The following is a 57,186-nucleotide window of genomic DNA, read 5'->3' on the forward strand; positions in this document are numbered from 1 at the left end:
TGTATGTAGATATCGCGCAGGTCGCCGTTGGACGAGGCGATGACGACGCCGTTCTTGCCGGCCGTCTTGGCCTTGGCGAGCAGCGCACGCCAGCCATCCAGCGTGTCGATACCGGTGGGTTTGCCGTCGGGCCCCAAGGCGCCGAGCTCCTTGAGCACATTCTTATTGTAGTAAAGCACCTCGCCATGCACGTCGAACGGAACGGCATAGCGGACCTTGTCGACCGTCGAAGCGCCGATTGCGTTCGGCGGATAGTCACTATCCTTCAGGCCGACAGATTCGAGTTCCTTCGGATCGATTGGCGAGACGGTCTTGGCGGTCACCGCGCCCGCTAGACGCGACAGGTGGTAGGTCGCGATGTCGGGTCCCTGACCGACGGCTGCCGATGTCTGCAGCTTGGTGTAATAGGGAACGCCCCATTCCAGGGTGGTCCCCTTGATCTCGATCTTGTCCTTGTGCTCTTCGTTGAAGCGCTGAATTAGCGCCTTCATACGTACGCCGTCGCCTCCCGACAGAAAGTCCCACCAGACGACATTTTCGACTGCGAATGCCGGAAAGGCAGTCATGACGGCTATCGCCGCGATCGATGCTTTCAATAGATTACGCATTTTCACTCCTCCAGGCTGATCGGTTTTCCTGCCGGGGCCACCGCGAACGGAAGGCCGTCATGTCTTGCGCCGCAGCCTAACTGGCTGCGTGGTATCCTTTGCCCATGCTGTCAAACAGCGCCGCCTTTGCACCTTCGGCGGCAAAGGCGATTTCCGCTCCATTGCGCACCGTTGTGACGGGCGCGTCGACGCCGATGATCCGCGTGCCATCGCTTAGTTCGGCATGGATGAGCGAGCGGTCGCCCATCTGTTCGACGGTGACGACCCGACCTTTCACCAGGCCGTCAGGAGCGACCGTCAAATTTTCCGGCCGGACGCCAAGCGTGAGGTTATCGGTGGGCAAGCCATCGAAGCAAATGGCAGTGTGCAGCCTTGTGCCGGCGGTCGTGACGGCAATCGCGCCGCCCGGAGCGTCCTCGATTCTGGCGACCGGCAAGAAATTCATTGGCGGCGAGCCGACAAATTGCGCGACGTAGCGCGTGCTTGGCCGGGAATAAATCTCCATGGGCGCGCCCACTTGCTCGACCCTTCCCTTGTTGAGAAGGACAATCCGGGTCGCAAGGGTCATTGCCTCGATCTGGTCATGGGTCACAAAAACCATCGTGGCGCCAAGACGTTCGTGTAACTGGGCCAGCTCGAAACGGGTGCGTGTGCGCAAGCCGGCATCCAGGTTCGATAAGGGTTCGTCGAAAAGAAAGATATCGGGTTCGCGCACAATAGCGCGACCGATCGCAACGCGCTGACGCTGGCCACCGGATAGCTGGGCCGGCTTTCGCTCGAGGAGATGTTCCATCTCCAGCATTTTGGCCGCAGCCGAAATCCGGGTTTCGATCTCGGCTTTCGGCGTGCCAATATTGACCAGCCCGAAGGCGAGGTTTTCCCGAACACTCATATGCGGATAGAGCGCGTAGGACTGGAACACCATGGATACGCCGCGCTGGCCCGGCGTCAGCTGATCGACGCGACGCCCACCGATCCAGATCTCGCCGCCGGAAATCGTCTCCAGCCCGGCGATCATCCGCAGGAGCGTGGATTTGCCGCAGCCGGAGGCGCCAAGGAAAACGATGAACTCGCCGCGCTCTATGGCGAGCGAGATGTCGTTGAGCACCTCCACCGCGCCAAAACTCTTGGAAACGCCGCGGATGCTCACGCCTGCAACTGTGTTGGCCACCTAAACCTCCTCCCGGTCATATGCGGCGATTGATTTTACTAGAGTCGCCTATCCGACCGCAGTCTCGATGACACAATCGAGCAAGGTCGCGGCGACCGGATCGGTGCCGGGAGCCTCACGCATCAGACCGAAGGTCGTTGCCACGATGCGACCGGCGCCAACCCTGCGTTCGGCGATCGTTGCGCAGGGCTTGTGGATCCAGCCTGCCATCGTGCCGGCATGAACCAGCCCGTCGAAATGGATCGGCCTGAATCCGGTAATGACGCGGTTGGGATTGACGCCGACAAAAGAGAGGTCGTTGAGCGGGCCGCCGGGCAGGCGATCGAATACGCCGGTGCGTTTCACCCAGCTAAAGCCGGTCACCCAATTGCCTTTCCAGATCGTGCCATTGCGCTCTGTTACGCGCATCTGAGGCATGGCCTGCCCTCGATCGCCTCCTGTCGGATAGTTCCAATTCGGTTGATCATTGCGCAGATTGCCAAAGGGTAGGGGTGCCGCGTCGGCGAGCGTCACGTAGCGGGCACCATGTTCCATGGCGTCGATATCAGCCTGGCTGAGCGCCGTTACCACCCGCACATCCGCTTTGTTTGCATTGACCAGCTGGTAGCCAAGACCCGCCAGATAGCGTTCGATTTCCGGCTCTGCCGAGAAGACGGATAGTGTTGGCTTAGCGCGGGCGGAGTAGACGCTGATATCGACGCTGTTGCGCGCGATCTCTTTGCCTGCGACCGCGAGTGAGAACTGGACGCTCGTCCGCTTTCCAGTCATGTCCGCTGCAAAGGACAATGCCAGCGCCGGCAGGCGATGCACCGTGGTCGCATCCTGCGCCGGGACTGCTATCTTACCGGCTGCGGCACCGTCGATGCTCCAGGTTAACTGCGCCGCGGGCAGCACCTTGCCGCCACTCGAGATTTCGAGCTCGACACTGGCAATACTGCCGGCCCAGACCGCATAGCGCTGCATGCGCGGCACGATGACCACGTCGCCATTAATCTCATGGAAGCGATTGTGATAGGCGCGCGGATTGCGCTCCATGTCCATCAGGCCGTTCGCCTCCCAGTGCAGGTCGGTGAGCTCGGTGATGACATAGCCCTGGATCGAGGCATGACGGCGCATCTCTTCGATTTCAAACTTCAGCGCATTGAACTGATGCCACTGAGTATCCTCGATAAAGGAGCCGAAGGACGGAAAGACCTTGTCGAACTGATAGGTGCGGAAGCGCTGCTCAACACCATGCGGATAGGTCGCGCCCTCGCTGTCCCATTCGAGACCGTTGATGAACCAGAACGGCTCCTCGCCATTCTGCTTCAGCTTTTCGGGATGCGGTAGCCCCCAGACACCGAATTCGGAGACAACGAGGGGCTCGCTGCCCCGCCGCGTCGCATCGCCGTTCGGCGAATAGGACCAGTCGGGCCGCTTGGCGAAGGCCGAAACCCAGTCGGCCCATTCGCGCGCCATTTCCGGCACCGAAGCATAGTAGTGGTAATCGTCGATGTCGGAGACGACATGGAAGTTCGGAACGCAGGCAGAGTTGTCGACCACCAGTCGCGTCGGATCTTTTCTCTTTAGCCAATGGTAGGCGTTGTGAAGCCACAAGCGCTGTTCGGTGCTTTCGACGAGACGCGTCCCCCAATCTTCGTTGATGATAGTCCAGATCACGATGGAGGGGTGGTTGCCGTCGCGGCGCAAGATACCTTCCATCGTATCGAGCAAACGCTGTGCCGACTTCTCGGTGAACGTCTGGATATTGGGGATTTCCGTCCAGACAAGCAGGCCAAAGCGATCGGCAACGTCATAGTAGCGCGGGTCGGGAACCTTGATATGGCAGCGCAGGAGATTGAGGCCGAGCTCTTTCGATTTGCGTGCCTGGTCCTCCAGAAACTCCAGCGACGGCGGCGTGTAGATATCTTCGGGATAGTAGTCCTGGTCGAGCGCACCGCGCATGTAGAACGGTTGGCCGTTCAGGAAGAATCTTCCGTCTCTCGCCTCGAAGGTTCGAAAGCCGAAATTCTCTGCGGCGACGTCAATGACGATTTCGCGCTGATGTAGTTCAACGACGGCACGATAAAGCGCGGGATCGTCAAGCGACCAGGCCTCGACCTCGGCAATATTCAGCTCGGCGGATGCGTGCGTCTCTGCATCAACTGCAAGCTCGGCGGACGCCGCTATCGTGCCGTTCCGGTCGAAAAGCGTCACGTGCATTGTGCCGGTGAAAGCCGCTGCCAGTTCGACGTCAACGGTCACATCTCCGGTCACGAGATCGGCGCGAATGCTCTGATGCGCGATATGCGCCTCGCAACGGCATTCAAGCCAGACAGACTGCCAGATGCCGCCCAACATGCCGTACCAGCTCTGCTTGCCATGCGGAATTTCATCAAAGGGAAAATCGGGGAAGGCTTGTGCGTCGGCGCTCGGTAACGTCACACGTACATCCAGGTGCAATTCTTGTCCGTGCATGTCGGCTGGAATGACGAATTCAAACGGCAAATAGCCGCCCTCATGCGACCCCAGCGGGCGACCATTGACGGATACTTCAGCGAAATAGTTCACGGCACCGAAATGCACGATGACCTGGCGATCGAGCCAGTCCCGCGGCACGGTGACCGGGCGGGAATAGGTTGCAACACCCGCCGCGGCACGCAGATCGGTGAGATGGACTTGCCAGGGCCCGGGGACAGGGATGGTTGCGCGCTCCCGCCCCTCCAGCTGAAAATCCCAAATCCCATCCAGTGACAGGCGCGAACGCGGCCCCGATTGGGTGTCGGTGAAACGGCGAGAGGCGATGGTCATGGGCCGCAAGCTTTCCAGTTGGATTTAGTCACAAAGTAAGTTACATATAGGTTTCGTAACTTAAAAAATTAACATCCGCAAGAGCCGCCGCTTCACATTGTCCGCCAGATTTTCTAACGTGCGTGCCAGCTGTCCAAGAAAGAAACCGAGTGAACGACAAAACGACGAAACGACCGACAATGTCCGACATCGCCGCAAAGGTCGGCGTTTCGCATGCCACGGTTTCACTGGTATTGAATGCGGCGCCCGGCAAGCGCGTATCGGAGGAGATGCGCACGCGCGTTCTCACCGTTGCCGAGGAGCTGGGCTATCGCAAGAGCACGCCGGCCAATGGCCCGATCGGCGGAATCATCGTGCTTCTGATCGACGATCTGATGGCCTCGCATCACGCCGCACCGCTGATCGAGGGCGTGCGTGAAGCCGCCGAAGGGAAGGGGCTTGCGGCACTCACCGTCGTAACTGGTGGACAGGTCGAATTCGCGGAATCCATTCTCGATTACCTGGGCAGGCGTCAGATCGTTGGGGTGATTTATGCCACCCTGATCACCCAGTTGGCCCCGATACTACCCGCAAAACTCGGAAACTATCCGACGGTGCTTTTGAACTGCCATCAACAGCGGGCTGAGTTTTCCTCCATCATCCCGGGCGATCTCGCCGGCGGCTTTGCCGCCACAGAAGCGCTGATCAAGGCAGGGCATCGCCGGATCGCAATGATCGATGCGGGCAAGGATAGGCTGGAGGCAGCCCGTGATCGGTTGAGCGGCTACCGTCAGGCGCTGACCACCTATGACATCGCCGTTGATCCCGAGCTGATCGCCTCTGGCGCCTGGTCGCTCGATCTCGGCCGGGAGAAGATGCTACATCTGCTCGACCTGCCGTCGCCGCCGACGGCAGTGTTTTGTTTTTCAGACCGCGTGGCGATGGGCGCCTATGATGCGATCAGACTGCGAGGTCTGAAAATCCCTGACGACATCTCCGTGGTTGGCTTCGACGACGACAGTCTTGCTCGAAAAATTCTGCCGCCGCTCACTACGCTAAAACTGCCGCACGAGGACATGGGGCAATGGGCAGTGGCTGAATTGCTGGAAAAGATCGCGCAACCCAAGAAGCCGCCGGTGCGGCTGAAGATGGAGTGCCGGTTGATCCGACGCGATTCCATCGCGCCGCCGCGCTGAAAAGATTGGAACAGCCGTCAGCCAAAACTCGAGCGCTGTGTCGGCCGGAATTCCGGCACCCATGAATTTCCTCTGATGTCGCAATGTTCACAACCGGGTCGCCGGAAAATGCGCCCGTCGATGCGTGAGCCAGCCGTGCCGATTTGTTCACCATCCCGATCGCGATCAGCTTTCGTCACGAAAATGAATCGATTGGCCAGAACCGATTCAGAACTCTCGTTGGACGATAAGGGATCCATTGGCGACTCTGATCGTCATGATCCGTCACCCCTACCATCTCTACACCGAACGAACCGAACCGGCGAAAAATACGGCCCGGTTCTATGCCTTGGAGATCTCTGAAACCTTGTTCGGCGAGGCCTGCCTGATAAGGCGCTGGGCGCATAGGCGCCTTGGACAATGTATGATCCATCACTTCGAGCGTGAGGATGAGGCCGTGAAGCTGTTTCTCGACATCACCCGGAAAAAGAAAGCGCGCGGCTATCGGCCGAAGCCCATCCTCTCGCTTCCGTAACGCTCTTGCGAGCTGGAAGTGGGAAGGGCACGAGCCTTTCGGAATGCGCACAAAAAAGACTGCCGAATTGAACCTACTCTGCCTGACAGGCTTCGTGGCCGGCCTGGTCCTTCAGACATAAGGCAGCCGTTGCCAGAAACCGGGTCACCGCCGGCCTCGTTGGCTCTCCAGCGGTCGCTATCGCCGTCTGCAGCCTCACGTCGAAATGTTCGATGCGTCGGAAAACCAGCTGAGAATGTGTGTTTCTGGTGAGCGATTCCGGCACAAAGGCGACGCCAAGACCGGACGCAGCCTGATCAAGCATTGCGTGCCAGCTGTTCTTCTCCTCGCGCAATTGCGGTTGGAAGCCGGCTTTTCCGCAAGCGGCCAGGATCGAATGATACATGAAAGCCCCTGTTGATTCAGCGCAGACGATCAGCCGCTCCGACATGAGGTCGCCCAATCTAAGAGCAGGCTTTTCCGCCAGCGCATGGTCGGCCGGAAGGGCCGCAACGATCGGCTCCTCACCCGCCGCCCGCATTACCAACTGCGCACCATGCAAGGGCGGATGAAGAAATGCGACATCGATCGACCCGGCAGCCAGCGCGACGGCCTGATCATTGGTCGGCAGATTTCGAAGGGTGACGTCCACGCCGGGATAAAGTGCCTTATAGCGGCGGATAATGGTTGTCATCTGACCGGCCTGGGGCAGCTCGCAATAGCCGACGGCCAAGGCACCGGCATCGCCGCGCGCAGCATCCTGCGCTTCCTGCACCGCACGATTAACATGACTCAAGGCTGCCCCCAGCTCGCGCGCCAGGATCATGCCGGCCTCTGTTAGAACGACCTTGTGCGGCGACCGTCGCAGCAGGGTACATCCGATCGTCTGTTCCAGTTTCTTGATCTGATGCGACAGGGCGGGCTGGGTCAGATGAAGCCGCGCTGCGGCCTTACTGAAATGCAGCTCTTCGACCAGGACACAGAAGCTTTCGGCATATTTGAGCATGTCTGATGATAAATTTTATCTATCGCAAAACGCAACAAAATAAATTTCCCATTGAAACGCGGCCATCCTAGTCTCCGCGCACAGGAACATTCGAAGCGTTCCTGTTCGTGCTCCGGGATCTGGCGGGGCGGTACATATAGCCGCCACGAAGGCGGCAGCGGAGGGGAGATTTATGTCGAACAGAATCAAGGTTCTGCCGTCACTGGCGATTTCGTTGATGACGGTGGGACTTTTGCCGTGCCTGTCACTGGCCGACGAGAACCGCGCCGAGCTGATGAAGGCGCACCGCGGAGGAACCGTGCGCCTAGTCTCCAAGTCGGCCGGCGGTACAATCGATCCGCAGATCAACTACGCTCCCCAATATTGGAACTATTTTCCGGGTCTCTATGATGGCCTCGTCTCCTTTCGAAAGGCCGGGGGCGTCGACAGTCTCGTTGTGGTTGCCGATCTTGCTGAGGCGATGCCTGTCATTGAGAATGATGGCAAGACTTATGTCTTCAAGCTGCGCAAGGGCATCAAATTCTCGAACGGCAAGGAGTTGACGACCGACGATGTCGTGGCCTCGTTCCAACGCATTTTCAAGGTGTCGAGCCCGACGTCGGGAACCTGGTACAACGGCATTGTCGGCGCCGACGCCTGTCTTGCAAAGCCGGCCGACTGCACGCTCGATGGCGGCGTTGTTGCTGACAAGTCGAACTCGACCGTCACGATCAATCTGACGGCGCCAGACGCCGAATTCCTTGACAAACTGTCGATGCCGCATGCTTCGATCCTGCCGAAGGAAACCGCCCCGCAGGATACCGGGGTCGAGCCCATACCCGGGACCGGTCCCTATGCGATTGAGAGCTATGATCCGAACAAGGCACTCGTCTGGGCACGCAATCCTCATTTCAAGGAATGGAGCGCCGAGGCGCAGCCGGATGGCTATGTCGACCGGTTCGAGCTCGATTTCGGCCTGACCGAAGATGCCCAGGTCAATGCTGTCATCAATGGCCAGGCAGACAGCATGTTCGATCAGCCGCCAACCACGCGTTTGGCTGAACTTGGCACGAAATATCCAAACCAGGTTCACCTCGATCCACAGCTTGCCTTCTGGTACCTGCCCCTCAATGTCAATCTGCCGCCGTTTGACAACGTGAAGGCTCGCCAGGCTCTGTCCTATGCGGTCGACCTGAAGGCCATGGTGAATTTCTTCGGCGGCCGCAACCTCGCGACGCCCACCTGTCAGGTTCTTCCGCCCGGGCTTGAGGGCTATAACTCATTCTGCCTCTACACCAAGTCACCCGGAGCGGCATGGTCGGCACCGGATCTGGAGAAGGCAAAGCAGCTCGTTGGCGAGTCCGGTACCGCAGGGCAATCGGTCACCATCGTCATTGATGACGGCGAAATCTCGCGCAACATCGGCTCATACCTGCAGAGCGTTCTGAACAAGATCGGCTACACCGCCAGCGTCAAATCGATATCGGCCAATATTCACTTCGGCTACATTCAAAACTCCAACAACAAGGTCCAGCTGTCGGTGACGCAATGGTACGGGGATTACCCCGCAGCCAGCGATTTCCTGAACGTGCTGCTTGGGTGCGGTTCGTTCCGCAAGGGGTCAGATTCCTCGCCGAATATATCGGGCTTCTGCAACCGGACCCTCCAGGACCAGATGCAGAAGGCCATGGCGCTCGGGATCACGGATCAGGCGGGAGCGGCCAAGCTTTGGGCTGCGATCGATCAAGACGCGATGAAATATGCGCCCCTGATCCCCCTGTTCAATCCAAAGCAGGTGACGCTGGTCTCCAAGCGCATCGGCAACTTCAAATATTCCACGGCCACCAATGCCTGGGCCTATACCCTGGCCTGGGTGCACTAGGGCTATGATGGAGCCGGGCATGCTAAGTTCTAATCCCCAACAGCTGGATCCTCCCGGACCGATGGCGCCGATTGAGAGTGCCACCTCTCAATCGGCGCGGGTGAATATGGCCGAGCATAGTGAACAGCTAGGCGAGCCGGCGCCTGGTCCCTGGAGGCAGGCATTAACCAAGCTTTGGCGCGATCGATCGGCGATGATGGCGGCGCTCCTGCTCTTCGCCATCATCGTGGCGTCGCTGCTCGCACCGGTCTACGCCGAGCGCATTGCCGGCGTCGACCCCTTCAATTCCAGCCTTGAAGCGGAAGTCATTCTGGATGGCCAGAGCGTGCCGGTGCTCGCGCCCTCGACCGAAGGGCTCGGGATCGGCGTCGTACCGATCGGCCCGACATGGCGGTTGAATGCCTATTTCCTCGGCGCTGACGAGCAGGGACGGGACGTGATGGCGAGGCTGCTTTACGGCGGGCGTGCCACCTTGTTCATCGGCAGCCTATCGACGGCGATCACCCTGATTCTGGCCGCAATCCTTGGCATCTGCGCTGGTTTCTTCGGTGGCTGGATTGATCAGCTGCTGTCGCGCGTCCTCGACATCCTCTGGGCTTTCCCGATCTACCTTCTCGCGATTTGCCTTTCGATCGTTCTGCTTACAGCGCATATCGAGATCGGGCCGCTGACCATCGATTCCGGCAGTCTCTTGATCCCGATCGGCATCATCGGCATCATTTACGTACCTTACGTCGCGCGACCGATCAGAGGGCAGGTTCTGGCACTGCGCAGAAGCGAGTTCGTCATGGCCGCCATCGGCCTTGGTGTGCCGCCATTGCGGATCCTGATCAGGGACATCCTGCCCAATGTCGTCACTACGCTCATCGTCTTCGTGCCGCTGATGATGGCACTGAATATCGCCACGGAAACGGCATTGTCGTTCCTTTCCCTTGGTGTCCAGCCACCCGGCGCCAGTTGGGGCACGATCATTCGAGACGGCCAGAGCCTGCTTTACAGCCGGCCATGGGTGTCGACGGCTCCAGGCCTCGTCATCATCGTCACCATCGTCGCGCTCAATATTCTCGGCGACGGCGTGCGCGATGCCTTTGATCCCCGCGCCAAGCTAAGACCGTGAGACGCCTATGTTGATTGTTCTCTTTCAACGCCTCGTGCAGATGTTGTTCGTGATGTTCGGCATCAGCGTGCTCGTCTTCCTGATCTTCTTTGCAACGCCGGGCTCCGATCCGGCCGCCCGTATTGCCGGCAAGAATGCCGCGCCGGAAACGCTGGTTGCGGTGCGTCATGATTTCGGCCTCGATCAACCGCTACCGGTCCAATACGTGGTCATGATGAAGAAGCTCTTCGTCACGCAGGATCTCGTTTCCTTCGTCAATCGCGGGTTGAAGGTGGTACCGGCCATTATCGAAGCCACGCCCGTGACCCTCTCGCTCGTCTTCGGTGCAGCGTTCTTCTGGGTGGTCGGCGGTCTTGCCGTCGGCATTGTCGCGGCAGCCTGTCGTCATAGCATCGTCGATCGGCTCTTGATGATCCTGTCACTGACGGGTGTCGCTATCCCCGTCTTCTGGCTAGGTGAGATGACGAATCTTCTCTCGCAGAACAGATTGCACGATACGATCCTGTTCTCCTGGGTGCCGCCTCTTGGCTATGTTCCATTGCACGAGGACCCGATCGGCTGGTTTAAGGCGTTGCTACTGCCTTGGCTGACTTTGGCATTGGGATTCATCGGGATCTATGGTCGCGTACTGCGCGCCAATATCGTCGAAATCTATCAGGAAGACTTTATCCGCACGGCTCGGGCAAAGGGTTTGTCGGAAACGCGCGTCCTGTTGCGCCACGCCTTACGCATGTCACTTGTGCCTTTCGTCACCATGTTCGGGCTTGATTTCGGCGCCCTGGTCGGCGGCGGCGCGCTGATGACCGAGGTCCTCTTTGGGCTGAATGGCGTCGGCAAATTGACCTATGATTCCCTGCAGAGCCTGGATCTTCCGGTCATCATGGCGAGCGTCATGTACGCGTCGTTTTTCGTGGTGCTGGCCAATGCAATCGTCGACATGGCCTATGTCGTGCTCGACCCTCGCATGAGGAGCCATTGATATGACAACACCACTTCTCGAGGTACGCGGTCTTTCGGTCTCCTTCGCCGGCCGCAACGGTATGATCGGCGTCATCGACAACCTGTCCTTCCAGGTGAACGAGGACGAAACCCTATGCATCGTCGGCGAGTCCGGCTCGGGCAAGTCGGTCGCCCTTTTGAGCATGCTCGGACTGCTCGATCCGTTTTCCTCCAAGGTGGAAGGTTCCGCCGTGTTCAAGGGGCAGGACATTCTGCGCGCCTCGCAAAAGACCCTGCAGGACATTCGTGGACGCCAGATCGCCCTCATCTCCCAGGACCCGATGACGGCAATGACGCCGGTCCATACTATTGGCTGGCAGATTGTCGAACAGATACGTGCCCATGCCGGGATATCGAGCCGGGCCGCTTGGAACCGCGCCGTCGAGCTGCTGGGCGAGGTCGGCATCGCCAATCCGCGCATGGCGGCTGAGTGCTATCCACACCAGCTGTCTGGTGGCATGCGGCAGCGCGCCGTCATCGCCATGGCGCTTTCGTGCAACCCATCCCTTTTGGTTGCCGACGAACCGACGACAGCGCTTGACGTGACCGTCCAGGCGCAGGTTCTCGATCTGCTTCGGCGCCTGAGGCGTGACTTCGGGTCGTCGATCGTCCTCATCACGCACGACATGGGTGTGGTTGCCGAAATGGCCGATCGCGTTCTCGTGATGTATTCGGGTCGCATCGTCGAACAGGGTCCATGCGATGCGATCTTCGACGATGCCTGGCACCCCTACACCTGGGGTCTGCTCGATTCCATACCGCCGTTGGACGGTCCACGTCCGGAGCGGCTCATCTCCATACCTGGCTCGCCACCGCAGCCCGACAGACGCCCGCCAGGCTGTGTCTTCGGCCCGCGTTGCCGCGCACGGTTGCCCGCCTGCTCAGACTTGCCACCACGGCAGATCGCCCATGGGCGCGAAGCACTGTGCTTTGTCGATTCAGCCGGCCGGCCGGCGGCGAGATTACGGATTTCCAGCAATATGGACCAGCCAGCATGACGGCAACATATGCCTCTTCATCGTTCCAGGAAGCTGCACCGCTTCTCAGCGTCGACCGTCTTTCCAAGACCTTTGTCGTCGGCAGGACCTTCATTCCCGGTAGCGGACAACCCATTCACGCGGTGGACGCCGTTTCCTTTGACGTCTTTCCGGGAGAAACGATGGGCCTGGTCGGAGAATCCGGTTGCGGCAAGTCGACCCTCGGCCGCTGCCTGGTCCGCCTTTACGAAGTAAGCTCGGGCCGGGTCCTGCTTGAAGGAACCGATATCGCGCCACTATCGACGCGGCAATTACGCCCCTATCGGCAACATATGCAGATGATTTTCCAGGACCCGGCGGCGTCCCTCAACCCGCGCCGGCGTGTCGGCGATCTGCTGGCTGAGCCCTTGCGGGTGCACAAGGTTGCCGATCGAGCCGGGATCGCTGAGCGATTGCGGGAGCTGATGGACATTGTCAGCCTGCCCGCCTCGTTTCTCGATCGCTATCCGCACGAATTTTCAGGCGGCCAGCGCCAGCGCATCGGCATCGCGCGGGCTCTTGCTCTCGAGCCGAAGCTGATTATTGCCGACGAACCCGTCTCCGCGCTCGACGTCTCGGTGCAAGCGCAGATCGTCAACCTCTTTGCCGATCTGCGCAAACGGCTGCAGTTGACCATCCTTTTCATCGCCCATGATCTGAGCGTCGTGCGCCAGGTGTCGGATCGCACGGCAGTGATGTATCTCGGTTCGATCGTGGAGATCGGCCCGACCGATATTCTGTTTCACAGACCCGCCCATCCCTACACCCAGGCTTTGTTGTCGGCCATCCCCGTTCCGCGCATCGGAGGCGCAAGGAAACGCGAGCGCATCCTGCTGAAGGGCGAGATACCGAGCCCCGCCAACCCACCGTCCGGCTGCAGGTTCCACCCGCGCTGTCCGGCAGTGCAGGCGCGTTGCCGGACCGAACGCCCGGCGCTGACAACGCTGGTCGATGACCGGCAGGTCGCCTGCCACTTTCCCTTTCGTTCATAGGTGAGGCCTCGGCTCGCCAGTCCCAAATCCAACCATTGTTAGGCATCATGACCGCAACGCTCACCTTCTCCTTCTCTCCCCTCTCGCCGTCCGACCTCGCAAAGCAGCCCGAGGCGACCGTAGTCGCCTTCGTCGGCGAAGATTTGAAGGTTGGTGCGGGCACGGCGGAGCTGCTTGCCGGTCTGGATTGGCAGTTGTTTGCGCGTGCCGCTTCCGATTCCGGCTTTCGCGGCAAGACCGACGACACTATGACCCTGTTTGCAGGCCATCGCCGCATTGTCTTCGTAGGCATGGGAACTGGTCGTGCCGCTCCCATCGATCTCGGTGGCCGCGCCGCGACCGCTGCAGGCTATGCCGCGAAGATCGCAATTGCGGCGGATCTTCCGGGAAGTGTCGACCTTTCCCCGCAAGCAACCGCAGAATTGGCCCTCGGCTTTCGCCTTGCGAGCTATCGCTTCAACACCTACCGGACCCGCAAACCCGAACCGCAGCTGCCCGCCGAGCGGCATGTCTCAGTGCTGACCTCATCGCCGGAAGAGGCTCAAATCGCTCATGCGCGCGAGACTGCGATTGCCGAAGGCGTCGAGCTCGCCCGCTCGCTCATCAATGAGCCGGCTAATGTTCTTACGCCTTCGGAATTTGCGCGGCGTCTGCAAATTCTCGATGGCGCCGGCGTTGAGGTCCAAATCCTCGGAGAGGCCGAACTTGAACACATGGGCTTCCGCGCCCTTCTCGGTGTTGGGCAGGGGTCAAGTGAGGAAAGCCATGTGGCCATCCTTCGTTGGCAAGGCGCCGGCGACCCCGATGCCCCGCCGCTTGGCTTTATCGGCAAGGGTGTCTGCTTCGACAGCGGCGGCATCTCGATCAAATCCGCAAACGACATGGCCGAAATGAAGGGGGACATGGCAGGTGCCGCCTGCGTCACGGGCCTGATGCTGGGGCTTGCCCGCCGCAAGGCTCCCGTCAATGCCGTCGGCGCTATTGGCCTTGTGGAGAACATGCCCGGGGGCAAGGCGCAACGCCCGGGGGACATTGTTCGCTCGCTGTCCGGCCAGACCATCGAGATTATCGACACCGACTATGAGGGCCGCCTGGTTCTCGCCGATTTGCTGTGGCATGTGCAGTCGACATTCCAGCCCCGTTTCATGATCGATCTGGCAACACTTACTCACGATATCGTCACAGGCATCGGCCGCGAGCGCGCTGGCATGTTTTCCAACAACGACGAGCTCGCCGCGTCCTTAGAAAATGCCTCCTCTGCGACCGGCGAACTCGTCTGGCGCATGCCGATGGGACCGAATTTCGACGAGGAAATGGATTCGAAGATTGCCGACGTTCGCAATATCGACTCTCCATCCGGCGGCGCCTGCACGGCGGCGAACTTTATTCAGCGTTTCGTCAATAGCGTACCCTGGGTTCACCTCGACATTGCCGGCCCGGCCTATGACCTGCCAAAGAGCGCCATTAGCCCGAGTTGGGGTACGGGCTGGGGCGTGCGGCTTCTCGACCGCCTGACGCGCGACCTTGAACCTCAACATCGGGTTCGATGACGAAGTCTTGAACCTCCAGATTTCGAACCTTTGCGCGGAAGGGCAGGAACGTCGTCCTTCCGCGCATGGGGAGCGCGCGGCGATCCGAACCGACCCGGAATATTCCAAGGAAAGGACATAATATGTTTGATTCCAGCAGACATATGCGCGGCCCAACCAAGCATACCCGGGCCGCATACTCCAAGTCGTCTCATCGGCGCCTCAGCAATGGCATGGCTCACCTTGGCGCTTGGTTCCTTAGTAGCGCCCTGGCGGTGAGCACACCTCTTTCGAGCCTTTGGGCCGCAAGCGGTGGCGACAAGGCCCCGAAAAGCACGGCCGGGACGTTCGACAAGGTCAACGATATCCCGCCGCGGCTGCAATGGACGGCAAATTTCGGTTATTGCGGTGAGGTCTCGTTCATAAGCGCCGGCCTCTACTATGGCCAATATGTCTCCCAATATGATGCGCGCTCGATCGCAAGCAAGAAGTCCGATCAGTCCAAGGAAGGCAGCCAGCTTCTGCTTGGCGTAAACGACGCCTATGCCGCATCGCAAATGCATTTGAATGCCGTTCAATGGAAAAGCACCTCGACGGTGGACCCGAAGAATTTCCTGGCCTGGGTGAAGGAAAACGTCGCGTCGGGCTATCCGGTCATCATCAGCGTCTTTGAAAATCGCCACTCCTTCGATGGATCTAACGACGAAAATGCGGGAGATGCCGAATACGACCATATCGTGCAGGTTACCGGCATCTCATCGAAGCATCCCTTGAGCAAGCCTTCGGTCTATGACGCCGATGATGTCATGACCCTTAGCGACAACGGCCTTTGGTCTCCGACAGGCCAGCCCGCCTATGTCTATCACTATACTTCCGGGGCTTTCCTGGCGAACCGCAAGGAGGCGAATTCGGAAACCCATCTCATCTATTCTCTGCCGCGTGAAGGCAGGAATTACGGCGTGGTGATCACCGGGATCATCGACCACGACGGCAAGACGTTGCCGGTTCGTCTCTCCACTGATCGAAAGTTCGAGAAGCCGGCGATGCGCGAGGGATCGAATACGCGACCGCAAGCCGAGGATCTGACATTAGCGGTCACCGTTTCGGGGCTGAGGCCGGGGCTCTCGTACAAGCTCTATCGCTATAATAGCTTCCAAGCGGTCCCCGACTCGGGTTTCAACGCCAACGCCGCCAAAGCGGATAAGATATGGGCGATTAATATCCAGGCGGGATCAACCTACATCGTGAAGGAAAAGATCCGCTCCGACGAAATTGCGGTCTATCGCGCCGTCCCGGATACCGCCCCTTAGTCTGGGCGGTATCGCAGTCCATGTACCATTCGCTTCGTCCGATAATTGGCGAAATCGCCTTCGCGCGCCCTTATCTAGGGGAGACCATCTGAGCGTTGCGGCTTGCCCAGCTCTTGAGCCGCAAGCCGTTCAGCCGGATGAAGCCCTGGGCATCGTGATGGTCATAGGCGCCGGAACCTTCCTCGAAGGTCACGAGGTCCGACGAGTACAGGGAACAGGGCGACGTCCGGGCGACGACGCTGACAGCGCCCTTATAGAGCCGGAGCGTCACCTCGCCGCTGACATAGGCTTGGCTCTGGTCGATCAGGGCCTGCAGCATCTCCCGCTCCGGAGAAAACCAGAAGCCATTATAGATCAGTGCGGCGTAGCGCGGCATGATCTCGTCCTTCAAATGTGCGGCAGCACGGTCAAGCGTGATGGACTCGACGCCGCGATGAGCAGCAAGCAGGATGGTGCCGCCCGGCGTCTCGTAGATCCCGCGCGACTTCATCCCGACGAACCGGTTCTCGACCAGATCGACCCGTCCGATCCCGTGCCTACCGCCCAATCTGTTGAGTTCGCTCAGAAGCGCTGCAGGTGTCAGGGCGGTGCCGTTCAAGGAAACAGCATCGCCTCTCTCAAAACCGACGATGATGGTTTCCGGCTCGTTTGGCGCGTGCAGCGGGTCGACGGTCCGCTGATAGACATAGGAAGGAGCAGTTTCAGAGGGATCCTCCAGCACCTTTCCTTCCGTCGAGGTATGGAGAAGGTTCGCGTCGGTCGAGAAGGGAGCTTCTCCGCGCTTATCTTTGGGGATGGCGATCCGATGTTTTTCGGCATAGCCGATCAATTGGGTGCGCGATTGAATATCCCACACCCGCCAGGGCGCAATGATCTCGATCGATGGATCAAGGGCGTTGGCCGCGAGTTCGAAGCGGACCTGATCATTTCCTTTGCCGGTGGCGCCATGGGCAATGGCATCCGCGCCAACCTCTCTTGCTATGCTGACGAGATGTTTGGCGATCAGTGGGCGGGCAATGGAGGAACCGAGCAGATATTGGCCTTCGTAGAGCGCATTGGCCCGGAACATGGGAAAGACGAAATCCCGCACGAATTCTTCACGGACGTCGACGATGCGGATGTCTTTGACGCCGAGTGTCTCGGCCTTTTCGCGGGCAGGTTCCAGTTCCTCGTCCTGGCCGAGATCGGCTGTGAAGGTTACGACCTCGCATCGATAGGTCTCCTGCAGCCACTTGAGAATGATAGATGTGTCGAGGCCGCCGGAATAGGACAGCACAACTTTCCCGATCTTTTTCGTCATCGCCTTCGTCTCCATATTGATCAAGTGAAACGATAGGCCAACCGGCGCGCAATGAGCTTGCAAAGAGTTCATGAATGGGAGAGAATTTGGCAGATTATGCCAGTATGAGGAAATATAGAGATATATTATGTCAATGACTTTGGACGAGATTGACCGGCGCATTCTCAAAGTGCTTCAGCGCGACGGACGCATTTCCAATGTCGATCTGGCAAGCGAGGTCGGATTGTCGCCGTCACCGTGCCTGCGACGGGTGCGATTGCTGGAAGATGCGGGCATCATCGATCGTTATGTCGCAGTCCTCGATCCTGCCAAGGTGGGGGCGGGCCTCACGGTTTTTGCCCGCGTCTGGTTCAAGACGCAGGATGCTGAGGTGACGCTGCAGTTTGCCGAGGCCATCAGACGTTTGCCTGAGGTCATGGAGTGCTACCTGACGACAGGGGAGTGCGATGCGATCCTGCGTATCGTCACGGCCGACCTCCATAGCTACTGGCGATTCCAGGCGGATCACCTGACCCGCATTCCGAGCGTGCTGAACGTCAAGACCGACGTGCCGATGGAAACGCTGAAGCGCAGCTTCGAGCTACCCCTGGCATCCTGACGCTTGTCGCGTCTCGGATTTGGCGAACCCGCCAGCCGTCCGGATCAGGTGAAACTTCGAGCTCTACCAGGCACCCATGAGCGCATTGCCAAGGAGAGGTATTGTCTTGTTGTTTCCGTGCTGGTCGCGGACGGCGATTGACGATTGCATTTGCTTGGGAGATTTGCGGAACCAGTTGGTGGCAACGGTGGCAAGATCACCGATCATCGGACGCTTGCGCCAATCGGCAAATCGCCGGCTCATCGCCTCAGGTTCGGGACGATAGAAGAAGTCGCCTGATTTTTCGAGACCATTGATTGACGAAGCCATCGACGAGAGCGGGCGCTGGAACATTTTCGAGGGCAGCTGCAGATCCCCAGCATTTTCGTGAAATGCCGGAGCCATGAAGTCGAGCACCCAGCCGTCGGCTTCGATCCAGCAGTGGAAGTTTTCTCCGGCGCCGGACACGTATCCGTCCTCGCGATGATCAGCGAAAAGAATGTGCTTTCCTTCAAGATTGTAGGCGGCGAGGCCGCCTTTGGGTTTCGCCTTCAGCTTAAAGTGGTGTTCGAGGATGAAGGCGCCGAATGTGCTGAAATACATGGACGCCGCATCAGATCCGGCATTCTCGTTGATCAGCAGGCTGTTGATGACCTTATAGATCCGGTGATAGTCGCTTTGCTTGATTAGCATGTTGGTCCGATCCCAAACCTGTCATTTTTGCAGCGTTCCGTAAGGGATGGCATTGTCCGTGTAAACAACGGATCTCATCGTGATACCATCAGTTCCGCGAATCGCGCTCACAGAACAATGACGGTTTAACCGGGGTTGCGCATGCAGAGGGATAGTATCTCTTGAGAGTAATTTCCCGTGTGCGATGGAGCAGGGTAGCGTCGACCCGAAGACTCAGCTATTCACCTTTTGCAGGGGAGATACGCGATTCTAGGCATTCTTCAGGCAAGGCTGATCGATTAGTTAAGCAACTTTAAACGTCAAAGGATCATGATGTCTGAACATTCGCGCTCGCTGGAGTCGACAAGGCATTGCGTAGCGGACCGAAAGCCGAAAGGGACCATTATTTACATAGTGGTTGCAGCCGTTGCGATTGTTACCGGGGTTACCTCCGCGCGCCATGACAGCCCGGCACCGGCGAAAGCGCAGATCGTGAAGCTGCTTCAGTAGAGGCGGATGCGCTCGAGCTGGCCGTATGGCCAAAGCCCGAGCTTCCTGCACTTGCCGCAGAACTTCACGTTTTTGTGAACCTTAAGCGAGTTTGTAGCGCCTAGCCGGCACTGAACGCGACAGGTTTGGCATCAGCGCTTGGCGAGCTTTCTCATAGGCCTGAAGCAATCCGGCATCCTCAAGCGCCGGGATGGTGGCAAACTCACCGTCGGCGAGGCCTGCCAGCGAAGCATCGACCATGCTTTCCGCCGACATCACGATCTCTCCTGGCAAGAGTTCGACCGGCGTGCCGGCAATACCCCAGAACTCTGTTGCGGTCGCTCCCGGCAGCACCACCTGAATCCGGATATTCTTGTCGGCAAGCTCGTGCTTTAGCGACTGGCTGAAGGCAAGGACAAAAGCCTTCGTTCCTCCGTAGACGCCATTTAAGAGCTCCGGTGCAATAGCCACGATCGAGGCGATGTTGACGATGGTCCCGTGCCCGCGGGCAACGAAGCCCGGTACGGCGGCATAGGTGAGCCGCATCACAGCCGTCACGTTGAGATCGATCATATCCTGCATCTTGTCGGCGTCGGATGCGATGAGTGGCGCGGTGCCGCCAAAGCCCGCATTGTTGACCAGGATGGTAATACTCTGGTCTTCTCTCAGCACCTTCTCGACCCTGGCAAGATCATCCTTGCTGCCCAGATCGGCGGAAAGAGTTTCGACGGTACGGCCGGTTTCATCGGTGAGCCGGCTCGCCAGAGCCCTCAGCCGCTCGCCGTTGCGGGCCACCAGTATTAGGTCATAGCCCTCATTTGCCAGCCGGTGTGCGTAGATCGCACCTATGCCCGACGATGCGCCCGTCACCACCGCCGTACCTTTATGTTCCTGTGCCATGGTCGCTTCTCCAATTTACGCGCTGGCCCGATGCCTTGCGCTTGGAGAGGGTTTTACACCTGCTTGCCGATGGCCTGAATGTCGAATATACAACCTTTTAGGACATATTGCTTTCAAAGGGGTCGACACGATGCAGCAAGTCGCGTTCCTGCTCTTTCCGGGCTTCCAGATCATGAGTCTTGCAGCGGTCTCGGCCTTTGAGTTTGCCAATCTCGAGCTCAACGAGAAAGTCTACGACATTCACTTCCTCTCGGAGACAGGCGGGCCGATCACCAACTCGCTCGGGATAATCATCGATACGGAGGTAATTGACACGCCCGATTTCGACACGCTGATCGTCGCAGGGGCAGTTGATATCAAACTGCCAACCAAAGGGGAGGCGGATTTCATCCGCGCAGCTCTTCAGGCAACACGTCGTCTCGCCTCGATCTGCACAGGCGCCTTCCTTCTGGCTGAAGCCGGCATTCTCGACGGACGGCGCGCTACAACACATTGGTATCTCGCCCGCGAGCTTCGCAACCGCTATCCGCGGATCAAAACCGAGGAAGATCGCATATACATTATCGACGGTCCCGTCTGGACATCAGCGGGTATGACGGCCGGTGTCGACCTGGCGTTGGCGATGGTCGAAAAGGATCATGGGCAAGAGATCGCCCGTGCCGTTGCCCGCAAACTCGTCGTCTATCACCGGCGGGCCGGAGGGCAGTCGCAGTTTTCTACATTGCTGGAACTAGAGCCGAAATCCGATCGCATCCAGAGCGCGCTTGATCATGCCCGCAGCAATCTCAAATCGACGTTGTCGGTGGAGGAGCTCGCGGATGTAGCGCATCTCAGTCCGCGCCAGTTCAGCCGCGCATTCAGAGCCGAGACGGGCCAATCGCCGGCCAAAGCGGTTGAGAACCTGCGCCTGGAGGCCGCGCGCCTGATGATGGAGCAGGGTCGCCATCCAATCGATGTCGTCGCGCGGGAAACCGGTTTTGCTGATCGCGAACGCATGCGCCGCGCCTTCGTGCGCGCCTTCGGTCAGCCACCGCAAGCTATTCGCCGTTTGGCGCAGCTGGAGGAACGGGCGTGATGAATCCATCAACGCGTAACCCCTCACTCCGATCTTGGAACACAGTTGCAGGCTATCCAGCTTGCCAAGCAAACCGGTTTGCCCTTGCCGGATACGGCCTGGGGGGCATAGACATGACCACTGTGGCCGCCAAACTCGCATGCAATCCGCCGGTCGAAGTCTTGCAACTCCTCATCGGCTGGCCGAAATTGCAATAGAAGCTGCGGGGCTCCTTAGCACTCCGTTCCCTCTTGTTACTGCTGCACTCCCCCTTGATTGAGCTGATGACCCAGAAACACACGCGACGCGCTTCGTCCCACCCTTGGATCGATACTGTCTGGCAGACCGTTTGCCTCGAAGACGGGGTCTACAAGGCGACGCCCGATGGGGCGTGGGATCTGATCCTCGGCGTTTCGCCGGATGATGACGCGGTTGTCTTTCTCACCGGACAGGCAACCGAGCCAGTTGACGTGCCCTATCTCGCTGGCGAGCACTCGGTGGTGATTTCCTTCGCGGCGCATGTCTACCTCGCTACCGAGAATAAAGTGCGGACCGGCGCGGAAATCCGTTGGCTTTCGGTCACCGGCGAGCGCTTTGAGCTCGACGGGACAGATCTACCGCTGCCGACCTTTGAGGACGCTGAGGACCTGGTTGACCAGATGATTCGGGCGGGGCTGTTAAAATCGGATGATCTGGTCGCGAGGGCATTTTCGGACAGTCCCAAGGCCGCATCCCAGCGCTCGGTTCAGCAGCATTTCAAGCGCACCACCGGCATCACCCATAAGGATTTTCAAATGATCCGGCGCGCGCAGGAAGCGGTGCGGCGACTGAAACGGGGCGAGGCGCCGGCTGGAGTGGCCGCCGAACTCGGCTATACCGACCAGTCGCACATGATCAAATCCATCAAAACGATCATGGGTCACCTGCCGTCGAACCTTGAGCTGGTCCACAAGCTTTAAGCGCCGGTCGGAGGCCGACGACGCTTTTTTGCTCGATATTGCCGACGCCATCAGCCCGTTAGAAGCGAGGCGAACTCGCGCAGGTCGCGGGCGAAAAACTCCGGATCCTCCCATGCCGCGAAGTGCCCGGCCTTTTCCATATCGTGGAACTGGATCACTTTGCCCCCAGTCTGGCGATCGGCCCATTCAAGCGGTAGGCGTACGCCACCCGGGATCGGCACTTCTGTCGCCACAGCAGCCGGAACGCCGGTATTCGCGCCCTTGACAGTCGGCGGCTGCATCGCGTTGGCGGCATAGATCCGGAAGGATGAAGCCGCCGTCTCGGTCAGCCAGTAGATCATGATATTGGTGAGCAGCTCGTCATGGCCGAACCGCTGGTCTGCTTCGTCGCCAAGGCCCATGCCGGCCATGAAGCTCATGATCCACGCCGCAAGGCCGACCGGCGAGTCGTTCATGGCGAAAGCCAGACTTTGCGGCTTGGTCGCATGCACCAGGTTAAAGGCGCCATGGGTGAAGAACCACTGCTGGATCGCGCCGGCATAGGCCCGCTCCGGCCCGGTCAGCACCGAGAAGTCGGTAGTATAGTCGGGATAGCCAACGTCGGTCACGTGGTAGCCGAGCAGCACCTCGGGATGACGCTGGGCCAGCGACATCGCGATGATCGAGCCGCTGTCGCCACCAGCCGCGACGAATTTTCCGTAGCCCAAGGTTTCGATCATGAAACGGGCGAAGAGGTCGGCGACCTGGTCCATCGGCAGAGCCGTCCGACCCGAAAAGCCGGTGCCGGGAATGGAGGGGACGACGACATGGAAGTCTTTCGATAGCGCCTCGATCACACGGTGGTAGCGGTAGAACGAGTCCGGCCAACCATGGAGGAGGAGAAGCGGAACTGCATTCGGGTTCGTCGAGGGGCGGTGGACGAAGTGCAGATCGATGTTGTCGACCTCGACCTTGAAATTGCCAAGCGCATTGAGGTCTTTCTCGGCCTTCCGCCAGTCGTACTTGCTGATCCAGTAGTCGGTGAGCCGCTTGAGGTAGTCCAGGCTCGTGCCCATGGCCCAGCCGGCCTCAGCCGGCTGATCGGGCCAGCGGGTGTGTTGAAGCCGATACTTGAGGTCTGCGAGCTGCGACTCAGGAATGGCAATTTCGAAAGCTTGAGGGCTGGTCATAGTGGCGGTCTCCTGTGAATGGGCTGCGTTTCCGGGAATGCTCGACAGAAGAGCTGAGCCGGCGAGGGCCTTGGAAAAATCTCGACGGTTCATCTCTCGTCTCCGTGCTTGCCTGATGGGATCAGAGTATGAGGAGGGGCCGCGAGGCGATTGTAGAAAAACGAAAATGACGGCCCGACATCGGACGTCACTTACGGGTTTGATTGGTGCCTTGTCGCGGGGAAGTCCGTCCGGTTGGAGTTGAGTGCTTAGGGCGTTACCGGGCTCCGTGGGCATTTCTGCCAAAATACCAATCCAAACGAATTTAAAGTTGTTTGGATTGAAGCGGTTAGCGCGGATGGACCTAAAGCTTTCGAGGGTTGGTCAATTTCGTTCCAGAGGTAATCACCGGTATGCCGCATTTCGAGTGCGGTGCATTCGACCACTCTGCCACCTCTCCGGTTATGCTGGTTGGCGCGTGTCTCAGCGCGGGCTGTCTCATAGCGACAGTCGGAGAGGATGTAGGGGTGGCAATTTTCGTTGAGAGGCGGTCAAGAGTGTGGCCGCACTGTGCCAGACGCTAGCGATTGCTTTACATATTTTTCAACTAATGCGTCTAGATGTGCTCCCGCACTCGCTTCATCTAAACAATGTGCTTCTCGTGGAGTTCAGAAAAGGCAACGCCCTATTCTAGTAACTTTTCCCTCTTATCCATGCGCAATGGCCGAAAAGAACTTATTCTATGAACGCATCAGCAAAAAATATTGTCAGCAGCAATGGCAATTCCATTGATGAGAACAGTAAGAGAACGTTTTTGAATTATGTAATTAGTTTTTTTGGACTTGAATTACGTTCGCCAGGAGGAAGGAAAGAGAAAATTCTGGCGATTTTTTCTGCAATAATCGTTTTCAGCATCGGAAGCGTATCAAATATTGGATTGACTAAGTTAAGCGATTTTTTCTTCCCGGATGCGACCCAAAAAAGCCTCGTGGCGACGCAAGAAAAAATCCAAGAAAAGGTCACCAATATTGAAGCGATAGGTAAGTCGATTACTAATCAAATATCGGCTGTAGATGGTAAGCTAAGTGCAAATCTCAATTCTGATATTGAACGATTGAAAGAGGCAGTCACGAGCTTACAGCCTGATATTGCTTATGTTGGGACTGCTAGCGGAGAGGCTGTTCGTCTTTTCACAGAGGTGAAACAAAATGACATCAAAAAAAGGAACTTTAGCGTTTTAAGTGATTTTGTTGTGCCGTCGGGCCAAGGGGCAACGGTCTGCCCAGACCGCTATATTTTCAGTATGAAGGAAGCCGTTGGCACTTCGATTGAGGCCGCCCTATCTGGTGGGGGAGGCCAAACCAGGTCGGCATTGGCTCCGGGCGATTCTGTATATCTTAAAACTGCAACTGGAAACATCGTTCAAGTTGCTTATCAAAGCAAATACGGAGAAGGAAAAGATGCGACTTACGGCTTTTCAGTATTCTGTGATGTTCGATAATGGTGGCATTGCTTAAACGGCAACAATACCGTCAGCTCGAGGTCTTGGCCTTCATTAGTAACCATAGTAACTGACGCTGATTGACATTATCGACCCGGGATGGAGGCACGCATTTCGATGAATTTGAATACCCGCCCGAGGACCGCGCCCATTAACAGATAGATTGTTCCGGCTATAAGGAAGGTTTCAAACGGAGCGTAGCTGCGCGCGACGAAGACACGGGCCGCACCTGTCATTTCCATGACAGTTACAGCGCTTGCGAGCGTAGAACCCTTCATAACCAGGACGAGCTCATTTCCGATAGGTGGAAGTATTGCCCGGTAGGCCTGAGGAAGAAGGATCTTGAGCAGAAGCGTGCCTCGATGCAGCCCAAGGGCGCTTCCGGCTTCGGACTGCCCCTGTGGGATCTGACGGATCGCGCCCGCAAGCAGCTCCGCTGAATATGCGGCAGAGTTGAGGCCGATCGCCAGGATCGCACAATTGACCGGGCTTCGAAGAACCGGCCAGAGAAAGCTATGGCGCACAGCTTCAACCTGTCCCAGCCCGTAATACATAATGAACAGCTGGACGAGCAGCGGGCTTCCTCTGATCAGGAACGTGTAGGTGGAGACGGTAAATCGTAGCAGCCGGTTTGTCGATGTGAGCGCGAGCGCAAGAGGCAGAGCCAGAAATTGACCCACCACGAAGCTCGCGATCGTAATTTGGACGGTGAGAGCGAACCCATTCTTGACGGCCAGGAATGCGGGTGCGAAGAGCTCGAACGACAACATGGCGTTACCTCAGATGCGGGGTCAGGCGGGATTCGTACATTTTCAGAAGAAGCGTCGAGACAGCAGTGATGAGCACGTAGAGGGCGGCGGCGGCGAGATAGAAGGCGAGCGGCTGATGGGTGGCGCCCGCTGCCACGACAGATTTCCGCATGAGTTCCTCGAGCCCGACGACGGAGACAAGAGCGCTCTCCTTCAGGATTACCAGCCACTGATTTCCAAGCCCTGGAAGTGCCCGTGCCATCATCTGGGGCATGACGATGAGGCGAAAGGCGCGCGCCCGTCGCAAGCCTAGAGAAAGAGCTGCCTCCCATTGGCCGACAACCACGCTAAGGAGCGCGCCTCGCAGGATCTCGGTGAGGTAGGCCGCCGCGACGATGGAAAGGGAGGCAATGCCGGCGCTCAGCCCGTCGACCTCGACATATTGCCCGGCCAATTTCGTAAGCAGCACGGTGCCGCCGTAGAATATGAGGAATATGACGAGCAGTTCGGGAAGCCCCCGAATGAGCCCGACATAGCCCATGATGACACGGCGAATTGCGGGAGGTCCGTAGACCGTAAGCGGCGCAAGGATTGCAGCGATGATAAAGCCGATGATGAAGCTTCCGACCGCTACCGCAAGGGTCATCAGAAGTCCCTGCATCAGTTGACCCTGATATTGCTGGACCGCGTCAAGCATGCAGGCTCCCCGGTGCTCTGTCTTCGGCAACATCGGAAAGCAAGGCGAAGAATTCGGCGGCAAAGCCGATCATCTTCTCGAACTGCGCGGTCAGGATATTTTCGTCGGGCGAATGAAGCATGGCACCGTGGTGGGTGAGGCCTGCACCAAACAGCGTCGCGCCGAACTTGTGCACGAACGGGTGGGCAAGTCCCGATGCTGCGGAACTGGGTTGAATGATTGCCGGGCGCTCGAACCATTTCTCAAGAAGCGCCGCGCCCATTTCGACGACAGAGTGCGCCGGATCGCTTCTGACGCCGAGCACCTCGGCATCGAGGATGGTCAGCTCGATATCCTCGAAATGGTGCTTGTCCAGGTGCTTGCGGAGCAGTTCGGCAATGCGCAGCGGGTGTTGCCCCGGCGCGAGACGGAAGTCGAGCTTCATCTGACCTGCGCAAGGCAAGACGGTTTTCGCGCCTTGCCCACCATAACCGCCGTGGAAGCCGTTGACGTTGAGACAGGGCGTGAAGTTGAGGTGCGCGTAGAAATTGTCTGGCCCCACGCCGCCAAGAAGGCGATTGCCGCCGGTTTCCGCCTGAAGATCCGCCAACGGGAATGGCGGCGTCGCGGCAAGCTCTTTGCTGCACTCATCCGGTTCGATGATGCCGTCGTAAAATCCGTCGATCAGAATCCGTCCGGAGGCGTCACGCAGTGAGGACACCGACGCTGCAAGTCGCCAGAGCGGGTTGTCGAATATCGCGCCAAGGCTCGAATGCAGGTCCGCTCGTGCCGTGCGGCACTGAAGTTCGACGGCAAGTATGCCCTTGAAGCCCATCAGGACGATCGGCCGTCCCGACTTGTCGACCTCGCCATATTCCCACCAGCAGATATCTGCCTTGGTATCTGAGAACCTGCTTTCCAGAAAACGCGTGAGCGACGGGCTGCCGATCTCCTCTTCGCCTTCGACGATCCATATCAGCTTGAACGGCAGGGCTTCAGGTCGATCCGCGCGGAACGTGCGCCATCCTGCCAGGCGACTGACAAATTCGCCCTTGTCGTCAGCCGCGCCGCGGCCATAGAGACGACCGTCACGCTCGGAAAGCGCAAATGGCGGGTCGGTCCACAGATCAACCGGATCCTCGGGCTGGACGTCATAGTGATTATAGATGAGCAGCGTGAAGGGACCGTCGCCTGTCTCGCCAACCACAAAGGGTCCGACGTCTCCAGGATGCTGTTCAGTCAGGAAGCCGGCATCCCTAAGCAGGCTTTCGACCTTGTCGGCGCAGGCCGGAAGACCTTCCGCACGCGCGCTCACCGATGGAATGGCGACGAGGGCAGTGAGATCTTTTTTCGCGGCGGTCAGGATTTCGGGACGTATTTGCATGGTTCCTCCATGATTGGGAGGCGGCTTGCCGCCTCCCTCAGGACATCACTTCTTCGATACGTCGTAGCCGAACCATCTCTCCGCGATGGTCTTGACGGTTCCGTCCTTGAGCATGGCTTCGACCGCGCCGTCTACCTTGGTCTTGAGCTCGGATTTGCCCTTCGCCATCGCGACGCCCTGGCCCTTGCCGAATTCGGCGAAGTCCGCGCCGGTCAACAATGGGCCTGCATAGACCAGCTTGTCCTTGCCGCGCTCCTTGACAAGCGGCTCCCATGCCGAGCGCTCCATCAGGCCGGCATCTATGCGGCCTGCAGTGAGATCGTCGGCCACCTGGTCGGGGCGATCGTAGACATGGACGTCGGCGTCTGGAAAATGCGCGCGGATCACCTGCTCGTGGGTTGTCCCGCTTTGCACGCCGATCGATGCCTTGGCGAGGGCCTTACTCAGGTCGGCTGCGGATTTCGCCGATGCCGCATCGCTTCCGGGCGCAACCACAATCGCATTTGGCGCATCCGCATAGGCGGCCGAAAAGTCGACTTTTTGCGAGCGCTCGTCGTTGATCGAGACACCTGAGATGACGAGATCGAACTTGCCGATCTGCAGCCCGGGCAGGAGACCGTCATAGGCTTGGTTTTGCCAGGCGCAGGTCGCGGCGATGCGCTTGCAGATCTCGTCGCCGACATCCTTGTCGAAGCCGATGATCTTGCCGCTGCCGTCAACGGATTCCCATGGCGGATAGTCGGCGCTGGTGCCGATGCGCAGTTCGTCCGCTGAGGCAATGCTGGCGAGCAGTGCGAGCCCAATTGCAATAGTCATTCGCTTCATGAAGATTCCCCATTTGTTGGAAACGATCAAATCCCGCGCGCTCAAATTGGCGCGAGGGAATTCTTGATTTGGGAGCGGGTCAGGCCGCTTGGGCGGAGGCCTGCTTGAGGAAGCGGGAGAGGCGGCCAAGCCCTTCGCGAAGGATATCTTCGCCATTCGTATAGCCGATGCGAAGATACCCCTCCATGTCCATGGCGCTGCCCGGCGTGAGCATGACGCCTGTCTCCTCGAGGAGCCGCAGGCAGAATTCTTCCGAGGAAACCGGCAGATCGTATTTGAGAAGAGCCGTGGTTCCGGATTTGGGTTTGATCCATGAAATCAGCGGCTCTGAGTCGACCCAATCCGATAGGATCGCGAGATTGGTCCGGGTAATCCTGTGGCTGCGCTCAAGGATCTTGTCCTTGTTCTCAAGTGCGATGGCGGCAAAATGGTCGTCGAGCATGCCGACGGAAATCGTGTTGTAGTCACGATGGATGGAGACCGCGTGGATGAGGTCAGAGGGTGCCGCGATCCAACCCAGGCGAAGGCCCGCCAGCGAATATGTTTTCGACATGCTGCCAGTGCTGATCCCCTTCTCGTAGAGGTCAGCGATGGATGCGGTCATTCCGAGGTCTCCCTCCTGGTCCGTGCCGCGATAGACTTCGTCGCAGAGGATCCAAGCGCCGCATGCACGGGCGATCTCGACGATCTTTTGAAGATAGTCCCTGTCCATCAGTGAGCCAGTCGGGTTGTTCGGATTGTTGATCGCAATCAGTTTCGTGCCTGGCGTGGCGAGTTTTTTCAGCTCCTCAAGGTCCGGCAAGAACCCGGTTTCTTCCGTTAGCTTGAGGATCTGGGTGTCAGCTCCAATGCTTTCGGGGATGGAGTAGTGTTGCTGGTATGTAGGAAGGACCGAGATGACACGATCACCACGCTCGACCAATGTCTGATGCACGAGCGCGTTGGCGCCAATTGCACCATGGGTTATGACGACGTTGTCGAGTTTCTGCTTTTCATAGAGTGCTGCAATAAGGGAGCGCAGACGCACGCTGCCCTCGATCTCGCCATAGGTGAGCTTTAGCGGTTTGAGCTGTTCACCAATGTCGTTGATACCGGACATATCGAGCAGTTCGGCGACCGTGAGGGATTCAACGCAAGTCTCGGCCAGGTTGAGCTCGCACTTGGTCTCATACTTGTTCATCCAGATCTCAACGCCGAAGTCACGTATCTTCATTTTATTCTCCTAGATATTTCAGGGTTCAGTTGCGGATAGCAACGAGCAAGGCCAAGGCTGCGGCGACGTCTTCGAGACCGAGGCCGATCGAACGGAAGAAGGCCGGTCGTTCACGGCTCGGATGTTTCGCGCGGCCCGAAAGAAGATCGGGTAGATCGCCCAAAAGGCGGTCGGACGCCCATGTGCCCGCTGTAGTGGCAAGCCTCATGTCGCTGGCAGAAAAAGGCGTCGTGGCGCGGTAGTCGCAATAGACGTCAAAGCCTTGAAGGGCTGCCGGATCGATCTCATGCGCATTTGCGACATTCGTGCTGATGGACGTCACAACTGCAGGCTTCGACAGTTTCGAAGCGTCGATGACGGGTTTTCCTGACGACGTGCAGAGAAGCACCAGGTCGGCACCTACAATCGCTTCGTTGGCGTCTGTCCATTTGGAGATGATCGTGCCAACCGAGGTCTTCGATGGCACGTCGTGTCGCGAATGGATGTTCGGCGAGACGATCCTGATCTCTTTCCATTGCCTAATGCGCTCTGCGTAACGCAGATGGGCCAATCCGACGGGACCAGAACCGACGATGGTGAGGACGGAGGCATCTTGAGGTGTCAGCGCATCTGCGGCGATAATCGAGGTGGCGGCGGTGCGTTCCGTGGTCAGCCTCTTGGAATCGCAGAGCAAGATGGGCAAACCGCTCTCCATCGACATCAAGAGCGTCCAGGCGGTCACCAGTGCCTGACCATGGCCAGGGATGTAGGGCGACAGTTTTGCACCGAAGACCTTTTCATCAGCAAGCACGCCCAGATAGGTGATGAAATCTCCGGCATCTTTCGGAAAGAGGGTTAGCGTCTGTGGCGGTTGGACCGCATTGTCGTTTGCCAGCGAGCGGAACATCCGCTCCAGCACGGATCGGATGTCGACCTTCGGCAAGAGTTGGTTGATTTCGGCTTCGCCGAGCACGATCGGTTGCGTCATCAGGGACCTCCCAGTTACATGAGCATGATGACGCGAGCGATCGCTCGCGCGTTGTGGTGGACGCACGGTTGAATTCGCTATTGATCAGTCTGCCCGCTTTGAGTAGAAGGACCCTATGAGCAATATATTGCACAGTCAAGAGCGAGGGGATGTTTTGGCGCATGTCTCCGGAAATCTTCGAAGGCTCCGACAAGCAGCCGGTCTCAGTCAAGTTGCGCTTGCCGAGGCATCTGGCATCAGCCGGCGAATGATTATCGCTGTCGAGGCTGGCGATGCCAATATCAGCCTGTCGAGCCTTGACAAGCTGGCTGTCGCGATGGGCGTCGGCTTCGTCGATCTCGTCCGAAATCCCGATCGTCACTCATCGTCCGACATCAACGAAGTGACGTGGCGGGGCAGCGGGGCGGAAAGCAAGGGTGTGCTTCTGGGAACGGCACCTTCCGGCCAAGAAACGCAATTGTGGATGTGGTCGCTTGAGGCGGGAGAGCGTTACGATGCTGAGCCTGATCCGCAAGGCTGGCACGAAATGATTGTTGTCATGGAAGGAACCTTGACATTGATTCTGAGCGGCGAGGAAAAAGAATATCCGAAAGGTGCCTTTGCAATCTACAGCTCGGCCCAGAATTATTCCTACGCCAACACGGGGACGGAAATCACTCGGTTCGTGCGGAACGTCGTTTCTTAAGCCAGCCAATGTTCATCACGAGGTCTGCATAATTATGAAAGCAATGCCAAATAGTCTCGTATCTCGACTGCCAGGGCCACCTATCCCCGCGGTCACGGCATGGGCGCGCACATATGACGGGCTGCGCGGCCCACTGATCGATCTTTCGCAGGCCGTGCCGGGATATCCGACGCATCCTGAAATGCTGCGGCTCCTTGGAGAAGCGGCAGGCATGCAGGCGATGACGGGCTATGGACCGATCGAAGGAGAAAGCGTCCTGCGTCAAACCTATGCGGCGCACATGTCCAATATCTATGCCAGCCGAATATGCACGGAGAACATCCATATCACCGCAGGCTGCAACCAGGCCTTCATGGCGACAATGATTGCGCTTGCGCGGGCGGGAGATCGGGTGGCAATTACCAACCCGTTTTATTTCAATCACGAAACGACGCTCTCCATGTTGGGGATCGGGAGTGTCCTCGTCGAATGCGATGCCGAGAATGGCTTTCTGCCGAAGATGTCGTCTGTGGAAGCGGCCTTGGCCGATGGTGTGAAAGCACTTGTCATCGTCAGTCCCAACAATCCGACAGGTGCGATATATTCACCTGACCTCTTGGATAGTCTTTACGCCCTCTGCCGAAAGCATGGTGCCTGGCTGGTGCTGGACGAAACGTACCGGGATTTCCTGGATGAGGGCTCGACGCCACCACACGGTCTGCTTTCGCAAATGGACTGGAACGAGAGACTTGTCCTTCTCTACAGCTTTTCCAAATCGCTCTGCATTCCCGGTCACCGTTTGGGCGCGATCACGGCATCGCCCGAGGTCATTCAAGAGATTTCCAAGGTCATGGACAACATGCAGATTTGCGCCCCTCGTGCGGTACAGCATGCCGTTTCCGAGGCCCTCCCAAAACTTGCGAGTTGGCGTGCGGCAAACCGCGCCGAAATCGCCCGGCGAGCCAAGGCACTTACGGAGGTCTTTGCTGCAGCGCCCGAATGGAGCATTGCTGCGATCGGAGCTTATTTCGCCTTCATCAAGCATCCCTTTGAAGGGCAAGCGTCGACAGAGATAGCCGAACGCCTGGCATCCACGGCTGGCGTAATCTCCATTCCTGGCGCATTTTTTGGAGAGGGCAATGATGCTTATCTTCGCTTTGCTTTCGCGAATGCAGATGTTGTTACCATCAGGCAACTAAACACAAGGCTCGATAAATTTCCAAATCATCCCTAGGCGGCACCCGGCCCACAGCCATGGGCTATGACGTACGAAGACCGTCGCAATGAGTGACGGCATTTCTGATTATTGGTTCGGATGGTGGCAGGTTCGCTTGCGATTAGCTGCAGCGCATCGCCGCGTTCGGAAAGCTTGTCAGGTCAAGGCGAGTAGTCATAGCGTCCGTAACCACACGACAAGTCAATGTCCGCGGAACTCGCGTCCCTGCCTTGTGCGTTGCAAATAAAGGGCGCTTTTCTATCCACTTTACGGGAGACACGCGGCCGCGCCTTAGCGCGGCCATGAGGCATGTTCCGAGTTTCAATCGCCGCGCCGCCGAGCTTTTAGCTTGGCCATTTCTTCACGCGAGGCATTGGCAGCCCGAAACAGCACCGCACCGGCAATGGTAGCGGCATCGTTCAACTCCTTCGCAGTCACGAGATCACGCCTATCCTTGCCGGTCAGCAAAAATCGCAATGCCGATGAGGGCCGTTCAAAGCCCGCGAGCAAGCGGAATGCTGGGATTCCTCGTTCAGCGAAATTGACATGATCGGAATTGCTTTTCGTCGGCTCGAAGATCTGAAGATCCTTATCGGCATAATTGGCCGCTTCGGTGAGGAAAGCGGGAAGTATCTCGAAATCGGATGTGAGCGCCGTAAGCACAGGGTCCCCGGCGATGGCGTCCAGATTGATATTGAGGACGATATTGTCGAGCTCGCGCTGCGAAAGGGAGTCAAGCCATCGGATCGAGCCTCCGAGATCCCATTCCTCCGCCGAGAAAGCACAGAAGCGGACCGTTCTGCGCAAGCGGATATCGTCGCTCGCAACTGCTCGCGCCAGTGCGACGATACCCGCAAGGCCCGATGCATTGTCTATGGCGCTTTCGCCGAGCGGATGCCCGTCGATATGTGCGCTGACAACGACCATCTCCTCGCTTTCACCTGCCAAAGTCAGGATGACCGTCGGTAGATTGCGTTCGACGCTTCGGCCAAGGCATAGCATTCTAACGGAGGCAAATCCTGTCTCGGATTGCGCGAGCAGTGCTGCCGCCTCAGCACTTATGCCAAACGACGGGATGCCTTCGGAGGCCTTGCCGGAGCTTGAACCCGAAATCGGACCAACTCCCGATTCTTGAAAGGCGATGAGAAAGCCACATGCGCCGGCCTTTTCCGCCATGTCCGACTTGGTATTGCGATGCACGTGATCCGACATGAACGGATACTCATGCCGCACGAGCGCGATCCTGCCAGGCAATAGATGACGCAGGCGATCAAAATCCTTTGGTCGGCCGAGGCCGACATCAACGATCTCCCGCACGATCCCGTCCGCCGGCGTGGGGGCAGTTCCGAGAAGCGGCGTTGCCGCAAGCTCGGTACCGCTTTCAATGTGCGTCAGCGAAAACTCGTCCGTCTCCCACAAGACATGCTTGTTCCTTTTGATCTCCAGCTTTCCTCTGCCGATCCGGCTAAGGGTCGATATTAGAACCTGAATCGCCTGCTCCTCGCCACAAGAGCCTGCAAGCCTTCCTCCACAATCACAGAGAGCTTGAAAATCCGCCAAGACTTGGGTGTCGCGCTCAATGCAGGAAAGGAAGTTGGCGAGCGCCGTCGGAGCATCTTTCATTTCAGTCATTTTCATTAACTTCCTTGACTGACAGGCGTCTTACTCCTTTGGAGTAACATCCATCCCGAACCACTTCTGACTTAGGGTGCGAACTGTGCCATCACCCAGAGCTGCGCCGATGGCACTGTCGAACAAAGCCGACAAATCGGTATCTTGCTTTCTCAGTCCCACTGCCACGCCATCACCCAGGGGGCCTCCGACGAAGGCCGGCCCCGCTTGGACAACATCCTCCATTCCTGGTTTGGAGCGACTGGATGCCAGATTGAGGACTGTTTCGAAGACCAGATCAACGCGACCTGATACCAGATCGAGATCATGCTCGTCCGTAGTTCGGTACTCTCGAATGTCCACGAGGTCTTTGAAGTATTTCTGAGCAAACGCAGAATTCGTGCTTGAGGTCTGTACGCCGATCGTCTTGCCCTTGAGCAGTTCTTTCATGCCGCTAATCGCTTGTTCCGCGGCCGCCTCGTCTGCGGTCGCATCGAAAAGCTTGCCGGAATCGGCCAGCGTTGCGAGTGGTGAATTTTTAAGGACGCCAAAACCGTTTGGCGGACGAGCGTAGATGCGCGAGAAACTGATGGCTTTGAGACGCTCGGGCGTCCTGCTCATGCCGGACATGATAGCATCGTACTTGCCGGCAAGAAGGGCAGGGATAATGCCATCCCAATCCTGCGGCACCATTTCGCATTCAAGCTTGGTTCGTCGGCAAAGATCCGCCGCCAGATCAATCTCGAAACCGGCGAGCTTTCCATCCGACTGCGTGAAGTTCCATGGCGCATAGGCGCCTTCAGTTGCGATTTTTACGTGGCGCAAGCCCGATTGTGCATTTGCCTCTGTCAAAGACGCGAGCGCAGAAACCAGCGTGATCGCAAGTAATTTTCTTACGGACATTTCTTCCCTTCCTCCTCTTTAGGGGCTAGCTGTTGCTAGCGTCTTCATCCTTGTGGTGAACCGCGCGAAACCGCGCCTTCAAGAGTTTTGTGAAATCCGACGCAATCAGTGACGCCTGCCGATTGGGCTGAAACACTAAAAACTCATATCGGGGTGCCGGGCGCAGAGGGCGTGCAACGAGGCCACGGCTCTGATGTTTGGCGGCCGTGAGTTCGTCGAGGACCCCAATCCCGATGCCACGCAGGATGAGTTCGACTTCCATTGCCCCCATGTCGACCTCCACCGCCGGATTCCATGTAATGCCCTCCTTGTCGAAGAGTTGGCGCAGCGACAGATGGAACGGTTGATCGCGAGCCGACACCACGAATGGAAATCCGGCGAAATCCTTAAGTGTGACAAATGAGCTGCTGGCGAGCGGGTGATCTGCCAGCATGACACAAACACATTTCAGACTGTGAAGGCTCGTTCTCAGGCTTCGCTTGTCCAGCGGCGGCTCCGCCAGTCCGATATCGAACGCATTGGTGCGGGCAAGCTCACTCAATTGCGGCGAGTTGGCGGTCTGGACCCTGATGTGCACATCAGGGTGTGTAAGCCTGAATTCCTGTATGATCGCCGGGAGTACGGTGACGGCGCCGAACGGATGGCTGATAATCTGAAGTGAACCAACCTTGTTCTCGGCGATCTCCCTTGCTCGCTCGGCAAGCCGCGTTGCTCCCGCAAGGGTCGCTTTCACGGTTTCGTAGAACAGCATGGCTTCGTGAGTAGGAGTAGTCTTGCCTCGTATACGCTCAAAGAGCTTGAAGCCCAGGCCCTGTTCCAAGCGGCGGATCGACTTGCTGACCCCTGGCTGCGTAATTCCGCAGTCTTCGGCGACGCGGCTTAGACTTCCCCGTTCGATGACAAGACGAAACATTTCCAACTGGTCGAGGTCAAAACCGTACTTCATCGCATCGCGAGCTCACATACCCAGGTTCACGTGCAATGGATGATCCTGTATGCGAATTTGGAGCGCAATATCAAAAAGTTATAACTTTCGGTTATATCGAACAATCCCCGTCACCAGCGGTATGCCATATGTTTCGCCCGCGAGGATGTCAGGGCAGGCCCTCAACGAGAATGCGCTAAGCTGTCGGTACGTGCGACAGCGACAACAACAAGCCGTGCGTGAATGCATGATCATCGGCACGAGCGATTCTGGGATGTTTCTAGGGCGTTGTGACGTTGTTGGTGGCTCAACGGTTGATTGCTAATTGAGCGCGATCAACACGCCGACCATCAGCTACAAGAACCATCGCTTTCCACCACAGATCATCGCCCATTGAAAAATAGTTGCCTCTTGAAGCGCTGCTCAGCTTCCTGGCTGGCGCTTGCTCAGAAGGCCGCTCGCTGGTCATTCATTCGCGTTGCCGAAACATCGTTCCAATGGCCGAAAATCCATTCTGCAATCGTCAGCCAGATCACCGCCGGGCCAAATCTCTTTGGGATCCGGGTCGCCGAGATCTTTATGCGCTTTGGACGTGGGCGCCGGATAGTCTGTTGTAAGGAAAGCGTGCTGTAACGGCACGGAGCTGAGGCGTTGAAAACAAGTCGGGAGAGTCTGACGCGACTTAATAGACTGACCCGTCATAAACTCGTTGCAAACGGTGCTTGTGTTTACAAAAGCTCTGAGTCACAAATGTTTTGTGAGGACCGCGAGCGCCACAGGACGGAAAAATCCGTTTCTGCATGGGGCGGCGAAATAATGATAAATTATAAGGGGAGGAGAACTTGGATATGAAAACTCGTGTGGGAAAGCACTCTATTGTCGGAAGTCTGATCTGTGGCGCGGTGCTGCTTGGCGCAGCAATTCCTGCCATGGCGGAAAAGATCGGGAATTGTGAAATTACAGGGACGAAGGGATCTGATCCGATCAAGCCGGCAGTTGCCGGGCAGTTGACTGTTCAGACCACGCTGCCGGCACCAGCTTGGTGGAATGGCGATTCACCAGATGCAATGAAGGACGGCTACGAATATTGCATGGCCGTCAACATGGCCTATCGCGCCGGCCTCGACAAGGTGAAGGTCGTCAACGTGTCTTTTGACGCGCTTGTCGCCGCCCAGACCAAGGATTTCGATATTGCGCTGGCTGAGATTTCCATCACCGACAAGCGCAAGAAGGTGGTTGATTTCTCGACGCCCTATTTCGATTCCGATATCGGAGTGGCGGTCAAGAAGGGTACAAAATACACGGCCGATACGGTGAAGGACATGCGCTTCGGCGTGATGCAGGGCACCACCGGTGCGAATTTTGTCGATCAGAAGCTGAAGCCCAAGGAGGTCAAGGTTTTCTCTGATACCGGCGTGCTGTCCACAGCTCTGATGTCCAACCAGATCGATGCAGCCTTGCATGACACCTCGATTATGCTCGGGGTCGCCACCAATTCGCATGGTATGATCGGAGTGCCTTATCAGTACACGACGGGCGAGTCCTATGGTGCTCTCTACCCCAAGGGGTCACCCAACGAGACTGCATTCAACAAGATGATTGAAGACATGAAGAAGGACGGCACCCTTGCCGGCCTCTCCAAGAAATATCTCGCCGATGCCTGGGGTGCAGATCCGGCCCAAATCCCCTATCTCAAGCCCTGATCTGGCTATCGCACCGGATCGTCATCTCTGGCGATCCGGTGCTGCCGTTCCCATAATTGCCTGATTTTGCCGGGATTTTTCCGACATCGGACGGAATGGGGAACGGCACCTTCGCCCAGATTTGTTCTGACGCATTTTCCATCGAGAAACCAAGTCCATTCCGGAAAATGCCTTCAAAGCAGAGGCATGAGATGTCTGAAAATACCCCTAAACCGGGGACCAAGCCACTGCTTGGTCTTTATGAGGGCGGACGTAGCTGGAGTGCCAGCGCACCGCCGAAAGACACGACGAACTGGGCCGCGACCGCTTTGATCGTCAGCATCTTCATCCTGCTTGCTAGCTGGAAAACCCTGCGCGACATCTATGGAGCACTGACCGAACTTGATGTCGGTGGCAGTGTCTCGGCTGCCTTGTTGGTGCTGTGCGGTCTCGTCATGCTGTTGCTGCTGCGGCCGGCGACCAATTCGTGGCGTGCATCCGTCATGGCCAAAAATGCTCTTGCCGGCAATGACCTGATTGCTGCACGGATCGCCGCCGCAGCATCACGCGAGTCCGCCTTTTCGACGTTAGGCTACGGGGCTGTTATTGTGCTCCTGCTAGCTGGTGCGCAATTCCTAATGGCCAACGATCTCGCAGTCAGCCGTACCTTCGTGCAGCTGCCATTGATTTTCAGCTCCTTCGGCCTCGTGCTCAAGGCCTTCTGGGTTAACGTTTACATATTCGTGCTCGCAGAAGTGCTGGTGCTGATCTGGGGCCTCATCGTCGCGATCGCCCGGCTGATGCCGGGCGAGGCCGGTCGGCCCGTCCGCATGATCGCGACCATTTACACGGATATGTTTCGCGGCATGCCGGCGATCATCAATATCTATCTCATCGGCTTCGGCATCCCGCTGACAGGCTTGCCCTATCTGAAGGATCTGTCGCCGGAATCCTATGCGATTATAGCGCTTACTCTCACTTATGGTGCCTATGTCGCCGAGGTCTACCGGTCCGGTATCGACAGTATTCACCGCAGCCAGGTTGCGGCGGCTCGATCTCTCGGCCTGTCCTACATGCAGACCCTGCGTTATGTCGTGCTGCCGCAGGCGGTACGGCGTATCATCCCGCCGCTGCTTAACGATTTCATCGGCCTGCAGAAGGATACGGCGCTCGTCAATGTCATTGGCTCGATCGATGCATTCAATCAGGCACGTATCGTCGGCGCCAACAGTTTTAATCTGTCGCCGGTAACGACGGTAGCTCTGCTCTTCATCGTGATCACTATCCCACAAGCCCGCTTCGTGGACAGGCTGCTCGAGCGTGAGCAGCGCCGCACGCAGTCATAGCTGATTTGGAAAGGTACGACCGATGGCGATGATCGAAATTCGCAACCTGACGAAATCCTATGGCCACGTGAAGATACTCGACGGGCTGAACCTCGACGTGGACGAGCATCAAGTCGTCTGCCTGATCGGACCTTCCGGTTGCGGTAAGTCCACCTTGCTGCGCTGCCTCAATGGACTGGAGCAGATCCAGGATGGCGAGATCCGCTTCCACGGCGACCGCATGTCCGGCCCTGGTGTCGACGTCAATGCGCTCCGGCGTGATGTCGGCATCGTGTTCCAGAGCTATAATCTGTTTCCGCATATGAGCGTGGTTGAGAATGTCATGCTCGCGCCGACCAAGGTTCTGGGTCAGAAGCGCGGGGAGGCCGAAGCCCGCGCCCTGTCATTGTTGAAGCGTATCGGCCTCGAACATCGAGCGACTGCCTATCCCGACCAGCTGTCTGGCGGCCAGCAACAGCGCGTCGCGATCGTGCGGGCGCTGGCGATGGGGCCATCGGTGCTGCTTTTGGACGAAATTACCTCGGCGCTCGATCCCGAATTGGTGTCCGAGGTATTGAACATCGTGCGCGATCTCGCGGCCGAGGGCATGACCATGCTGCTGGCTACACATGAAATGGGATTTGCGCGCGAAGTGGCGAGCAAGGTCTGCTTCCTTTATGGTGGCAAGGTTCATGAGGAAGGTCCTCCGTCCCAGATTTTCGGCGACCCGAAGGAGGAGCGCACGCGCAGCTTCCTGCAGAGCATTATCGAGGCAGGACGGCTGTAGGAAATTCAGGTTTGAACCACAAGATTGGCTCTGGCCGGAGCGATGGTTATCCATCGCTCCGGCCAGATTCTCTGTTCTTTCAGTCCCATAGCGTTGGGCGAATCGAATGAAGATCGGTATGGGTATTAAGCGGCCTGCTTAGACAGCGCTTGCCGTAATATTGTAACGCAGGCCAGTGGTTCAGCGAGCGCCTGAGCAGGAGCGTATCGCTCGGTGGGAGTAGCCGGTTCTATGATTGATGACCAGAATGCAACGACAACTGCGCGCAGCCGGTTAGAGCGGATTTTGGCGGCGTTGGAGGATCGGAGCAGCAGCGAGCATACGTTCTTGAAGGTCTATCACAAGGAGGCGCGCGTTGCCGCCGACGCTTCGGATCGCCGTCGCCACTCAAATGCGCTCTTGGGACCTCTCGACGGTACGATCATATCGATCAAAGATATTTTTGACGTAGCTGGCGAGCCTACGCTTGCCGGTTCGGTTATTCGGCGCGATGCACAGCCTGCCCAAATGGATGCCTTGGTGGTCCAGCGCCTGCGGGGAGCCGGTGCCATTATCCTTGGTAAAACAAACCTCGACGAATTCTGTTTCACCACCACTGGAGTCAATCCACACTACGGCACGGCCGCCAATGCCTGCAATTCGGAGCTTATTCCGGGAGGTTCATCTTCTGGTGCGGCCGTGTCCGTGGCCGAACGTACCAGCGATATAGCAATAGGGTCAGACACTGGTGGCTCCGTTCGCATCCCCGCGGCATTGAATGGCGTTGTCGGTTTCAAACCGACGGCTCGACGCATTCCAAGCGATGGTGCCTTTCCGCTGTCGCCGTCGCTCGATTCTATTGGCCCGATTGCACGTTCAGTTGCTGAGTGCGCATTCGCGGACGCTATCATGGCAGGGGAAATAGCAAATGCGGTGACTGCACTTCCTTTGGAGGGTATCCGAGTAGGGGTGCCAAAGGGATATTTGCTGAGTGATGTTCACGGTGAAATCGCGGCGGGCTTGGAAAATGCTCTGGACCTGTTGCGGAAGAATGGCGCGTTGGTTTCGGAATTCGATATCGACGACCTCCTCGAACGGATGCGTGCGGCGACCAGCGAAGCGTCCATTGCCTCTGTTGAGGCGGCCGAAATTCATGCCGATTGGCTCCAGGCCGGTATCGGGCCTGTTAATCCACGCGTCTCCGAACCATTGAGGCGTCGGCTGAATTTTCCTGCCTGGGCCTATTTGCGGATGATGCGTACGCGTAGTGAATTGATCGCGGAGATGGATGATCGCCTGACATGCTTCGATGCACTCGTGATGCCAACGGCTCCAATCTTTGCGCCCCGTATCGACCATATCATTGCTGATATAGCCTTTGCAGAACAAACGGAGGCTCTCCTCCTGAGAAACACGCAGATTGCAAATCAATTCGACTTAACTGCCATCTCGATTCCCTTGCCTCAACTTTCCTTGCCAGCAGGACTGACCTTGATGGCGCGCAACGGATCGGACCGGCGGCTTCTGGGTTGGGCAGCAGGTGTCGAAAAGCTGTTGGCTGCGATTGGTCCCTGATAGGGATCAGCGCCTTCATTGCACGCGCCAATGCCCGGTGCTCCCTAGCTTATCTGCGTGAATCTGCTGGCCAACAACTCCTCGCAACCATGCTCTTTGAGGGCAGCCGTCAAGGCCGCCTCGTAGTCAGGCTGCGCGCTTTCTAGGCGCAAGCGGCCCTTGTCGGTCAAGACTGTGTAGACTCCGCGCTTGTCGTCCGGGCAAAGATCGCGGATGGTTAGCTCGCTGCGCTCCAAGCGTTCCACCATCCGCGAGACCGAGCTTTGGTTCAGGCGCAGATGCGAGGCCAGTTCCTGCATACGCAGCTCGCAACCGGGTGATCGAGACAAGACCTCGATCGCCCTGTAGTCCGATAGGCCAAGCCCGTGCTTGTCCTGCAGGACCTTTCCCAGGTCAGTTTCGATATTGGCTATCACGTGAATGAGCTTGAGCCATGAATCGCTTCGCTTTGACATGATCGGCACGGACTCCTGTTGACCTGTCAGCCGGACTTCCTTCCTATGTATGTCCATGCAAGCATTGACTCAAGGGGAGTCCGCGCTGTTACGACCTGCTTAACCCCGAGCTAAACGCCAAAAAGGGGCGCAATCCTTCCGAGACCGCGAGTTTGCTTACCATCGGCGACCGCCAGGTTTGCGGATCGTCGGCGAAGAGACTGTAGGTGCCGCGATAATCGAAGCCCTGTGCCGCAGCCTCATCACGGTCGACCGCGAAGAAGACTTGCGAGATACCTGCATAGAGCGCGCTCATGTAACACATCGCGCAAGGCTCCCCTGATGCCAGTAGCGTTGCCCCGTGGAGATGGGTTGCACCATGTGCACGGCAAGCATCACGTATCGCCTCGACTTCCGCATGGGCGGTTGGATCGTGATGTTCCTGGACGCGATTGACGCCACGTCCTACGATCGCACCAGCCTGATCGACGACGAGAGCAGTGAATGGAATACCGCCGTCGTGGACATGATCCACGGAGAAGGCGACGGCCTCCTCCATGAGTTGCTTGTAGCGGGGCAAAGCATCGGTGGTCATCAGGTTTACCCCTTCAGTTTTGCGCTGTCGGCGAGTTTCAGCCAGACGACACCAGCGATGATGACCGCCAGCCAGAAACCTTGAGAGAGCGTCAGGGGTTGATGCAACAGGACGCTACCGAGAATGGCGGCGCCGACTGAGCCGATGCCGGCCCATACCGCATAGCCGATCCCGACATCGATGGTTCGCAGCGCCGAGCTTAGAAAATACAGCGTCAGCAGGAAGAAAACGAGCGCCGCGGCTGACCAGCTCAAGACGGTGAAGGCCTGGCTGCCCCCGACGCTGAGCGCGTAGCCGACTTCAAAGGCGCTGGCGAGCAGCAGCATGATCCATGCGCGTCCGCCGCTTTGGGATTTGTGGTCCATGGTTGTCACTTTGGTTTCCTTTCAGGTGAGATGGGATTGAGGAGGAGGGCGGTGCCTTATGCTGCACCGCTGAGCCGCAGGCCGACGACGCCACCGATGACGAGGGCTATACCGAGCGCCTTTTTCCAGTTCAGTCCCTGTCCGAAGAACAGCGCGCCCAAAATGGCGATCCCGACTCCTGCAACGGAAGTCCAGATGGCGTAGCCGACGCCAACGTCGAAGGTGAGAAGTGCAAGGCTCAGGAAGTAGGTGGCGATTGCGCCGCTGAGGAGGGTGGCGATGGTCCAGCCAATTTTCGTGAAACCTTTTGCATTGCCTGCGCTTATTGCCACTGCGATCTCAAAGATCACGGCGATGCCAAGATAGAGCCAGCTCATTGGGGTGTCCTTTCGTTGCTGGGGTGGTCTGCTACAGCCGGGGCGACGGATCGGCTGATAGCTACGTTGAGGGTTGTCATCATTCGTATTAGATTAATGTATGTACATGCAATATAATGCCGACGCGCGGGATGTCAATCTATTTGCATGTACAAATAACTATACGCCCGAATTTGGTCGCATGTGCGTAAGAGGCAGGGTTCCTACAAGCCACTCCGCGTTGCTGCCACGAGTTGCCGGGATATCGACTGCCAGCTCGGCCGCGGGGGCAGTGGTATCGACCAGGGCGATCGGTGCTCTGGCAATCCGCGTGGGAGAGGGGGCTGGGACTCAGATCAGGCTCAACCGCTTGAGCTGTACCGCGCCATCATCATCATGACGGCTTCTTCGACGACGCGCTGGCGTTCAGCTTTAGAGGGCGGTTCTCCAACGCCTACCACACGCAGCCAAAGCAAGGGCTCGTTGAGCAAGCCTAGAAATTGACGTGCGGCAAGCTCCGCATCGGGGATGTCGAGCGCTCCGTACTCGTGGATCTGTTTCAGATAGCCGATAAGAGCACGCATGGCCGGCGCTTTCCCTGCCTCGAAGAAATTGCGCGGCAGGTCAGGAAAGCGCGCACCCTCACTGATGACCATGCGAAGGAATGCGACCGCAACGGGCGGTTCCCAGAAATCGACCACAGCCTTGCCGAGTCGGCCGAGACCGATGGCGGGATCGCGCAATGCCTCCATGTCGGCGGCAATCTCGACCACCGGAAAGTCCCGCCAAACACACTCGACGGCCGCCGAAAACAGCGCCTCCTTGCTCTCAAACTGATTGTAGACCGTTCGCCTGGCGGCGCCGGACTCCTTTGCCACAAGGTCCATGCTCGCGCCCTCATAACCGTGAGCGAGGAACACACGCATCGCTGCTTCCAGAATGGCGTCCCGTTTGGGTATCGCCGCGCGAGTGGCGGCTTTGCTCGGGGAAACGGTCTTCACAGCACGCGGATCTGCCAAGGCAATCTTCTCCTGTTGACTGCACTGCACAGTGCAGTGTAATAAATCTGGCACTGCACTGTGCAGTGCATAGGAGATACACGATGTCAGGGGCAATTGCCATCAAGCTCCCCTCAGATGATCGCTGCAAGCAGGGTTGCGAACCGTTTGCGGCGGTCGGCGGATTTCCAGCGCAGGGCGTGCTTCGCCAGCATCTGAAAACCGGCCTGACTGTTATCCCGGAATCGGCCGACCTCGGACCGCTGACACAAAACCTCGGCCTATTCGTTTTCAGCCTTGACGCCGGCCACAACGCTTTGCCGACATCCCCGACCACATTTGCCGAGAGAAAGAAAAGACGATGACACTCGACTCCGATATTGCTGCCTTTTTGAAACGGATCGCATCGGCTCCGCCGCTAGAAAGTCTGTCGCTCGAAGAGGCACGGGCTGCGTCCAAAGGACTTGTTCAGCTCCAAGGACCTACTGAGCAGGTCGCGCAGATCGACACATTTAGTGTGTCGACGGTCGATGGTGCGGCCATTCTCGTCAGGATTTATAAGCCGATCGTACCACTGTCCGATCCCGCACCAGTGATCGTTTTCGCGCATGGGGGCGGCTGGTTTCGTTGTACGCTCGACGACTACGACAACCCCTGCCGTTCACTGGCCAATGCCACAGAATGCGTCGTCGCCTCCGTGGATTACCGGCTCGCGCCAGAGTTCAAATTTCCGACTCCACTCGAGGATTATTATGCCGCCGTGAGCTGGGTTGCCGCCAATGCGCAAAAGATAGGCGCCGATCCAAGCCGATTGATCGTTGCCGGCGACAGTGCTGGAGGCAATCTCGCTGCCGCTGCGGCGTCAATGGCGCGCGACCGGAATGGACCGAATATCGTCCACCAGCTCCTTTTTTATCCCGTCACCAATTTTGGGTTCGAGACGGAGTCCTACGAGGAGTTCGACACCGGTCATATGCTCACGCGTGCGGCAATGAAGGCGTGCTGGTCATACTACCTCGCCGACATCGCCGATGGTGGCAGCCCATATGCATCGCCCTTGCGCAATCAGAATTTAGCCGGCTTACCACCGGCGACGATTCTGACTGCCGAGTTCGATCCGCTACGGGATGAAGGCGAGCAGTATGCTCGCAGCCTCTGCGAGGCAGGCGTTGCCACTCAACTGCACCGACTGTCGGGTATGATCCACGTCTGCATCCACTTCTTGGGAATGGCCCCGGCCAGTCGGGTGCTTTTCGATATAAGCCGGGAAGCGATCAAAGCCCGCTTTGGAAAATCGGGAGCTTCCTGATGAACGTTTCAGATGTGAAGCCGAAGCGCGCACTCTGAACTGGAATAGTACAGGCGCCCTTGCTTTACTGCTGTGATCACAGCCGATGTGATTTGTCTTTGTTGCGGGGGCCGCCCTGTCTGCCTAGGCCCGTGAGCAGCGCGGAGCAGTCCTTGCGTCGCGCACTCAATGTAATCGATGCGACCTGACAGACATCCAACAGGCAGAACAATTGCCGCAAGGTGGGCGGGCATCACGACAATCGCTGCTGACTTGCCTTATCAAAGAAATGCAGGCTCGGGGCTTTGAACGAGATTTGTATTTTCTGTCCGGGGACGAGCTCGGCTCGTTCCCGCATGACCCAGGTAAGCTCCTTGCCTTCCAGATCAAGTGCGACGTGCGTTTCCGAGCCTGTAGGCTCAACAACATTGACGGTTGCAGTCACACCGCCTTCGGAAGCGAAGGAGATATCTTCCGGGCGTATGCCCAAAACAACTTCGCGCCCATCCGACTGGCCGGGAGCGTTGGAGAGTTCGATGCGAGCTCCGGTTGCCAACATAAGGGCCGGCGAGGTGCCGCCGGTGACTTTGCCTTCGAGGAAGTTCATAGCCGGTGAGCCGAGGAAGCCCGCAACGAAGACGTTTCTCGGCCGGTCATATAGCTCGAGCGGCGAGCCCACCTGTTCTACCTTCCCACCCTGAAGGACGACGATCTTATCGGCCATGGTCATGGCCTCGATCTGGTCGTGGGTCACATAGACGATCGTTGTCCTCAAGCGCTGGTGCAGTGCCTTGATTTCGGCGCGCATCTTGACGCGCAGTTTGGCGTCAAGGTTGGAGAGCGGTTCGTCAAACAGGAAAACTTTTGGATCTCGCACGATGGCGCGGCCCATGGCGACACGCTGGCGTTGACCTCCGGAAAGTTGAGCGGGCTTGCGATCCAAAAGCGGCTGCAGTCCCAGTATCTTGGCGGCATCGCCAACTTTCTGGTCTATCTCGGCTCGCTTTGCGCCGGCGAGCTGCAGTGCAAAGCCCATGTTCTGCGCCACCGTCATCTGCGGATAGAGCGCATAATTCTGGAACACCATGGCGATGTCGCGATCCTTCGGCGGCAGGTCATTGACGACCCGCCCACCAATCGAGATTTCACCGCCGGTGATATCCTCAAGGCCGGCAATCATACGCAACAACGTTGACTTGCCGCAGCCCGAGGGGCCGACGAGAATGACGAATTCGCCGTCCGAGATCTCTACATCGACACCGTGGATGATGTTTACCGCGCCGTAGGACTTCCTGACGTTATTGATGGTCAACCCGGACATGACATTCTTCCCTTCTGGACCGATCAGTGCTTCTTGCGGATGCGAAGCGCCTGGTATGGCTTGCCTGGCAGTTCAACACCGAAAGCGGCATCCGCTTTGCCGCCGCGCACGATGGCGCCATGGCGCGTCGGATGCGGGATCGGTGCGTCCACCTTCCTTGCCGGCGTAATCGTCATCTCCCATGTGTCGATGACGTCGACATCATAGTCGGTTCCATCCTTCGGCAAACCGGTTGACCAGACGACGGGCTGATGTTCGCCGAGATAGATGTAGCTGACATCCCCGTCATGCGCGCCGGAGACGCGGGTCCATGGCCATTCGCCGAAAGAAGCCATCGGCTCGAGGCCGTTGATGACATCCTGCTCGAGGAGATCGCGCAGGAAGCCGATACGCTTCCAGGCCTCGCCACGCAGTTCGCCGCCCTTCGCCCACCAGATGAGGTCTTGCGGATTCGAGTAGGTTTCGCCGTGCCCGGCATAGCCGCCGCGTGTTACGGTGATCCAGAAACGATGCACCAGTTCCTCGGCCGTCAGGTTGCCCCATGACTGGACGATGTTGCCCTCATATTCCGGCTCGTCGTTTACGACGGGCTTGCCATAGGCTTCACGCCATTCCTGCGTGCGCTTCACGTCCCAGTTCTGAATGCAGGCATGGGTGACCCAGGGCTTGCGATGATCGAAGTTCATCGTCGGCTCACCATTGTGGATCGACTTCAAGTGGCCGTAAGGATCGTTCTCTTCGAGAATGTGGAAATAGCGGTCCCACTGCTGCAGCGGCTTAGTGTCGAGCAGGAAGTCATATTCGTTGGCAAGCGCCCACCAGACGTTGCGATAGGCGGCCAGGCGAGCGGCAAGATAGGCGACGTAACGAAAATCCTGTTCGGCCGACATGTCGGCATAGCCCCAGCGGTCGTAGGGGTGGAACATGATGATGTCGGCCTCGATGCCGAGATCGCAGAGCGCCGCGACCTGGCCCTCGAAATGGCGGAAGAGGACTGGGTTCGGACGATCGAAGTCCTCATTGCCGTCTGCGTCCTTTTCGAAGCAGGCGTAAAGCGGTTCGTTGACGTTATAGGGATAGTCCTTGGGGAAGACGCCCATGCGGATCTTGTTGAAGCGCGACGTCTTCAGCGTTTCGAGCGTCTGGGCCTGCATGTCGAGTGGCTGGTGTGTCCAGGCATAGCAGGTGGTGCCGAACGACAGGAAGGGCTTGCCGTCAGCATAGGCGAAGTGGAACTTGTTGTGGACGTGCACGGGGCCATGGTTGCCCGTCGATGGCTTGGTCGCGACGAAGGCGCCGGTTTTGCCGTCGAGTGCCGATGTCGTCGAGCGTGTGCGGAATGACCATTCGCCTTCATTGTCGGGCATGAATCGAACGCGATAGACGCCGTCGCCATCGTAAAAGCCGGGCACGCGAACCTCGCGGCTGTTCTGGCTGAAAACAGCATCGAATGCTACATCGAGATAGGGATTGCCACTGGAAGGGCCATTGAAGGCCGCTTCGAAAACACCCCATTTTTCGACGGACGCGTTGGACATGATATTCTCCTCGGAAGATATATGGATGGTACGACCGCTCAGCCCTTGACTGCGCCGGAGGTGAGGCCGGAGACGAAGTAGCGCTGGAAGATCAAATAGACGATGGTGGCCGGCAGCACGGTCATGACGATTGCTGCATTCAACTGGCCGTAATCATTGGAAAACTGGCCCTGGAAGGACATCAGCCCGAGCGGCAGTGTCCACATGTGCTGGTCCTGCAGAAGCACGAGCGCCATTGCGAATTCGTTCCAGGTGGAGACGAAGTCGAGGATCAACAATGCCGCAAGGACCGGCAGGCAGACGGGCAGGAATATCCGCCGAAAAATGGTGAAATGGCTTGCGCCATCGATCAAGGCTGCTTCCGACAGTTCCTTTGGAATGCCTCTGAAGAATCCGTGCAGGATGAACACCTGGTAGGGCACGCCGAAGGCAATATAAGGCAGGATCACGCCGGGATAGGTGTCGATCAGCCCCAGCGAGTTGACTAACGTAAACAGCGGCGCCAGCATCACCTGAAAGGGGATCATGGTGCCGAAGACGATCGCAAGCAGCAGCAGCTTGCTGAACTTCAGCCGGATCTTGGCAAGCGCATAGGCCGCCATTGCCGAGAGAAAGAGCCCGATCGGCACCTTGATCACGGTGATGATCGTACTGTTTAGAAAAGCGCTTGCGAAATTGCCGCGCCCCCAGGCGCTCGAATAGTTTGCGAATGCCGGCTCGAGCGGCGGCATGAACGCGCCGGTCGACGTCACGTCGGCCTGGGTCTTCAACGAGGTAAAGACGATGAACACAAAGGGCGCGAGCCAGATGGCGGCGATGACGAGAAGCGCGATCCACAGGCTGATCAAGACAGGATCGCGCTTGCGCTTCGCCGGGATGATGGTCTCGAAGCTGTCTGATATTGATGTTGCCGATGCTGCCGTCATTGTTCGGCCTCCTCGTGCTTCTGCGTCCAGCGCAGGTATGGAATGACGACGACGATGGTGATCAGCAAAAGCACGACCGATATCGCCGCACCGCGGCCAAAATCGAAGATCTGCATGGCTTGGGTGAACGCCCAGAGTGCCAGCATCTGCGTGGATTGCGCCGGGCCACCACCGGTCAGGCCGTAGACGATATCGAAGGCCTTCAGCGAGGAGATGACCGAGAGCACCAGCACGATGGTCAATGTCGTGCGCAGGGCAGGCAGGGTCACGTAGCGGAAGATGTTAAAGCGCCCTGCGCCGTCGATGCGCGCCGCCTCGACTAGCGTTTGCGAGACACTCTGCAGACCGGCAAGGAAGAGAACCATGGAGAAGCCGACGGACTGCCAGAGGTAGGCAACGAAGACGGAATAAAGCGCGATATCCTTGTTGCCGAGCCAGTCCTGGATCCAATCCTGCAGGCCCATCGACGTCAGGATTTCGGTGAAGAGACCGAAGAATGGATCGTACATCCACTTCCACATTGTCGCGACTGCGATCGGCGCGATGATGACAGGCAGATAGAAGATGGCGCGGAAAGTATTGCGAGCAAAGAGCTTCTGATTGAGGCTGAGGGCCAGCAACAGGCCGACCATGGGCGGGAAGATCACGCACATGATCGTCCAGATCACGGTGTTGCGGAACGCGACCCAGAAGACGGGGTCTTGTGTGAAGACATATTGGTAGTTCGCCAGGCCGACGAACGGGCGCTGCGGATCGAGGCCGTTCCATTTCTGGAAGCTCAGCACCACCACGTTCAGCATCGGATAAAGCGCGAAAATCGCGTAGATCAGCATGGCCGGGGCAAGCAATATTGCCGCCTGAACGCGGGGATCCTGGGTTCTGTTGCGCAATGACATTCTGGTTGCTCCCGGCGGCAAGTGATGCTTGGGCATAAGGGTGAGGGAAGCCGTCCGCCGCGGCTGGCAATCGGAGTGGCGACCTCCCTCGATCGATCAGGTGCGACCGGAGATGAAGCTCTGCAACTGCTTGGCAGCATCGGCTGGCTGAATGTTGCCGGAAGCGACGTCGTTGATCACCCGGAAGTATTCGGTGGTAACGTCAAGTGGGAAGGCCTGGTCGCCATTCATGTAGACCTTGCCGTAGGTCTTGAAGATCTCGAGCCATTTCGCCTCGAGCGGCTTCTGGTCTTTATACTGGACATTCTTGTTGACCGAGATTGAGCTGATCTGGCCGACGAGATCCTGCTGCACCTTGGTCGACAGGAAGTAGTCGAGGAATTTGGCGGCAAGATCGGGGTTCTTGCTCTTGGTGCTGACGTAGTTGTATTCGGCGAAGCCATAAAGGCGGTTCGTATTCGTCGGGAAAGGTATAACACCGTAGTCGTCGAGGTTGGCCTTGCTGCCACTCAGCTGGCTGACCAGCCAGTCGCCTTCAAGCATCATCGCAGCGCGGCCGGCGACGAACAGCGTATAGGATTGCTGATTGCTGATGCCCATGAACGGCTTCAGCGTATAGTCCTTCGTCCACTTGGCAAATTCGGTGAAAGCCTCGGTTGCGCAGGCTTCCTTCGTCCAGTCGGCCTTCATGGCCATCAGCGCATCATGCTTGTCTGCGCCGCATTTGGTTTCGAGCAGCACGTCCATCAGGCGCATGACGTGCCAGTTGACCGAGCCGCCAAAGGTGAAGGCCGGAATGCCCGCCGTCTTGAGCTTATCGGCCGCGGCCAGTAGCTCCTCATAGGTCTTCGGCTCCTGGGCGATGCCGGCCTTCTGGAAGAGCTTCTTGTTGTAGTAGATCGCCTCGCCCTTGAAGGTGAAGGGGACGCCATGCTTGCCGCCCGGGTAAAGATCGGCAAAGGCGGCTGCCGACGGAAGCAGCTCATCGGCCCACTTGTACTGGGTGTAATACTTGTCGAGCGGCAGCGAGAGGCCCGCTTTCACATATTCGCCGCCGAGGCCGAGGCCCGCCCAGCTGAAATAGATGTCCGGGCCCTTGCTGGAGCCTGCCGCCACGCGAAGTGCGGTCTTATGCTCGTCGACGCCGCGCTGGACGATTTCGACATGGGTGCCAGGATTGGCCGCCTCGAAGTCCTTCGCTACCTTCTTCAATGCGCCGTTTGCGGCACCATTGTCGAAGTTCAGCGTCCACATCGTCAGATCTTCTGCGGCAACATTGGTTGCCGAAAATGCCGCCGCAACGATCGCTGCAGCACCGAACCAACGCGCATATTTGGTGTTGATAGCCATCTCCCGTCCTCCTCTGAGCAAAGCTGATGGCGGTTTTGACAAATAGTTATCAACATGTCAACTGGTATGATGAGCTAATCAGCATTCAGATGTTGCTCGCTCTCAGGCGCAGTCATCCCTTGCCACCAACTTGCCCTCCCCAGGTCTCCCGCCGCCGGTGACCGGCTTCCGTTTTCCGACGGCGCCTGTCGTCCTTTTGCGGCTGTGGGAGCGCACAGAGTGCGCTGGAACGGAGTGTCAGCCTGCCAAGTCCACAGAAGCGGTGGCATAGGCTTCGAGTGCGAGCCGTCGGCCTTCCGGGTGTTTCACCAGGCGGAATTCTCCAAGCCCGACTTCCTGCTGGCGAGGGGTGATGTTGACCAGGTGGAGTTGTCGCGACAATCTGGCGGTCCCGGTAATGAAAGCGAGAACGGCTGTCGGATCGGATGAGAGGCATTCCTGCCAGGCGCTGCCCGCGAGCCGAGACAGCGTGGAGACCGTAGCAAAGAGCGGCCGTGGCATTCCAGGCTCCGAAGGCTCATCTTTGCCGGCGATCAACCCGAAAGCCCCGGTTAAGGCCGAAAGCGTCAGGCATTCCAATCCGGCGTCAAGGGTACGGGCAGCGTAGCCAAGCGCGAAGGCATTGCCGAAACGCGCATTGTGCCGTGGATCGCTATTGGCCATGGCGATGCGCCCGCCGCATTGATTGTCCATGGTCCGGCTGCCATAGGGGTTCTGTCGCATCGCTATGGTCGAAGGGCCGATGCGGTAGGGCTTGTCGCCGTAGATGGCGCGCACCGAGCGTGTGATGAAAGGCAATGCCTCCAGCGTTTGCATGACGCTGAGGTCGTCGGCTGCATGCACGATGGGATTGGTGCAGTGGGTGATGAATGCAAGCAAGTCCGTGGGAACGCGTTTGCGGTTGAGTTCGGTGAAGTAGCTCAGCATGCCGCCGCCAAGGCGCATACCAGCAAAGGCGGCGCAAGCGGCTGCGTAGACTTCTTCAAGGGGTGGGCATTCGGGCCACTTGCTGCCTGGGGGCGTCGATTGCCGGTCAACCGACGGCGATACCACCAAGGCGTCGGGCTTGAAGCCCGCATCTCGCATCAAGGTCGCGATTTGCTGCACTTCAGCGACTGGGGGAAGGTGGCACGGTAAGGCGATTTCCACGGTCGATCGCCCGGTGTGACCTGCTGCAATGACCGCAAACGATTTGAGTGCGTTGATGCCGTGACCTGCACCGGGATCGAAGTGAAACAAGAGCTCTTGCGGTGCTATTTCACGCAGCCGGTCGCGGGCAACAAGGGTGGCCTCGGCGTCCTCGGGCGTGATCACAAGCCCGATTGCCGGCATGGTTCCGGACTTGTCTCCCAGGCTCAGCGTGATCGGACGCGCAGCGGTCGCGGGCGTGTGGGTGGAGCGTCGCATGTCGCCAAGGGTGAGAACGACGCGTTGGCGCACCGGATCGCCGGCGGGAATATGATACGGCCATGGCAAGGCGAGGGGCCGAACATAGGTCTTAAAGGAGGCATCGGACCAGTTGCGCTGGTCTTCCATTTCGAAAGTATCGCCTTCCATGCGGCACTCGGCCGTGACATGCGGTGAGACGCTGTGCGTAATCGCTCGCATGTCCTTGAAGGGCTGCCAGGGTTCGATAAGGTCGGGAAAATGCGTGTCCTCGCGCCGACCATCGACATGCTCGACCGACACCGGCATTCCGGCGACCCCGATGATCGGATGCAGGATGCAAAAGCCGCAACGGTTGGTTTCGAACCCGCTTGCAGAAAGCGCTGTGGCCTCGAAGATCAGCGCCTCGCCCTCTTCGGCAGCAATTCTCACGTCGATTGCCAGCTCAGTGTCGACGGGCCCGGCGCATCGCGCGATGTAGCTTAGGGAAAACCCGCTTTCACGCTGATCGACCCGCAGATCTTCGATCCGAGGCGCATAGGTGCCCCAGTCCCGATCGCGAACCAGATAGGAAACGGCTCGCAAAACTTCGGCGCCATCATAGCAAATGGTCCGCAGGTTCCCGTCCTTGAAATCCGCTGCGAGCAGCCCTGCCGTCAATCTTGTGGGTGACGTTTCCGTGTCACGCGTGCCGTAGAGCTGAAACGGATCAATCTCGGTGATCATTGCAGCAACGCTCCGATATCGACCGTCCGTCCGCTTGCCGCACTATCGTAGGCCGCTTCGACGAGCGCGAGCGTTTTGAGATTGTCTACTCCGGACGTGGATGTCTCTGTGCCGTCTGCCAGCCGGTCGGCCCAATCCTGCTGGATCGCGAGAACACTTTCCTGGATATTATGCCAGGGACGCGACGCCCAGGAGAGAAGCTGCGGCGAGACGTCGGAGATCGCAACGCCATCTGGTCCGGTGACCTCGAGACGATAGCCCTGCGACAGCCTGATCGAGCCCTTCGTACCGTCGAGTTCGATCAGCGTTTCCGGGAAGGGCTCCGTGGAAAGCCTGGAGGCATAGCTGACGTCGACGATCGATGTTGCTCCGCTTTCGTGGTCGAGCAGGATCGTGGCGACATCCTCGCCGTTGATCTTCGGATTGATACGCTTGGTGCGGGCCGTCAGCGAGGCGACGTCACCGAGAATGAAGCGAGCGATGTCGAGCGTATGGATGCCGAGATCCTCGATGATGAAACGCTCACCTTCGGCAAGGTAGGGCTGGCCGGAGAAGACATCAAAGCCGGATCGGAAGGAGAAGCGGCCCCAGAAGGCTTCGCCGATCACACCCGATTGGAGAACCGCCTTGACGGCCTGGATGGGTGTCTGCCAGCGAAAATTCTCATGTACCATCAACGGTACGCCGGTCTGCGCACACACGGCCACCATTGCCTTGGCATCACTCAGCGTCTTTGCGAAGGGCTTCTGGCAGATCGCCGGGATTTTATGGGAAGCAGCCATTTCTACAAGAGCGCGGTGACTTGCCACCGTCGTTGCGATATCGACGAAATCGAAGCCGCCGTCTGCAAACATGGCCGCGGCATCGCCATAGCGACGCTCGATGCCGAACTGGTCGCCGACGAGCTTCAGTCGTTCAGGGTCCCGGTCGCAGATCGCGACGATTTGAGCACCCTTCACGCCCTGCCATGCGTGCATCTGATTGATTGCGAAGAAACCGCAACCTATCAACGCGCCTTTGAGTTCTGCCATTTCAACCTGCCTTTGCCATTTGCATGAGAGTGACGCGCTGCTGGAGGCGTCGCTGCGCCTGGTCCACGACAACAGCGATGATGATGACCAGCCCCTTGATGACCATCTGCCAGAAGGATGACACGCCCATCATCACCAGGCCGTCGGAAAGGATGCCGATAACGAAGGCGCCGATGATAGTGCCGCCTATGGTGCCGCGACCGCCCGACATGGAGGTGCCGCCAAGCACGGCTGCTGCAATCGCATTCAGTTCGAAACTTTCACCCGTTGCAGGATGCGCCGCCATCAGCTCTGACGAAATGACGATGCCGACGATGGCAGCACATAGGCCGGAAAACATATAGACGAAAATCTTGACCACATCGACGCGAATGCCGGACATGCGCGCGGCGCGCTCGTTTCCGCCAACGGCGAAGATGTGCCGGCCGATCGGCGTCGATCGGGCAACATAGGCGGCGATCAGCGCCAGAACGATGAGGATCCAGATCGAAACCGGAAGGCCAAACAAGCGTCCGGCGCCGAACACGTCGAAACCGGTCGTGTCATATTCCGGCCGCCCGACCAGGTTCGGAAAGGTCTGGCCGTCGGAAGACAGGAGCGCCAGGCCGCGGGCGACATAGAGCGTTCCGAGCGTGGCGATGAAGGGGGCGACGTTGAGCTTGGTGATGAGCAGACCGTTGATGAGCCCGATCAGCAACCCGACGGCAAGGGTGGTGAGAATGATCTCGTAGATGTTGAAGTAGACGGTATAGCCGATCGGCAATTCGACGCCGTTGAGAATAAGGGCACCGGCCACCATGCCGCAAAGTCCGACGATCGAACCCACGGAGAGGTCAATGCCGCCGGTCACGATTACGAAGGTCATGCCCATGGCGAGAAAGGCGTTGAGCGCCACGTGTTTCGACATCAGGATGATGTTGGCGGCCGAGGTGAAGTTCGGCGCGAAGATCGCAAAGAAGGCGATCACCGCAAAGAGCGCAATGAAGGTCCTGAGCTTCATCAACGTCAGGAGGACGGAGCCGTTCGAGCGATTGGCCGCAAAGGCGGAGGATGTGTCTGCCGTCATGATGCGAGTTTCCCTGTATGTCCGTGTCCCTTGGCCGATGCTGCGATGATGGCCTCTTCGGTGGCTTCGCTTCTGTCGAAAATTGTCACGAGCTTGCCGTTGCTGAGTACGGCGATGCGGTCCGAAAGGGCCATGACCTCTTCAAGGTCCGATGTTGAAAACAAGATTGCCAGGCCGCCGCTGGCGAGCCGGCGCATGGTGCGGAAGACATCCGCCTTGGCGCCGACATCGATGCCGCGGCTCGGTTCATCCATCAAGAGGACCTTAGGGTCCGTCATCAAAGCCTTACCAATGACCACCTTCTGCTGGTTGCCGCCCGACATGGAAGTGACCTCGAAATCCGGATTAGGCGCCTTGATCGCGAGATCGCGGATCATGTCGCGAATGGTGGTCTTTTCAGCGGCTGCATCGATGTGAACGAAGAGGCGGGCGAAGCGACTGAGACTCGCAAGCGTCAGATTGCTGGCGATCGACAAGACCTGCACTAATCCTTCGCGCTGGCGATCTTCGGGGATCAGGGCGAGCCCCTTGCGGATGCGTCGCGTGGTGTCGCGGGCGCGAACCTCCTCACCCTCGATGAAAATCCGTCCGGTCGAATGCGGATGCCGGCCCATCACGCATTCGAAGAACTCGCTGCGCCCGGCACCCATCAGGCCGTATATGCCAAGGATTTCGCCGGCGCGCACGGAGAGCGAGACATGATCGACTGCAAGGCCGCCGGTGCGTCTCGGCAGGCTGATGTCCTCGGCACGAAAGGCTTCGTTCCCGATGGTGTGCTTGTCGGACTTGGCAAAATCCTTTGCATCGGAACCGATCATCGAGCGGACGATCCACTGTGTGTCGATGTTGCGAACCATGGCCTGGCCTGTGATCTGCCCGTCGCGCAAAACGGTGATGTAGTCGCCGATGCGCATGAGCTCTTCCAACCGGTGCGAGATATAGACGATCGCAACGCCCTGTGCCTTCAGCTCGGCAATGACCTTGAAGAGAATATCGACCTCGGCTGCCGAAAGGGCTGATGTCGGTTCGTCCATGATCAAAATGCGGGCATCAAGTGAAATTGCCTTGGCGATCTCGACCAGCTGCTGCTGCCCGATGGGAAGATCCTCGACCATGGTCTCGGCGCTGATGTCGGCGTCGAGCTTCCCCAGAAAACCGTTTGCCCTGTCGATCTGAGCCTTGTGATCGATGCCGAGAATGCCTCGCGTGATTTCGCGCGTCGCGAACATGTTCTCGGCGACGGACATGTTGGCGAAAAGGTTGAGCTCCTGGAAAATCATGCCGATGCCGCATGCCTGGGCATCGGCCGGGCTGCTGAAAGACACCTCCTGGCTCTTCAGCAGGATGCGACCGGACGTCGGGCGCTCGACACCCGCTATGATCTTCATCAACGTCGACTTGCCGGCGCCGTTTTCGCCGACCAGAACATTGACGGAACCGCGACGGAGCTCGAGATTGGCGCGCTTCACCGCGACGATGCCGGAATAGACCTTGGAGACCTCTTCCAGGCGCAAGATAATGTCGTTGCCGGATGTGGTGCTCATCGTCATTGGCCCAAAGTCAGAGCTGAAGGCGTTATCAGCGGCAACTGCCCCGAGGCAGGCTGCGGGAACGCGCCTGTCACATTGATCGACTTGCCGACGAGACCGTCACGCGGCAGGGCGGCAAGAAAGGACGTATTAACCTTCTCATTGAAAGCCTTGCCGAACTGTGCCCACTCGATCTGGTTCTTGAAACTGTTGAAATCGACGAAATCCAGGGC

General features: G+C 58.2%; 53 protein-coding genes (1 of these 53 only partly in view). 21 read left to right on the forward strand and 32 right to left on the reverse strand.

Features of this window, described 5'->3' with window-relative positions:
* From QD461_RS27310 to QD461_RS27320, 3 genes are all read right to left on the reverse strand, one after another.
* Window positions 1-608 (reverse strand): extracellular solute-binding protein (locus QD461_RS27310; RefSeq protein WP_414090385.1); only part of this gene is annotated, 608 nt, incomplete at its 3' end.
* Window positions 609-684: 76 nt separating this feature from the next.
* Window positions 685-1,779, reverse strand: coding sequence for an ABC transporter ATP-binding protein (locus tag QD461_RS27315; RefSeq protein WP_414090386.1), 1,095 nt, complete (start codon window positions 1,777-1,779; stop codon window positions 685-687).
* Window positions 1,780-1,827: 48 nt separating this feature from the next.
* Window positions 1,828-4,569 carry a glycoside hydrolase family 2 protein gene (locus QD461_RS27320; RefSeq protein WP_414090387.1) on the reverse strand — a complete coding sequence of 914 codons (2,742 nt, stop codon included), beginning with the start codon at window positions 4,567-4,569 and terminating at the stop codon, window positions 1,828-1,830.
* A gap of 179 nt (window positions 4,570-4,748) precedes the next feature.
* Here QD461_RS27320 and QD461_RS27325 point away from each other — a divergent pair, with 179 nt between their 5' ends.
* Together QD461_RS27325 and QD461_RS27330 are read left to right on the forward strand one after the other, a co-directional pair.
* Window positions 4,749-5,744, forward strand: coding sequence for a LacI family DNA-binding transcriptional regulator (locus tag QD461_RS27325; protein WP_414090388.1), 996 nt, complete (start codon window positions 4,749-4,751; stop codon window positions 5,742-5,744).
* Window positions 5,745-5,982: 238 nt separating this feature from the next.
* Window positions 5,983-6,258: a WGR domain-containing protein gene (locus QD461_RS27330; protein WP_414090389.1), complete on the forward strand. Its 276-nt coding sequence runs from the start codon at window positions 5,983-5,985 to the stop codon at window positions 6,256-6,258.
* 73 nt (window positions 6,259-6,331) lie between these two features.
* Here QD461_RS27330 and QD461_RS27335 read toward each other — a convergent pair whose 3' ends face one another.
* Window positions 6,332-7,243: a LysR family transcriptional regulator gene (locus QD461_RS27335; RefSeq protein ID WP_414090390.1), complete on the reverse strand. Its 912-nt coding sequence runs from the start codon at window positions 7,241-7,243 to the stop codon at window positions 6,332-6,334.
* 172 nt (window positions 7,244-7,415) lie between these two features.
* On the opposite strand from QD461_RS27335, the gene QD461_RS27340 reads away from it, so the two are divergent.
* The 7 genes from QD461_RS27340 to QD461_RS27370 all read left to right on the forward strand — a co-directional run bounded on the left by QD461_RS27340 (window position 7,416) and on the right by QD461_RS27370 (window position 16,067).
* Window positions 7,416-9,104, forward strand: a complete 1,689-nt coding sequence (locus QD461_RS27340) for an ABC transporter substrate-binding protein (RefSeq protein WP_414090391.1) — start codon at window positions 7,416-7,418, stop codon at window positions 9,102-9,104.
* Between the two features lie 19 nt (window positions 9,105-9,123).
* Window positions 9,124-10,221 carry an ABC transporter permease gene (locus tag QD461_RS27345; protein ID WP_414090392.1) on the forward strand — a complete coding sequence of 366 codons (1,098 nt, stop codon included), beginning with the start codon at window positions 9,124-9,126 and terminating at the stop codon, window positions 10,219-10,221.
* Window positions 10,222-10,228: 7 nt separating this feature from the next.
* Window positions 10,229-11,200, forward strand: a complete 972-nt coding sequence (locus tag QD461_RS27350) for an ABC transporter permease (RefSeq protein WP_414090393.1) — start codon at window positions 10,229-10,231, stop codon at window positions 11,198-11,200.
* A 1-nt stretch (window position 11,201) separates the two neighbouring features.
* Entirely contained in the window at window positions 11,202-12,218 is a 1,017-nt protein-coding gene (locus QD461_RS27355) for an ABC transporter ATP-binding protein (protein WP_414090394.1), read from the forward strand.
* Window positions 12,215-13,228 (forward strand): ABC transporter ATP-binding protein, encoded by a 1,014-nt coding sequence (locus tag QD461_RS27360; protein ID WP_414090395.1) that lies wholly within the window; start codon window positions 12,215-12,217, stop codon window positions 13,226-13,228. The genes QD461_RS27355 and QD461_RS27360 overlap by 4 nt, the downstream gene beginning before the upstream one ends.
* A 47-nt stretch (window positions 13,229-13,275) precedes the next feature.
* Window positions 13,276-14,778, forward strand: coding sequence for a leucyl aminopeptidase (locus tag QD461_RS27365; protein ID WP_414090396.1), 1,503 nt, complete (start codon window positions 13,276-13,278; stop codon window positions 14,776-14,778).
* Window positions 14,779-15,032: 254 nt separating this feature from the next.
* The gene (locus QD461_RS27370) at window positions 15,033-16,067 is read left to right on the forward strand and encodes a C39 family peptidase (protein ID WP_414090397.1); all 1,035 of its coding nucleotides are present in this window, start codon (window positions 15,033-15,035) and stop codon (window positions 16,065-16,067) included.
* A 70-nt stretch (window positions 16,068-16,137) separates the two neighbouring features.
* Here QD461_RS27370 and QD461_RS27375 read toward each other — a convergent pair whose 3' ends face one another.
* A complete protein-coding gene (locus tag QD461_RS27375) occupies window positions 16,138-17,367 on the reverse strand; it encodes an argininosuccinate synthase (RefSeq protein WP_414090398.1) in 1,230 nt (409 codons plus the stop codon).
* Between the two features lie 127 nt (window positions 17,368-17,494).
* On the opposite strand from QD461_RS27375, the gene QD461_RS27380 reads away from it, so the two are divergent.
* A complete protein-coding gene (locus tag QD461_RS27380) occupies window positions 17,495-17,965 on the forward strand; it encodes an Lrp/AsnC family transcriptional regulator (protein ID WP_414090399.1) in 471 nt (156 codons plus the stop codon).
* A 63-nt stretch (window positions 17,966-18,028) separates the two neighbouring features.
* Here QD461_RS27380 and QD461_RS27385 read toward each other — a convergent pair whose 3' ends face one another.
* Together QD461_RS27385 and QD461_RS27390 are read right to left on the reverse strand one after the other, a co-directional pair.
* Window positions 18,029-18,637 (reverse strand): DUF2026 family protein, encoded by a 609-nt coding sequence (locus QD461_RS27385; RefSeq protein WP_414090400.1) that lies wholly within the window; start codon window positions 18,635-18,637, stop codon window positions 18,029-18,031.
* Window positions 18,638-19,207: 570 nt separating this feature from the next.
* Window positions 19,208-20,005, reverse strand: coding sequence for an SDR family NAD(P)-dependent oxidoreductase (locus QD461_RS27390; RefSeq protein ID WP_414090401.1), 798 nt, complete (start codon window positions 20,003-20,005; stop codon window positions 19,208-19,210).
* 130 nt (window positions 20,006-20,135) lie between these two features.
* Between QD461_RS27390 and QD461_RS27395 the strand changes: the two genes are divergently transcribed.
* On the forward strand, window positions 20,136-21,080 hold the full coding sequence (locus tag QD461_RS27395) for a GlxA family transcriptional regulator (RefSeq protein WP_414090402.1): 945 nt from the start codon (window positions 20,136-20,138) through the stop codon (window positions 21,078-21,080).
* Window positions 21,081-21,331: 251 nt separating this feature from the next.
* Window positions 21,332-22,018, forward strand: coding sequence for a helix-turn-helix domain-containing protein (locus tag QD461_RS27400; protein WP_414090403.1), 687 nt, complete (start codon window positions 21,332-21,334; stop codon window positions 22,016-22,018).
* A gap of 50 nt (window positions 22,019-22,068) precedes the next feature.
* Here the strand turns inward: QD461_RS27400 and QD461_RS27405 are convergent, their stop codons facing one another.
* Entirely contained in the window at window positions 22,069-23,187 is a 1,119-nt protein-coding gene (locus QD461_RS27405; protein WP_414090404.1) for an epoxide hydrolase family protein, read from the reverse strand.
* A gap of 721 nt (window positions 23,188-23,908) precedes the next feature.
* On the opposite strand from QD461_RS27405, the gene QD461_RS27410 reads away from it, so the two are divergent.
* Entirely contained in the window at window positions 23,909-24,667 is a 759-nt protein-coding gene (locus QD461_RS27410) for a hypothetical protein (RefSeq protein ID WP_414090405.1), read from the forward strand.
* An 86-nt stretch (window positions 24,668-24,753) separates the two neighbouring features.
* Here the strand turns inward: QD461_RS27410 and QD461_RS27415 are convergent, their stop codons facing one another.
* The 6 genes from QD461_RS27415 to QD461_RS27440 form a co-directional block, all read right to left on the reverse strand.
* Window positions 24,754-25,437, reverse strand: coding sequence for an ABC transporter permease (locus QD461_RS27415; RefSeq protein WP_414090406.1), 684 nt, complete (start codon window positions 25,435-25,437; stop codon window positions 24,754-24,756).
* A 4-nt stretch (window positions 25,438-25,441) separates the two neighbouring features.
* The gene (locus tag QD461_RS27420) at window positions 25,442-26,113 is read right to left on the reverse strand and encodes an ABC transporter permease subunit (protein ID WP_414090407.1); all 672 of its coding nucleotides are present in this window, start codon (window positions 26,111-26,113) and stop codon (window positions 25,442-25,444) included.
* Complete coding sequence (locus tag QD461_RS27425; protein WP_414090408.1) at window positions 26,106-27,476, reverse strand: M20/M25/M40 family metallo-hydrolase; 1,371 nt, start codon at window positions 27,474-27,476, stop codon at window positions 26,106-26,108. Before QD461_RS27425 ends, QD461_RS27420 begins: the two co-directional genes overlap by 8 nt.
* Before the next feature lie 45 nt (window positions 27,477-27,521).
* The gene (locus tag QD461_RS27430) at window positions 27,522-28,301 is read right to left on the reverse strand and encodes a transporter substrate-binding domain-containing protein (protein ID WP_414090409.1); all 780 of its coding nucleotides are present in this window, start codon (window positions 28,299-28,301) and stop codon (window positions 27,522-27,524) included.
* 79 nt (window positions 28,302-28,380) lie between these two features.
* Entirely contained in the window at window positions 28,381-29,514 is a 1,134-nt protein-coding gene (locus QD461_RS27435; RefSeq protein ID WP_414090410.1) for an aminotransferase, read from the reverse strand.
* Window positions 29,515-29,539: 25 nt separating this feature from the next.
* Window positions 29,540-30,481 (reverse strand): ornithine cyclodeaminase family protein, encoded by a 942-nt coding sequence (locus QD461_RS27440; protein WP_414090411.1) that lies wholly within the window; start codon window positions 30,479-30,481, stop codon window positions 29,540-29,542.
* Window positions 30,482-30,596: 115 nt separating this feature from the next.
* On the opposite strand from QD461_RS27440, the gene QD461_RS27445 reads away from it, so the two are divergent.
* Complete coding sequence (locus QD461_RS27445) at window positions 30,597-31,166, forward strand: helix-turn-helix domain-containing protein (RefSeq protein WP_414090412.1); 570 nt, start codon at window positions 30,597-30,599, stop codon at window positions 31,164-31,166.
* 31 nt (window positions 31,167-31,197) lie between these two features.
* Window positions 31,198-32,379 carry an aminotransferase gene (locus QD461_RS27450; protein ID WP_414090459.1) on the forward strand — a complete coding sequence of 394 codons (1,182 nt, stop codon included), beginning with the start codon at window positions 31,198-31,200 and terminating at the stop codon, window positions 32,377-32,379.
* A 303-nt stretch (window positions 32,380-32,682) separates the two neighbouring features.
* On the opposite strand, the gene QD461_RS27455 is transcribed toward QD461_RS27450, so the two are convergent.
* From QD461_RS27455 to QD461_RS27465, 3 genes are read right to left on the reverse strand one after another with little or no spacing between them, the layout of a single operon-like run.
* The gene (locus tag QD461_RS27455) at window positions 32,683-33,993 is read right to left on the reverse strand and encodes a M28 family peptidase (RefSeq protein ID WP_414090413.1); all 1,311 of its coding nucleotides are present in this window, start codon (window positions 33,991-33,993) and stop codon (window positions 32,683-32,685) included.
* Window positions 33,994-34,023: 30 nt separating this feature from the next.
* Window positions 34,024-34,875 carry a transporter substrate-binding domain-containing protein gene (locus tag QD461_RS27460; RefSeq protein ID WP_414090414.1) on the reverse strand — a complete coding sequence of 284 codons (852 nt, stop codon included), beginning with the start codon at window positions 34,873-34,875 and terminating at the stop codon, window positions 34,024-34,026.
* Window positions 34,876-34,900: 25 nt separating this feature from the next.
* Entirely contained in the window at window positions 34,901-35,821 is a 921-nt protein-coding gene (locus QD461_RS27465) for a LysR family transcriptional regulator (RefSeq protein ID WP_414090415.1), read from the reverse strand.
* A gap of 827 nt (window positions 35,822-36,648) precedes the next feature.
* On the opposite strand from QD461_RS27465, the gene QD461_RS27470 reads away from it, so the two are divergent.
* The 4 genes from QD461_RS27470 (at window position 36,649) to QD461_RS27485 (ending at window position 41,148) form a co-directional block, all read left to right on the forward strand.
* A complete protein-coding gene (locus QD461_RS27470) occupies window positions 36,649-37,503 on the forward strand; it encodes an ABC transporter substrate-binding protein (RefSeq protein ID WP_414090416.1) in 855 nt (284 codons plus the stop codon).
* Between the two features lie 191 nt (window positions 37,504-37,694).
* A complete protein-coding gene (locus tag QD461_RS27475; protein WP_414090417.1) occupies window positions 37,695-38,828 on the forward strand; it encodes an amino acid ABC transporter permease in 1,134 nt (377 codons plus the stop codon).
* Between the two features lie 22 nt (window positions 38,829-38,850).
* Window positions 38,851-39,594, forward strand: coding sequence for an amino acid ABC transporter ATP-binding protein (locus tag QD461_RS27480; RefSeq protein WP_281414690.1), 744 nt, complete (start codon window positions 38,851-38,853; stop codon window positions 39,592-39,594).
* 231 nt (window positions 39,595-39,825) lie between these two features.
* The gene (locus QD461_RS27485; protein WP_414090418.1) at window positions 39,826-41,148 is read left to right on the forward strand and encodes an amidase; all 1,323 of its coding nucleotides are present in this window, start codon (window positions 39,826-39,828) and stop codon (window positions 41,146-41,148) included.
* A gap of 44 nt (window positions 41,149-41,192) precedes the next feature.
* Here the strand turns inward: QD461_RS27485 and QD461_RS27490 are convergent, their stop codons facing one another.
* The 5 genes from QD461_RS27490 to QD461_RS27510 all read right to left on the reverse strand — a co-directional run bounded on the left by QD461_RS27490 (window position 41,193) and on the right by QD461_RS27510 (window position 44,013).
* The gene (locus tag QD461_RS27490) at window positions 41,193-41,603 is read right to left on the reverse strand and encodes a MarR family winged helix-turn-helix transcriptional regulator (RefSeq protein WP_414090460.1); all 411 of its coding nucleotides are present in this window, start codon (window positions 41,601-41,603) and stop codon (window positions 41,193-41,195) included.
* An 88-nt stretch (window positions 41,604-41,691) separates the two neighbouring features.
* Entirely contained in the window at window positions 41,692-42,177 is a 486-nt protein-coding gene (locus tag QD461_RS27495; RefSeq protein ID WP_414090419.1) for a nucleoside deaminase, read from the reverse strand.
* A 5-nt stretch (window positions 42,178-42,182) separates the two neighbouring features.
* The gene (locus tag QD461_RS27500) at window positions 42,183-42,542 is read right to left on the reverse strand and encodes a DMT family transporter (RefSeq protein ID WP_414090461.1); all 360 of its coding nucleotides are present in this window, start codon (window positions 42,540-42,542) and stop codon (window positions 42,183-42,185) included.
* A gap of 56 nt (window positions 42,543-42,598) precedes the next feature.
* Window positions 42,599-42,919, reverse strand: a complete 321-nt coding sequence (locus QD461_RS27505; protein WP_414090420.1) for a DMT family transporter — start codon at window positions 42,917-42,919, stop codon at window positions 42,599-42,601.
* A gap of 341 nt (window positions 42,920-43,260) precedes the next feature.
* The gene (locus QD461_RS27510) at window positions 43,261-44,013 is read right to left on the reverse strand and encodes a TetR/AcrR family transcriptional regulator (protein WP_414090421.1); all 753 of its coding nucleotides are present in this window, start codon (window positions 44,011-44,013) and stop codon (window positions 43,261-43,263) included.
* Between QD461_RS27510 and QD461_RS27515 the strand changes: the two genes are divergently transcribed.
* Window positions 44,001-44,261, forward strand: coding sequence for a hypothetical protein (locus tag QD461_RS27515; RefSeq protein WP_414090422.1), 261 nt, complete (start codon window positions 44,001-44,003; stop codon window positions 44,259-44,261). The genes QD461_RS27510 and QD461_RS27515 overlap by 13 nt on opposite strands.
* A complete protein-coding gene (locus tag QD461_RS27520; RefSeq protein ID WP_414090423.1) occupies window positions 44,258-45,205 on the forward strand; it encodes an alpha/beta hydrolase in 948 nt (315 codons plus the stop codon). The genes QD461_RS27515 and QD461_RS27520 overlap by 4 nt, the downstream gene beginning before the upstream one ends.
* A gap of 232 nt (window positions 45,206-45,437) precedes the next feature.
* Here QD461_RS27520 and QD461_RS27525 read toward each other — a convergent pair whose 3' ends face one another.
* The 10 genes from QD461_RS27525 to QD461_RS27570 form a co-directional block, all read right to left on the reverse strand.
* Window positions 45,438-46,505: an ABC transporter ATP-binding protein gene (locus QD461_RS27525; RefSeq protein ID WP_414090424.1), complete on the reverse strand. Its 1,068-nt coding sequence runs from the start codon at window positions 46,503-46,505 to the stop codon at window positions 45,438-45,440.
* A gap of 23 nt (window positions 46,506-46,528) precedes the next feature.
* On the reverse strand, window positions 46,529-48,043 hold the full coding sequence (locus QD461_RS27530; RefSeq protein WP_414090425.1) for a DUF5060 domain-containing protein: 1,515 nt from the start codon (window positions 48,041-48,043) through the stop codon (window positions 46,529-46,531).
* Window positions 48,044-48,081: 38 nt separating this feature from the next.
* Window positions 48,082-48,969: a carbohydrate ABC transporter permease gene (locus QD461_RS27535; RefSeq protein ID WP_414090426.1), complete on the reverse strand. Its 888-nt coding sequence runs from the start codon at window positions 48,967-48,969 to the stop codon at window positions 48,082-48,084.
* Complete coding sequence (locus QD461_RS27540) at window positions 48,966-49,865, reverse strand: carbohydrate ABC transporter permease (protein ID WP_414090427.1); 900 nt, start codon at window positions 49,863-49,865, stop codon at window positions 48,966-48,968. Before QD461_RS27540 ends, QD461_RS27535 begins: the two co-directional genes overlap by 4 nt.
* Before the next feature lie 96 nt (window positions 49,866-49,961).
* Entirely contained in the window at window positions 49,962-51,215 is a 1,254-nt protein-coding gene (locus tag QD461_RS27545) for an ABC transporter substrate-binding protein (protein ID WP_414090428.1), read from the reverse strand.
* Between the two features lie 237 nt (window positions 51,216-51,452).
* Window positions 51,453-53,327, reverse strand: a complete 1,875-nt coding sequence (locus QD461_RS27550; protein WP_414090429.1) for a hypothetical protein — start codon at window positions 53,325-53,327, stop codon at window positions 51,453-51,455.
* Complete coding sequence (locus tag QD461_RS27555) at window positions 53,324-54,358, reverse strand: Gfo/Idh/MocA family protein (RefSeq protein ID WP_414090430.1); 1,035 nt, start codon at window positions 54,356-54,358, stop codon at window positions 53,324-53,326. Before QD461_RS27555 ends, QD461_RS27550 begins: the two co-directional genes overlap by 4 nt.
* A gap of 1 nt (window position 54,359) precedes the next feature.
* Window positions 54,360-55,424 carry an ABC transporter permease gene (locus tag QD461_RS27560; protein ID WP_414090431.1) on the reverse strand — a complete coding sequence of 355 codons (1,065 nt, stop codon included), beginning with the start codon at window positions 55,422-55,424 and terminating at the stop codon, window positions 54,360-54,362.
* Complete coding sequence (locus QD461_RS27565) at window positions 55,421-56,974, reverse strand: sugar ABC transporter ATP-binding protein (RefSeq protein WP_414090432.1); 1,554 nt, start codon at window positions 56,972-56,974, stop codon at window positions 55,421-55,423. Before QD461_RS27565 ends, QD461_RS27560 begins: the two co-directional genes overlap by 4 nt.
* Window positions 56,971-57,186, reverse strand: partial view of a DUF2291 family protein gene (locus QD461_RS27570; RefSeq protein ID WP_414090433.1) — the 3' portion only. It continues 429 nt past the right edge of the window; the window shows 216 of its 645 coding nt (coding positions 430-645); the start codon falls outside the window, past its right edge; it ends in the stop codon at window positions 56,971-56,973. The genes QD461_RS27565 and QD461_RS27570 overlap by 4 nt, the downstream gene beginning before the upstream one ends.

Origin of the sequence: Rhizobium sp. BR 314, assembly GCF_047445805.1 — a bacterium.
GTDB lineage: Bacteria > Pseudomonadota > Alphaproteobacteria > Rhizobiales > Rhizobiaceae > Rhizobium > Rhizobium lusitanum_B.

What these genes read in the sequence shown, in the direction of transcription:
- QD461_RS27360 (WP_414090395.1), top strand. Translation starts at nt 12,215, where the DNA reads ATGACGGCAACATATGCCTCTTCATCGTTCCAGGAAGCTGCACCGCTT.
- QD461_RS27355 (WP_414090394.1), top strand. Translation starts at nt 11,202, where the DNA reads ATGACAACACCACTTCTCGAGGTACGCGGTCTTTCGGTCTCCTTCGCC.
- QD461_RS27420 (WP_414090407.1), bottom strand. Translation starts at nt 26,113, where the DNA reads ATGCTTGACGCGGTCCAGCAATATCAGGGTCAACTGATGCAGGGACTT.
- QD461_RS27500 (WP_414090461.1), bottom strand. Translation starts at nt 42,542, where the DNA reads ATGGACCACAAATCCCAAAGCGGCGGACGCGCATGGATCATGCTGCTG.
- QD461_RS27545 (WP_414090428.1), bottom strand. Translation starts at nt 51,215, where the DNA reads ATGGCTATCAACACCAAATATGCGCGTTGGTTCGGTGCTGCAGCGATC.
- QD461_RS27405 (WP_414090404.1), bottom strand. Translation starts at nt 23,187, where the DNA reads ATGACCAGCCCTCAAGCTTTCGAAATTGCCATTCCTGAGTCGCAGCTC.
- QD461_RS27410 (WP_414090405.1), top strand. Translation starts at nt 23,909, where the DNA reads ATGAACGCATCAGCAAAAAATATTGTCAGCAGCAATGGCAATTCCATT.
- QD461_RS27390 (WP_414090401.1), bottom strand. Translation starts at nt 20,005, where the DNA reads ATGGCACAGGAACATAAAGGTACGGCGGTGGTGACGGGCGCATCGTCG.
- QD461_RS27395 (WP_414090402.1), top strand. Translation starts at nt 20,136, where the DNA reads ATGCAGCAAGTCGCGTTCCTGCTCTTTCCGGGCTTCCAGATCATGAGT.
- QD461_RS27565 (WP_414090432.1), bottom strand. Translation starts at nt 56,974, where the DNA reads ATGACGATGAGCACCACATCCGGCAACGACATTATCTTGCGCCTGGAA.
- QD461_RS27460 (WP_414090414.1), bottom strand. Translation starts at nt 34,875, where the DNA reads ATGTCCGTAAGAAAATTACTTGCGATCACGCTGGTTTCTGCGCTCGCG.
- QD461_RS27340 (WP_414090391.1), top strand. Translation starts at nt 7,416, where the DNA reads ATGTCGAACAGAATCAAGGTTCTGCCGTCACTGGCGATTTCGTTGATG.
- QD461_RS27560 (WP_414090431.1), bottom strand. Translation starts at nt 55,424, where the DNA reads ATGACGGCAGACACATCCTCCGCCTTTGCGGCCAATCGCTCGAACGGC.
- QD461_RS27485 (WP_414090418.1), top strand. Translation starts at nt 39,826, where the DNA reads ATGATTGATGACCAGAATGCAACGACAACTGCGCGCAGCCGGTTAGAG.
- QD461_RS27470 (WP_414090416.1), top strand. Translation starts at nt 36,649, where the DNA reads ATGAAAACTCGTGTGGGAAAGCACTCTATTGTCGGAAGTCTGATCTGT.
- QD461_RS27445 (WP_414090412.1), top strand. Translation starts at nt 30,597, where the DNA reads ATGAGCAATATATTGCACAGTCAAGAGCGAGGGGATGTTTTGGCGCAT.
- QD461_RS27555 (WP_414090430.1), bottom strand. Translation starts at nt 54,358, where the DNA reads ATGGCAGAACTCAAAGGCGCGTTGATAGGTTGCGGTTTCTTCGCAATC.
- QD461_RS27335 (WP_414090390.1), bottom strand. Translation starts at nt 7,243, where the DNA reads ATGCTCAAATATGCCGAAAGCTTCTGTGTCCTGGTCGAAGAGCTGCAT.
- QD461_RS27475 (WP_414090417.1), top strand. Translation starts at nt 37,695, where the DNA reads ATGTCTGAAAATACCCCTAAACCGGGGACCAAGCCACTGCTTGGTCTT.
- QD461_RS27415 (WP_414090406.1), bottom strand. Translation starts at nt 25,437, where the DNA reads ATGTTGTCGTTCGAGCTCTTCGCACCCGCATTCCTGGCCGTCAAGAAT.
- QD461_RS27345 (WP_414090392.1), top strand. Translation starts at nt 9,124, where the DNA reads ATGCTAAGTTCTAATCCCCAACAGCTGGATCCTCCCGGACCGATGGCG.
- QD461_RS27520 (WP_414090423.1), top strand. Translation starts at nt 44,258, where the DNA reads ATGACACTCGACTCCGATATTGCTGCCTTTTTGAAACGGATCGCATCG.
- QD461_RS27365 (WP_414090396.1), top strand. Translation starts at nt 13,276, where the DNA reads ATGACCGCAACGCTCACCTTCTCCTTCTCTCCCCTCTCGCCGTCCGAC.
- QD461_RS27495 (WP_414090419.1), bottom strand. Translation starts at nt 42,177, where the DNA reads ATGACCACCGATGCTTTGCCCCGCTACAAGCAACTCATGGAGGAGGCC.
- QD461_RS27320 (WP_414090387.1), bottom strand. Translation starts at nt 4,569, where the DNA reads ATGACCATCGCCTCTCGCCGTTTCACCGACACCCAATCGGGGCCGCGT.
- QD461_RS27430 (WP_414090409.1), bottom strand. Translation starts at nt 28,301, where the DNA reads ATGAAGCGAATGACTATTGCAATTGGGCTCGCACTGCTCGCCAGCATT.
- QD461_RS27535 (WP_414090426.1), bottom strand. Translation starts at nt 48,969, where the DNA reads ATGACGGCAGCATCGGCAACATCAATATCAGACAGCTTCGAGACCATC.
- QD461_RS27440 (WP_414090411.1), bottom strand. Translation starts at nt 30,481, where the DNA reads ATGACGCAACCGATCGTGCTCGGCGAAGCCGAAATCAACCAACTCTTG.
- QD461_RS27425 (WP_414090408.1), bottom strand. Translation starts at nt 27,476, where the DNA reads ATGCAAATACGTCCCGAAATCCTGACCGCCGCGAAAAAAGATCTCACT.
- QD461_RS27375 (WP_414090398.1), bottom strand. Translation starts at nt 17,367, where the DNA reads ATGACGAAAAAGATCGGGAAAGTTGTGCTGTCCTATTCCGGCGGCCTC.
- QD461_RS27550 (WP_414090429.1), bottom strand. Translation starts at nt 53,327, where the DNA reads ATGATCACCGAGATTGATCCGTTTCAGCTCTACGGCACGCGTGACACG.
- QD461_RS27540 (WP_414090427.1), bottom strand. Translation starts at nt 49,865, where the DNA reads ATGTCATTGCGCAACAGAACCCAGGATCCCCGCGTTCAGGCGGCAATA.
- QD461_RS27325 (WP_414090388.1), top strand. Translation starts at nt 4,749, where the DNA reads ATGTCCGACATCGCCGCAAAGGTCGGCGTTTCGCATGCCACGGTTTCA.
- QD461_RS27530 (WP_414090425.1), bottom strand. Translation starts at nt 48,043, where the DNA reads ATGTCCAACGCGTCCGTCGAAAAATGGGGTGTTTTCGAAGCGGCCTTC.
- QD461_RS27465 (WP_414090415.1), bottom strand. Translation starts at nt 35,821, where the DNA reads ATGAAGTACGGTTTTGACCTCGACCAGTTGGAAATGTTTCGTCTTGTC.
- QD461_RS27385 (WP_414090400.1), bottom strand. Translation starts at nt 18,637, where the DNA reads ATGCTAATCAAGCAAAGCGACTATCACCGGATCTATAAGGTCATCAAC.
- QD461_RS27350 (WP_414090393.1), top strand. Translation starts at nt 10,229, where the DNA reads ATGTTGATTGTTCTCTTTCAACGCCTCGTGCAGATGTTGTTCGTGATG.
- QD461_RS27515 (WP_414090422.1), top strand. Translation starts at nt 44,001, where the DNA reads ATGTCAGGGGCAATTGCCATCAAGCTCCCCTCAGATGATCGCTGCAAG.
- QD461_RS27455 (WP_414090413.1), bottom strand. Translation starts at nt 33,993, where the DNA reads ATGACTGAAATGAAAGATGCTCCGACGGCGCTCGCCAACTTCCTTTCC.
- QD461_RS27480 (WP_281414690.1), top strand. Translation starts at nt 38,851, where the DNA reads ATGGCGATGATCGAAATTCGCAACCTGACGAAATCCTATGGCCACGTG.
- QD461_RS27525 (WP_414090424.1), bottom strand. Translation starts at nt 46,505, where the DNA reads ATGTCCGGGTTGACCATCAATAACGTCAGGAAGTCCTACGGCGCGGTA.
- QD461_RS27490 (WP_414090460.1), bottom strand. Translation starts at nt 41,603, where the DNA reads ATGTCAAAGCGAAGCGATTCATGGCTCAAGCTCATTCACGTGATAGCC.
- QD461_RS27435 (WP_414090410.1), bottom strand. Translation starts at nt 29,514, where the DNA reads ATGAAGATACGTGACTTCGGCGTTGAGATCTGGATGAACAAGTATGAG.
- QD461_RS27505 (WP_414090420.1), bottom strand. Translation starts at nt 42,919, where the DNA reads ATGAGCTGGCTCTATCTTGGCATCGCCGTGATCTTTGAGATCGCAGTG.
- QD461_RS27380 (WP_414090399.1), top strand. Translation starts at nt 17,495, where the DNA reads ATGTCAATGACTTTGGACGAGATTGACCGGCGCATTCTCAAAGTGCTT.